Origin of the sequence: Winogradskyella haliclonae (genome assembly GCF_014635865.1) — a bacterium.
Classification (GTDB): domain Bacteria; phylum Bacteroidota; class Bacteroidia; order Flavobacteriales; family Flavobacteriaceae; genus Winogradskyella; species Winogradskyella haliclonae.
The window spans coordinates 57,672-115,342 of sequence record NZ_BMDQ01000003.1; the positions used below are offsets into that span (position 1 = coordinate 57,672).

A 57,671-nucleotide genomic window follows, 5' to 3' on the forward strand; every position below is an offset into this window, starting at 1 on the left:
AATTTTTAAATATCAATTATGGATTTTAACAATAAGGTTGTATGGGTTACTGGTGCATCTAGTGGTATTGGTAAAGCTACAGCATTACACCTTTCTCAGCTTAATTGTAGACTCATACTCTCTTCTAGACGTGAAGCAGAACTCAATACTGTAAAATCTCTATGCAAAACTCAAGAGAATGTTGCTGTTCTTCCTTTTGACTTGGCAAATTATGATATGATGAAACCCATAGCAGAAAAGGCTATTTCTATTTATGGGACCATCGATGTCCTTATTAATAATGGTGGTATCAGTCAACGCTCATTGATAATAGATACGGATATCTCTGTAGATAAAAAATTGATGGAAGTCGATTATTTGGGTACAATAGCTTTATCAAAAGCTTTGTTGCCTTACTTTATGTCTCAACAATCTGGTCATTTTGTAACTGTAACTAGTTTAATGGGAAAATTTGGCTCACCCTATCGCTCTGGATATTGTGGAGCCAAACATGCGCTTCATGGTTTTTTTGATGTCTTAAGAATGGAGCATGAAAAAGATAATATTAATGTAACTCTAATTTGCCCTGGTTTTGTTAACACAGATGTGTCTCGCAATGCATTAACTGGTGATGGCACAAAATTAGAAACATTAGACAAGGCTACTGAAAATGGATTATCTGTTGACGAGTTTGCAAAACGCATGATAAAAGCCATTTCTAAGCAAAAATTTGAAGCTTATATTGGTAAGAAGGAAACTCTAGGTGTGTTTTTAAAACGGTTTTTTCCAAAACTGCTTCATAAAACAGTATTAAAAAGTAGTGTTAGATAACTACCAATTATGATGCATGCTTAACTGAAGCTGGCCTTTTCCCCAAGTATTGGTTTTTTGATTCATCCAACCAAGTTGAAAACGAATCTTCTCATTTAAAACATAACCTAAGCCAAGATAAGTTCTATTTCTATCAAATAACTCTACCGTTTGATTGTTCCCAATATCTTGTTGACCATTGATAAACAATTCGTTATACAATGCAGCATATATCGCTTTAGGCGATAATTCTTTCTTATTAATCGGAACATTTAAAAATAAGTTGTAACGATAACGTGTTCTAAAATCTTGATTTTCGACAAAACGTTGCTCATATCTAAAACGATGTGTCAAATAAAAACGACCTAGTTTCTGTGATAATAAAGCCTCCTGATAGATACGACTTTCAGTAGACGTATCATCACTAGAACCTGGGACACCAGAAGTTACATTACCATATCCTAGAGTGAATTTTACATTTGCATTTTTAGGCGTGTATGTAAATCCAGAACGCAATAAAAGCTGCTCCATATCACCCAAACCTTGCCAATCACGATATTGAAAATCGCCTTGAATGCCAAACTGACTATTCTTAAACTGATGACTATAAAAGTACATGTACCATGCACCGGTTTGAGATTGGTCGACTTGAGCAGTAGAAACACAAAAACTTAAACAAAAAACGAATAGATAGATATATCTCATTGGTTATTATTTTAATACAATAAATAGCCTACGCCTAATAAAATTGAGAACATAAAAGTTGTCAATGCTAATACTTTAAGCTGACTGTCGAAATCATTAGGAGCTTTAGCTTTTTTAATTTTATCTAAATGTATAATTAAAGGAATAAAGCTTAAAAGGAAAATAAAGTTGTATGGCTCTACATAATACAAAATGCTAAATAAAGTAGCCGTAAACATGGCGCCAAGTATTAAAAAATAATGATAGTTCTTCGCTCTTTGTTTTCCAAATTTTACGGCCAAAGTAATTTTACCAACTTTCTCATCAGCTTCCAGATCCCTCATGTTATTAAGATTTAGAACTGCTACACTTAATAAACCTAAAGTCGTTGCTGGTAAAAACACGATGTGGTCAATGGTTTTTACATTTAATAAATAAGTTCCTAAAACACTTATAAATCCGAAAAATATAAATACAAAGACATCACCTAGAGCTCTGTAACCATAGGGAGAATCACCCATTGTATAATTAATCGCTGCATATACAGAAAGACCTCCAAGGAATATAATAAGCAATGCATAAAGAAAATACGTATGTCCAAATGCCACATAAACTAACGAAATTGTTAGTGCAATCACTATAAGAATATTCTTTTTTATGGCTTCTAACATTTGCTCTTGAGTAATCGCTCCACTTTGTATGGCACGTGGAGGACCTACTCTATCTTCATTATCTGTACCTTTAACCCCATCGCCATAGTCATTTGCAAGATTAGATAGGATTTGCAAACTTACAGTTGTTAAAAGTGCGAGTATAAATACAAAAATATCAAACTTACCATTGTAAGCTGAAAGACATGTGCCTATGATAATTCCGGAAACTGATAGCGGCAATGTACGCAAACGCATTGCCGAAAGCCATGGTTTAATATTATTCATGAACATTGAAACTATTTATGGAATCCATTTCTTATCAAAATTCGGCTTACGTTTCTCTAAAAATGCATCTCTACCCTCTTTAGCTTCATCAGTCATATATGCTAAACGAGTGGCTTCTCCTGCAAATACTTGTTGCCCAACCATACCGTCATCAGTAAGGTTCATTGCAAACTTCAACATCTTTATCGATGTAGGAGATTTAGCCAATATCTCTTGAGCCCATTCATAAGCAGTATCTTCTAAATCTTGATGTGGAATTACAGCATTAACCATCCCCATTTCATAAGCCTCTTGAGCAGAATAGTTACGCCCTAAAAAGAAAATCTCTCTAGCTTTCTTTTGCCCTACCATTTTTGCTAAATATGCTGAGCCATAACCACCATCAAAGCTTGTTACATCTGCATCAGTTTGTTTAAAAATTGCATGTTCTTTACTCGCTAAAGTTAAGTCACATACAACATGCAAACTATGTCCGCCACCAACTGCCCATCCAGGGACAACAGCAATTACTGCTTTTGGCATAAATCTGATAAGACGCTGTACTTCTAAAATATTAAGTCTATGGTAACCATCGTCACCTACATAGCCTTGATGACCTCTTGCCCTTTGGTCACCTCCAGAACAAAAACTCCAAATACCATCTTTAGTCGATGGCCCTTCTGCACTGAGTAAAACTACACCTATGTTAACATCTTCATTTGCATCGTAAAATGCATCATAAAGCTCTGAAGTCGTCTTTGGTCTGAATGCATTTCTAATATTTGGCCTATTAAATGCTATACGAGCTACCCCATTAAATTTTTTATAAGTAATGTCTTCGTATTCTTTAGCAACGACCCATTTTATATCGCTCATTAAATATTCATTCTTTAGCAAACAAAAATACGGATTAATTCTATTTCTAATTCTATGATTAACTTACAAAAAGAGCATCATTTTGTTTAAGATTGAAATCTACTTTATTCAACGAAAACGTTGTAATTAAAACCAACTCAAATTACTATTAATCAAGCATTTAAAATATCCGTAACATTTCATGTATTTTATTATTTAATTCTAACATAAGCTAAACAAATTTTGAAGTTTTAGTACCTGATACGTTAAAGTCAAAAAATGTTATGATAATACTATGCTTGCATAGTACTTTTGCACTCTCTTAAACAAAAAATATGTCGATAACTGAGCACAAGAACACTTCGGAACTTACTGATTATCAAGAAGTAAATATTGGAAAATTATACTTTTTTGATAATTATGTTGTTGGTGAATTTAATGAAGGCGTACATATAGATTTTGAAACATTTGTAGAATCTACTGAAAAAATACTTAGCTATTTTGGTAGTAATGATTTTGGTTTTATTGCAAATAGAACAAATTCTTATTCAATTGATTTAAATGACGCAAATCGTTTTAATAAGAGTTTTCCAAATCTTAAGGCCTATGCTGTAGTATGCGATACTCTATTTGGAAAAGGTGTATTTGAAATTGAAAACCAGTTCTTTAAGTTTAATCGACAAATATTTAAAAACTTAGATGAAGCAATAACTTGGATTGGAGAAACACTATAAAAGCATCTATTTTAAATAGATTCCGTCATCTTTGATTTCAATTTTTCTTGCTTTGTATAATGAGCCAACGGCTTTTTTAAAGTTCTTTTTACTCATTTGAAGCATATCCCTTATATCATCAGGTGCAGATTTATCATTTAGTGGCAGAAAACCCCCATTATCCCCCAATTCTGTCAAGATAAACTGCGCATTGGGCTCTATACTACGATACCCAATTTGGCTTAGAGAAATATCTAACTTATTTCCAGGTCTTATTTTTTTGATAGTGCCCTTTAACCTGTCTCCGACGCTTAGATCTTTAAAGATTTCATCTTTAAAGACTAGGCCAAGGTGACGTTTGTTTACAATCACATTCATACCAATATCCGAAGGGTGCGACACAATTAAATCTACTTCTTCGTAGCGTTCTACAGTCAATTCTTTATTATCAAGAAAACGATTTGTTTTACTAGAAGCTACAAGACGACCTGACTCTTCATCTAAATAGCAGTGTACGAGATACCAACCTCCCGCTTTCATTTTAAAAGCTTGCTCCTTAAATGGGCAGAATAATTCTTTTACTAAACCCCAATCCAAAAAAGCACCAAACTTTGTAACTTGATTGCAACGCAACAAAGCAAAATCACCTTTTTTAATATAGGGTTTGTCTGTAATTGCAACAGGTCTTTCTTCGTTATCTAAATAAGCGAAAACTTCAATCTGGTCTCCTATTTCAAAAGATTCTGGCACATACCTGTTTGGCAATAAAATCTCGTTCTCTTCATTATCTCCTAAGAAGAGTCCTGGTTCTGTATCTCTTAAAATCGTAAGTGTATTGTACTCGCCTATATGTATCATGGAGCAAAGGTATCATTATTAATGTATGTAGCTAAAAAAAGCGTTAGTATTCTTATGCAGAACTCTAACGCTCGTAGTATCTTTTAAAAGATTCTAGTAAACTGATTCTTTATTGAAATGTTTTGTAAGCATATAGTAGATTACTGCTCTATACTTGTTACGATTAGAACGACCATATGTTTCAATAACACTATCGATGGCCTTATCCAAATCAGCACTATCACTTAATCCTAATTTTTTAATCAAGAAGTTGTTTTTCACAGTAGCTAATTCTTTTTCGTCAGATCCAGAAACTGTAGCAGCATCTGCATTATAAATTGATGGTCCTAAACCAACAGTTACTTTAGTCAGTAAATCCATATCAGGATTCATACCACACTTGTCTTTTAAGTCTGCAGCATATTTTTCAATAAGGTCGTCTCTTTTACTCATCTTATAGTTTTTTAGATTAATACATTAGAACATTTTAAAGATAGTGAAATTTACTATTCAAATAAAAAAGACCAACAAATTATTCAGAATTTTACTACTTAATAAATTCAAAATAGCCAAGTAAAATTTCATCATTAATTTGAGAAGGCGTAAAAATTTCTAACAATTTTGGTTGATGAGAAGTCTCATAAAACGTTTTTAAAACCTTTGTCAAAGCTAATTCATCATTTACAGAAGTATATTCAAAATTATACATTTTTGACAAGTCTGAAGCATCAAGGTTATGCTTAGTTTCAAAGAACATATCAAAATTTTCGGTATTCTTATGACCTGGTAAAATCCTAAAAATTCCACCTCCGGAATTATTAATAACTATGATTCTAAAGTTATTAGGAATGTAATTATTCCAAAGCGCATTGCTGTCATAGAAGAAACTTAAGTCGCCGGTAATAAAAGTGACACGTTCTTTAGAAGCCAAAGCTGCGCCAATTGCTGTACTTGTACTACCATCAATACCACTTGTACCTCTATTACAAAATACGGTTATATTATTTTTAAGTTGAAATAACTGCGTATATCGTATTGCGGAGCTGTTACCAACTTGAAGCTGACTATTACTAGGGATACTTCTAAGTATTTTATCAAAAACTATAAAGTCTGAAAACGGAATCGTCTGCAAATAATCATCATGTAACATTCGGCGCTTTTCTCTAATAGACAACCAATGTGTTTTGTATTGACTTTGATTACTAATATTTACTCCCGACAAAAACACATCAAAAAATGTATTTGGCTTTAATCTTATATGCCTGTCCAATACAAAAAAGGTATCATTAGCATTGTATTCATCAACATGCCAATGGTATCGAGGCTTATAATCTCTTAAAAAACGCTTTACTTTTTTTGATACGACTAAACCACCAAAAGTCAGTAATACATCTGGTTGAAGTTTATTAAAATCTTCATCCTCAAGAGGTGCTATAAGTTTATCAATCCCTGGAAATATGTCCTTATGATGAAGGTTAGACGTGGTTTCTGTCATGATAATAACACTATTGTCTTTTGCCAATTGATGCAACCACTTTTCCTCAATTGAATTAGGCTGTAATACACCAACCAAGATTAGTTTTTTGTTAGAATTACTCCAGATTTCAGCACATTCTTCTATCTCATTGGCATCGATGCTTAGTTCAGTATTTGGTAACTTAAAAGGTATTGGGCTAATTGTTAACTCATCAACTCTTTCGTACAAAGGTTCATCAAAAGGCACATTAATATGGGCTGGTCCAGAATTTATAACGGCACTATGCAATGCTTGATGAATCTCTGTTTCGTTTTGAGATTGAATCCCATTTTGAAGTCCAAGCAATTTCTCAAACTTGTTTTCTAAATTTTTAAATAACGGCACTTCCTCTTCTGGAGGTTTCTGGGCATCTTCACGCAAATCTAATTTTAGATTTGCACTATAAAACACATGCTCACCATAAACATTTTTCTGCTTTATAGTTTGTCCATCGCCAACATCAATCAAATGTTTTGGTCTATCTGCAGATATCACCACAAGAGGAATACGGCTATAATAAGCTTCTGAAACCGCTGGATAATAATTAAGTAATGCACTACCAGATGTACAAACAACAGCTGTAGGCTCTTGTGTTTGCTGTGCAATGCCCAATGCAAAAAAAGCAGCACAACGCTCATCTACTATACTATAGCATTTAAAAAAAATATCATGAGTAAAACCAATAGTTAAAGGCGCATTTCTGCTTCCTGGAGATATAATAATATGCTTGATATTATGCGTTTTGCATAATGTTACAACAGTTTGTGCTAAAGGAATTTTAGAGTATTGCATTAATACACAAAGATAAACAATTTATAGGTGGACTTATCTCAAAATACGACCAATAGTTTTTGCTTTATTTTGGGTTTCTTCCCATTCGGTTTCTGCAACAGAGCCTTTTGTAATACCACCACCAATATAGATTTTGGCTAAGTTATCTTTAACCTGCATACAGCGAAGATTTACATAAAAATTCGATTGCTTTTTTACAATACTGTATGCATTATTCTCAACGTTTCTTCTGTTAGGATTTCTAGTCTTAGAAAACTGAAGATTTAATTCACCTAAGAAACCCGTATAAAACTCCCGATTATAATTTTCATGATCAAGAATAAATTGCTTTGAGTCTTCTTTAGGAAAACCACATACGGCTGGTGTAGGATGCAAGGCTTCAATGATAGATTTTAATTCTGTTTTTTTAGAAACTCGACTAATCAATCGTGACTTTAAATGCCAAAGGTTACCTGCTCTAATGGTTTCAACTTCAGAAATATTAGTAGTATCTGTATAATCTGAAATTTGCTGTGCTAAATAATCCGTTACAATCTGCTGCTCTTTTAACTCTTTTTCTGTCCAATTAGGCTGTCCGTTTGGATTATAAGCCTTTGTACCTGCTAGAGAAATGGTCGTGAGCTGCTGGCCTTCAATCTTAAATAATAGTTCTGGTGTTGCACCTAACCATAAACCTGCTTTTGGATGATACCAACAATAAACCATTGCATTTTTGTAGGTATTGAATAAGCGTTTAAAAATAGAAATAGGATTTTCTGTAACTGGTCGCTCTTCAAAACGTGACAAAACTACTTTTTCAAGCTTATTACTTTTTATGGCTTCTATACCTTTTTCTACCAATTTTATATGAGTTTCTTTGCCTTCAGAATTAGCAGGCAACCTCGTTTCCTCATCATCTTCAACTTGAAGAGTTTCAACCTCAAAAATATGATGCTTACATTCGCTTTGCGGTAAAACAATAGCTGGTCTATTTAAGTCAAAAGGTGAAAACACAAAACCACTTTCAGAAAAATTGTTGGTATTGTATAAGGTATCATCAACCTGTAACCAGCATTTTATAACAGAATTTATTGGCCTGCTATAGACCACAAAAGGCAATTTGTTGGTGTATTGCTCCTCTATATTTTGAAAAAAAATGTCTTCGCTCATTTACTTTTTCTTAGGCAAAGTAATTGTTGATAAACGACAAATAGAAACAAGATTGTCATCCTCATCTGTAATTCTAATATCTAACAGTTGTGTCGTACGTCCGCGATGTAAAAACGACGCTTTTGCATAGACATAACCTTCTTTTACACTTTTTAAATGGTTAGCTGTAATCTCTAATCCACGAACAAAAAACGCTTCAGTATCAATAAAAATATGTGATGCAAAACTACCAACACTTTCCGCTAAAGCCGCAGTAGCGCCACCGTGTAACACTCCATCTGGCTGGTGCACTTTTGGTGTTACAGGCATACGCGCTGTCAACGTCTCTTCAGTAAAATCTACAATCTCAATACCTAAGGTTTCCATTAATGTATTTTTACTGGCTGCGTTGGCTTTTTGTAGTAATTGGTCTTTAGATATTTGCATAGTTATGCCTACTTTTAATGTCGGAAAACAAAAATACTGAAAGTCCAAAGAATAATGAATTCAACTGAAAAAGAAATCGTTTACTCAACCACTAACTCTTATTCTACCTTAAATGACTTGACCAAGTCCACCAAGACTATTTGGTTGGTTTGTCATGGCATGGGTTATCTAAGTCGTTATTTTCTAAAATATTTTAAAGCCTTAAACCCAGAGGAGAACTATATTATTGCACCACAAGCACCAAGTAAATATTACATACAACCAAAAATGCATGTGGGTGCTAATTGGTTAACTCGAGATAATACTTATGCTGGGATGCAAAATATACTGAATTATCTCGATGCTGTTATGGACGTTGAACAAATTCCGGAAGATAAGAACCTTATTGTTTTTGGCTACTCTCAAGGCGTAAGTATTGCCACAAGGTTTGCTGTAAAACGAAAATTACAATGCGCACAATTGGTATTACATTCTGGAGGGATTCCTGTAGAATTAATTGCCGAGGATTTTGAGTATTTGTCCAAAGACACAAAAGTGAAATTAATTTACGGTACTCAAGATGAATATTTAGATGCTTCAAGAATTGAGCACGAAAGTAAAAGAGCTACAGAATTATTTGGCAAACGACTAGAAATTTTACCGTTTGATGGCAAACATGTCGTTAATGTAGACTATATAAATACTCTAGTATGACAGCACCAACTTTAGAAAACAATCGCGTAAAACTCAGTTTACTTGACTTAAGTAATTATAATAGTTTGGAAGCAATTGCCCAGGAAAAAGACCTTATCTACTATTCGCCCTCAGACATTTCATCACCAGAAAAGTTACGTGATTATGTGCAATTGGCGGTTGATGGTTATTATCAAAAAACCATTATTCCGTTTATTATCTATGACAAGCAAAAACAAGCCTATGCTGGTTCAACCAGATTTGGATTAATTAACAGGAAAAACAAAGTCTTACATATCGGTTGGACATGGATAGGTCATGATTTTCAAGGCACAGGGTTAAACAACAACATGAAGTTTTTAATGCTACAATACGCTTTTGAAACTTTAGGGTTTGAGAAGGTCGAATTCCGAATCGATGAGCGCAATAAAAAATCACGTCGTGCTGTTGAGAAGCTTGGTGCTTCACTTGAAGGTATTCTAAGAAAAGATACGGTTATGAAGGACGGTTATAGGCGTAGTACCTGTTGCTATGGCATCCTAAAAGAAGAATGGCCGACGATAAAGTCGACCATTTTTAAAACCTTTTAACTTGTTTGCCAAGTTTTATTTTTTTCTTTAAGATGTGCCAATTGCTTTTCTAAAAAGGTAATTGCTTTTTCTGCTTGGACACTTGCTTTTACTTTAAAGTCGTGTGCTTCTTCTTTAAACTTTTCTTTACCAGATTTTGCCACTTTAGAAACATCGTCTTTAACTTCTTTAAAATCTTCGACGATTTGGTCTTTAATATCTTTTCCTTCTTTCTTTAATTTAGCTCTTGTATCGCTCCCTTTTTCTGGGGCAATTAAAATACCTATGCCTGTGCCTATTAATGCACCTAAAACCAGTGCGCCTTTAAATTGAACCATAACTTTTCTTTTTTAATTGTTGTGTAACTATATGACGTCCTTAACTATAATTTGTTACAAGCTAAGATTATGTGCATTTAAATAATTATAATTCATTCTTCATCTCTTGAATTATTTCATACATCTGATTTATAAAATCTTTCTTATCTTTTTTAGCAGCATCTCTATTATACGAATTTCTATCATTGCTTATTATCGAGTTACAATTTTCAATTAATGTACTCAATGCATTTATTCTTGAAGCATTTAAAGTATACTTGGATTGCTTATTTAATGCAATCTGAGATTTCTCTTGAGCTTCAGCACTTCTTGCTAATTCTCTTCTGGTTTCTTTAAGTTCTTCTCTTTGTAAACTAAGTTCCTTTCGTTGTAATAAGATTGTGAAAATTATACCCGCAAATGCTAACCCAGAGAATAAAGTGTTTAATGTTCCAAACATATCACCTAATGTTCCTCTTTCTTCATTAGGCAAATCCTTTAATAATCTATAGGTAATTATCCAAGTAACTATTATGAAAATAACAGTAAAAATAGCAACTATATAAATCCAAATATCTCTCTTATTACTTTTCATTTAAGAACATATAAAAATTATCACTTCTCTTTCTGAAACACAAAACTCTTTCCATTTTGTGTAAAGTCTATGGTATTGTCATCGATATTAAAAACTAGTGATATTCTAGCGGGTTCAAACTTAAAAGTATGATTGGCATAACTGTCTAAAGGAAAAGCTCCTTGGCCATCGCCTTGTCCCATTAACACACCATCTTTAACAAAAAACTCAATTTTTATAGGGAAGTTTTCATTAGAGAAAATACCTGTGTATTTGTCTAATTCTTTAGCCGAAAGCTTTACTGTTTTAGGAATATCAAAACCTTCATCATTTAAGATTTTGCGTACTTTTTTACTAGGTATGGTATTTAATCCTGTAGAATTATTTTGAAGAATGATAACCGTTTTATCATGGTCTAATTGGCGTTCAATGTACGTGAGATTACCTGCCCATGATCCTGAATGACTCACCGTTTTTCCATAAGTTTCAGAATCACTAAGTCCCCAACCAAAACCATAACCTGAGCCTTTTCCATCTTTTGTATCTGCAGCATTAAAGATTAATGCTTTATCATCAGCATCAACAAGCTTGTCTGTATACAAAACCCTATCCCATTTAAGTAAATCATCAAGAGTAGAATTTATCATGCCATCACCCACAATACCATCGAGATAATAAAACGGAATTTCTTTACCAAAATGTTCTGGACGTACCTTATTACCGCTATTGTCTGCAATATAACCCAAAGCCATGTTATCAATCTCTCTTGACTCGTAACAACTTCTATATACAAAGGTGTTATCCATACCAAGTGGCTTAAAAATAGTCTCCTTCAAATGCTCTGTAAACGATTTACCAGATGCTTTTTCTATAATAGATGCGAGTAAAGCATAACCTGTATTACTATACTCAAATTTGTCTCCAGGTTGAAAGTTGGCCTTTGGCTTGTGTTCTGCTAATAATTTTACAATATCTTGGTTAGTGGCAAACTTAGATTTGTCCCATTTTTCCTGAAATAAGCCCATATAATCTGGGAGGCCACCTGTATGATTTAATAAATTTCTAACCGTAACATCACCATAAAAAGCTAACTCTGGGATGTGTTTAGACACTTTGTCAGAGTACTCTAACCTGCCTGATTTTTGGAGAGTTACAATACCCATAGCCGTGAATTGTTTAGAAACTGAAGCCAACTCAAAAATGGTCTCGTTGTTTATTTTACGCTTGGTACTCTCGTCGGCATAGCCATAACTCTTTTTAAAAATGACCTCACCTTTATTAGCAACCAAAACATTACCATTAAACATCTTCTTGGCATATAAGGCCGTAAACAAACTATCTAAGCGTTGTGATTGTGAGCTTTGAGAAAAAGAAGCAACAGAACATGCTATTGCAAAAAGTAGAAAAAGTGATTTTTTCATGTATTAAAATTTTTGAAGATGAATTGATAGCTAAGATAAGAGTTAACTTAAAAAACAAAAAGCTAATTCTTATGATTTAGAAACACTTATCAACAAAATATTCAGTTTAGCAAGATTGGAAAAGTAGTTCTGTACATTTGCTCATAGTTTTGTTTTCAAAGCCATAGAAACTGATGAAAAAAGCATCCAAACACATCTACCAAGAGCAACTAAATACTGTTGTGGATTACATCCATAACCATTTAGATTCTAAAATAGATATTAAACATTTGGCGGAGTTGTCGCATTTTTCGCCATTTCATTTTCATAGAATTACAAGAGCATTACTTGGTGAACCTATTGGCGCCTATATTACCAAGACGCGTTTAGAAACTGCAGCAAAAATGCTGCGCTATTCTACAAGTTCTATTGAAGAGATTGCTTACAATGTGGGTTTTGAAACACCTTCGTCGTTGTCAAAGGCTTTTAAAAATCACTTTGGTATTTCGCCAAGTGAACATCGAACTAAAAAACAATCAGTACTCAAAACTACGAACAGTATGAAAACAAAACTCAACATCAAGAGACCAAAAATCCTAAATCTAGAAGACCAAAAATGTCTGTATTACAGCATGCAAGGTGATTATAAAACGCTAGATTATCCACTAGCTTGGCAAAAGCTTTGGGGAGAAATTAAAGCTCAAAAACTATTTACTAAAGGCATACAAATGCTAGGCTTACCGCATGATGACCCCAATGTTACTGAGCCCAATAAAACAAGATACGACGCCTGTTTAATCATACATAAAGATGCCAAACCAAATGGTGATGTTGGCCTAAAAACACTTAAAGGCGGCAAATTTGCCATGTTCTTATACCAAGGGAGTTACAAGTATTTTGCAGAGGTATACGACTTTATGTTTAACGATTGGTTACTACAAACCGACTATGAACTAAGGGATGCGCCAGTTCGAGAACGCTATATTAGCAACCCAGAACGTGTGGCAGAAGAAAAATTAAAGACAGAATTTTATATTCCGATTAAATAATTAGCTAAACTCAAGAAGCCAAGCCTCTTGTTTTTTTAGGAGGTACTGCTTCTCTAAGTCGTTATTAACACAGTTAATTGCTTCGCTGATATGCTCAAGGGCAGATTTGAAATCTTTTGTGGCTTTATAATAATCTGCTTTTGCTGCGTAGTATAAATACTTTCGTTGTTCTAAAGCGTCTGGATTGAGTTTTTTGAAATACGCGTTGGCACTTTTATAATCTTCATTTTGAAGACATATAACTGCCATAGTCAATACATGCGAAGGCATGGGTTGTAACTCGTAAAGTGATTGGTACCAATGTAAAATCTTATCCCAATTGGTATCTTCAAAAGTTCGAGCTTTTAAATGCTCAGCAGCAATCGCAGCTTCGTAATGGTATGATGAGAATGTTTCGGTTTCCACAGCTTTATTCATCATGGTATTTCCCAATTGTATCAAAGGGAAATGCCATAATGTTCTGTCTTGATGCTTTAAATCTAAAACTTCATTATTAGTATCTGTTTTTGAAGCCAATCGTGCCGAATGAAAACACATCAATGCAAATAAGGCATAGACTTTAGGTTGACGCATCGTCTCATGTTTCAGTAGTAATCGACATAATCGCATGGCTTCGCCACATAAATCTTCTCTAATTAACTGCTCTTTTTTGTTGGAATGAAAGCCTTCATTAAAAATTAAGTACAAGACTTCCATGACGGTTTCTAAGCGCTCATTCAATGCGTTTCCTTGAGGAATAGAAAATTTTAAATCTGCTTTTTGAATTGATTTTCTTGCGCGTACGAGGCGTTTCTTTATGGTTTCATGTTTGGTGAGTAATGCAGAGGCTATTTCTTTTGTACTAAATCCTGAAACTGTTTTAAGTGCAAATGATATTCTATCTCTAGCATCTAGTTTTGGATGACAGGCCGTAAAAATCATCCGTAATTGTGCATCTTCAATTTCTTTATCGAGAAAGAGTTCGTTGATGGCTATGGCATCTGTACCAGTAGATAATTGACCAATATGTTTTTGTTTTGTTTTTAGTGTTCTGAAAATGTCTAGAACTCTATTTTTTGCAGCTTTAGTCAGCCAAGCCTCAGGATAGTCTGGTTGTTGTTTACGCCAACTTATGCTCGCTTTAAGAAAAGTGTCTTGTACAGCATCTTCTATAATATCTAAATGCTGCAACCCAAAAATTCGAGTTAAAACAGAGACCATCTTTCCACTATGATGGCGAAATAGATGGTCTATGACTTTATGTTCCATTAACTATCGAAGACCATAATTTCACGAATCTCAACAGTATTACCTAAATCATAATCCGGAAAATCTTCGGCAATTTTTTGTACAGCATCAAAGTCTCTCGCTTCTATTAAATAAAAGCCTCCTACAATCTCTTTAACTTCAGCAGACGTTAGATCCGTAACAGTTCTGTTTTCTCCAACAATTCTTCTAATCTGTGGCGTTAAAGCTTCTCCGCCTCTAAGAATTCCTGCTTTCTCCATTTTACTTCCCCAAGCAAACCACTTCTCCATTCTTCCTTGCATATCTTCTGGTGATAACCCAAGGTCTGTGTACTCTTTTCCGACAAAAATCATCATAAAATTTTTCATAATTTCTAAAATTTAATTGTTTATACCCTTATGACGTTCAAGAGAAAAGCAAAGGGGACAACTTTATTAATTAATTTAGAACATGAAGATAAAAACTTTGAATTAAGTAGAAAAGAGGATTGTCTCTAAACTAATTTGTAAGCTTAGCAACAATATCTTTAACTGGGAGAATTGCTTTAGTATGTTCAATACTAGGTCCAGCAACCCAAACCGTTTTGTAAGTTGCTTTTTTAGCTGCTTTTTCTGTAGCTTTCATACCAATAGAAAAGCGAATCATCTTGACCCATTTTTTAAGCTTTCGATTTTTGTTTAAGACAGATTCTAACCAAGTTTGCTTGGTTCCTATTTTCTGAACATAAGGCGTATTAATAACAGTGCAAGGCGTACCAGAAATACGCTCAGTCATTACAATATCATTTGCACCATAATCTACACATGCTTGCTTATACTCATCTGTAACACTAGCTTCAACAGAAGCAATAAATGGACTACCAACTGAAACACCTGCTGCGCCATAACTCAGCATTTTATCAATATCTGCTTTACAACCTACACCTCCAGCTGAAATCACCGGAATCAACAATTCTTTACTTAGTAAGCCTGTCAACTCTTGAGGTGTCATGTTTCCGCGGTGACCTCCGGCTTCATTATTAACAGCAATAGCAGCATCAGCACCAAGGCCTTCAACCTTTTTAGCAAATTTTAAGTCTACAACATCACAAAATACTTTAATACCGGCTTTATGCGCTTGTTTAATTGTTTCTTCTGGACTCCCTAAAGATGTAATAATAAAATCGCAACCTTCCTCGCAAATCACTTCTAATTGCCCTTTATACTTTACGTTAGACTTGTTTACAATCAAATTAAAACCAAACGAACCGCCTTCTGGTTTATTAGCCTTCAGTTCTTTAAGAGCAGCACGTAATTCCTCTAAAGTCCTATAATTTAAGGCTGGAATACAACCCGCAATACCAGCGTTCATGGCTTCAGTAACCATTGCTACATTAGATACTAAAAACATTGGTGCCTGAATAATTGGATGTTTTATTTGAAGTAATTGGGTAAGTTTTGTTTGCATCTTCTACTATAGATTTTGTCAAATATACTAAAATATATTATGCATGCATAATAGTTTTAATCTAAGAATCGATAATAGCCACACTTTAAATAAGCACCTTCTGGGAAAGTCACTGGATGATCTATATCATGTTTAGTTTTAAGCATGGTTTCAAACAGGCGAGACTGGGCGTTTAGGACACGCAGATTTAAATCAAAAAAAGATTGTGCTAAAACTCGTGAAGAACATGAGGCAAGAATCAGTAAACCATTTTTTGCTGTTAACTTCTCACCTAATTCGGCCAATTGTGCATATTTCTTTTTGGCCAATTCTATTTCTGATTGTTGCTTTGCAAAGCTTGGTGGATCAATGACTACAATATCATAACGTTTGTCTTTTTTAATTAAAGCCTCCATTTCCTTAAAAGCATCTCCAGAAATGGTTTTATGCTGGCCAACATAATCATTAAGTCTCCCATTATCTCTGGCGACATCCAAAGCTTGTTTACTAATATCTAAACTCGTTACCTCATCTGCGCCATTTGCCAATGCATGAACAGAAAATCCTCCAGCATAAGAAAATACATCAAGCACCTTTTTACCTGTACTTAATTCACCTACTCGCCTTCTATTTTCGCGATGATCCAAAAAATAACCTGTTTTATGACCTTTAATAACATTAGCAGAAAAGTTGATGCCATGCTCAATAAATTGTACTACTTCATCTTCTAAAACACCATAAATTACGTCGCCATCTTTTAGGTTATGATTATTACTATTCTGTAGATTTCTGCTTAAACGCATAACAACAGTCTCTGAATTAGAAACCTGTTGCAAACTATGTACTATCGGTTCTAAATATGGCAACCATATTTCTGAATACAACTTGACGACTAATACTTTAGCATATACATCTGCTATTAAACCTGGAAAGCCGTCATTTTCGCCAAATATTAAACGATAACTATTAGTATTAGTGGTTAAGAGCTCTAGACGTAATGCATAGGCTTTTTCAATTTTAGTATGAAAAAAATCAGCATTGATAACAGCTTTGGTTTGCGCATTATGAATCACTTTTATTCGGATTGGAGACTTTGCGTCATACAGTCCTATACCAACTACTTTGTTTTTATTCTTGCTGAAAATAATAGCCAAATCTCCCGTCTTTGCATCCTCATTGACCTTTACAATACTATTAGAAAACACCCAAGGATGTCCTTTTATAACAGATTGTTCGCCTTTAGAATTAAGCTTTACAGCCAAACGCTTGGGTTGATAAATTGATGTTATAGAGTCTGAAAATGTATTCAAATGACAAATAGTTTTGGAGTTGCAATTTAACTACTTATTTTGGCAGTTATAAACTAATAATTACAATAAAAATGAAAATCAAACAATTATCACTTCTACTTGCGCTTGTTATCGTATCAAGTGTTTCTTTTGCTCAGAAAGTTAAAATCAAAAAAGGAAACGTTACCGTAGATAAAGTGAATACTTGTAAAATTGAAAAAGATGATGTTAGTCGCGGTGCATTTTATATTAACAACCTTCAAGACGAGCAATTACTGTACTTAAAATGGATTGATTGGGGACAATATGGCTATATGGAAATTTATAAAGCAGATAATCTAGATGATATCCTTTTTGAAACGGAAGTTGGAATTGGCTACAAAAAATGGATCGTTAAGAAATTATATAATGCCAAAGTATTATCTAGTGCAGGAATTAATGAAGATAAGCTGAATCAATTTGCAAAAAAGTTCGGTCGAGAATTCACAAGGAAGCGTAATAGATATTAATTAAAAAACTATCAAATATTAAAAAAGCCCAACAGTATTTGTTGGGCTTTTATATTTAATTTTTCAGAATCGAAATTTATTTCACTTCTTCGAAGTCAACGTCTTCTACATTATCACCTTCGGCTTCTGGTTGACCTTGAGCTCCTGCATCAGGACCTGGTGCGCCACCTTGAGCTTCGGCTTGTGCTTTGTACATTTCTTCAGAAGCGACTTTCCAAGCTTCATTAATTTTCTCTAAAGCTGGCTCTATAACTGCTAAGTCTTTTGATTCGTAAGCTGTTTTTAATTCAGCTAGCGCCTCTTCGATTGGCTTTTTCTTATCATTAGATAATTTATCACCAAACTCTGCTAATTGACTTTCTGTTTGGAAAATCATTGCATCTGCTTGATTTAATTTTTCAGCTGTTTCTTTAGCCTTTGCATCCGCATCAGCATTAGCTTCAGCTTCAGCTTTCATCTTTTGGATTTCTTCATCTGTTAATCCAGAAGACGCTTCAATACGAATATCTTGTTTCTTACCTGTAGCTTTATCTTCAGCAGATACTTTAATAATACCATTGGCATCGATATCAAAAGTTACTTCAATCTGGGGTGTTCCTCTTTTTGCTGGTGGAATACCATCTAAGTGGAAACGACCTATTGTTTTATTATCTGCTGCCATTGGACGCTCACCTTGTAATACATGAATCTCTACCGATGGCTGATTATCAGCTGCCGTTGAGAATACTTGAGATTTCTTGGTAGGAATCGTTGTATTGGCATCAATTAATCTTGTCATTACATTACCCATAGTTTCAATACCAAGAGATAATGGCGTTACATCTAATAAAAGAACATCTTTTACATCACCTGTCAATACACCGCCTTGGATACCTGCTCCTAGAGATACAACTTCATCAGGATTAACGCCTTTACTTGGCGCTTTTCCGAAGAAAGATTCTACTGCAGCTTGCACTACTGGAATACGCGTAGAGCCACCTACAAGAATTACCTCGTCAATATCTGACTTAGATAAACCTGCTGCCTTTAATGCTGTTTGGCAAGGTTCAATTGTTCTTTTAATTAAATCGTCGATTAACTGCTCAAATTTTGCACGTGTTAATGTACGTACTAAGTGCTTTGGCCCACTAGCTGTGGCTGTTACGTATGGCAAATTGATTTCTGTTTGAGCAGAAGATGATAATTCAATCTTTGCTTTTTCGGCAGCTTCTTTAAGACGTTGTAAAGCCATTGGGTCTTTACGTAAGTCCATATCTTCGTCTGCAATAAACTCTTCTGCTAACCAATCGATAATTCTTTCGTCTACATCATCACCACCTAAGTGTGTATCACCATCAGTAGATAATACTTCAAATACACCATCACCTAATTCTAGGATAGACACATCATGTGTACCACCACCAAAATCGAATACCACGATTTTTTGGTCTGTACCTTTCTTATCCATTCCATAAGCTAAAGCTGCTGCCGTTGGTTCGTTGATGATTCTACGAACTTTAAGACCTGCAATCTCACCAGCTTCTTTAGTAGCTTGACGTTGCGCATCATTAAAGTATGCTGGTACTGTAATTACAGCTTCTGATACATCTTGACCTAAATAGTCTTCAGCAGTTTTCTTCATTTTCTGAAGAATCATTGCTGATAATTCTTGTGGTGTGTATAAGCGACCATCAATATCGACACGAGGTGTATCGTTGTCACCTTTAACCACTGTATATGGTACACGTTCTGCTTCTTTTTTAGATTCAGAATATTTATTTCCCATAAAACGCTTAATCGAATAAACCGTTTTTGTTGGGTTTGTTACTGCTTGTCTTTTTGCTGGGTCACCAACTTTAATTTCACCACCTTCAACGAAAGCGATAACCGAAGGTGTTGTGCGCTTACCTTCTGCATTAGGTATTACAACTGGTTCATTACCTTCCATTACTGAAACGCAAGAGTTGGTTGTTCCTAAGTCAATTCCAATAATCTTACTCATAATTTGTTTATAGTTTTAAATATTTCTCCTGATAGCCATCGAGGTAGAAATTATAATATGATTCATTAAATAATTACGATTTGTATTAGTCAATGATTATGCCATCAGAAAAAATATGACATGATGTCACATTATAAAATCAAAATTAAAACTGAAGTAAAATCTTTGGTATGACATTTGATAACTTAGAAGAAAAACTTAGATATTATGAAACGTATACTTACATTTATTTTTGCCATTACTTTGTTAAATAGCTGTACAACAGAAGAAATCGTTCAGGTTCAAAACAATGATTTTGTGTCTTCAGCTTTTGAAATAGTTGTCGATTTTAATGCCGCTAACAATTATGAATTTATTGAACCTTATGGTTTTAATGTATTTCCATCGGATGTAACTTTAGTTTACATTTTATGGGATACGATTAATGGTCAAGACGTTTGGAGATTGGTTCCGCAGACCGTGATTTTTGACAATGGTGATGATTTAGTTTACAATTTCGATTTTACTCAAGATGATGTTCGCTTCTTTTTAGAAGGTTCAGATTTAGATAATGTTGATGATATCTGGACGCAAAATCAAGTATTCAGAGTTGTTGTCGTACCCGCTGATAATGTTGGTCGTGTAGACAATTCAGACATTAACGTAGTGATGCAGAGGCACGGAATTACAAGTTTCCCGAGACGATAATTAGTCGTCCTATATATATTGAAAAGCCTGAATTATAGTTCAGGCTTTTTTATTTCCAAAAAAAAGCAAACACCATATAAAAACAACATCTATATTTGCGACGAAACTAAATCGTTTGCGCTAATGGAATCTATTTCTGTTTTTGATATGTTAAGTATCGGTGTTGGGCCATCGAGTTCTCATACGCTTGGGCCATGGCGAGCAGCAAAACAATGGATTAAAGACCTTCAGAATAGAGAACTATTTACTGGAGTTGCCTCAGTACAAGTAGAACTTTTTGGGTCATTGGCATTAACTGGCAAAGGTCATGCTACAGATATTGCTGTACTCATGGGACTTTTAGGAACTGACCCTGTAACTTTTGATATTGCTGATATTCAGAATCAAGTGGATAAAGTGAAAGTCTCAAAAACTCTGATGCTTAATCTTGAAAAAGAGATTCCTTTCTATTTTGAGCAACATATTATTTTTAATCGCGAATTTTTAGATTTTCACCCTAATGGAGTAACTTTTACGGCTAGCTTAAGGAACGGATTAAAGAAATCTTCAACCTACTACTCAATTGGCGGCGGTTTTATTGTGCAAGAAGAACGCAAACGTGCCAAAAGACAAACCGAAAAGTTTGAAGGCTTCCCTTTTCCAATTCAAAAAGCCACAGAGATTTTAGAATATTGCAAAAAAGAAAAATTATCGATTAGTGAGCTCGTATACAAAAACGAATTATCATTACGTGATCCAGATAGAATTGATGCCAAATTAAAAGCCATTTGGGATGTCATGCTTGACAGTATGTATGTGGGTTGCCACACTAAAGGCATATTACCTGGTGGACTTAATGTCATTAGACGTGCTTACGAAACTCATGAAAAACTCAAAGGCAAAACACCTTACAGCAATGCTTACGAATGGATCCATTCCATAAGAGACACAGAGGTAAAATTTAGACAAATACTTAAATGGGTGTCTTGCTTTGCATTAGCAGTAAACGAAGTTAACGCCTCTCTTGGTCGCGTAGTTACAGCACCTACAAATGGAAGTGCCGGTGTTATACCTGCAGTTTTAATGTATTATATGGTAATTGAAAATCATGATGCTGACTTTGAGGATATCAAAAAATTCTTATTAGTAGCTGGAGAAATCGGAAGTCTCTTTAAAAAGAATGCCACAATTTCTGCGGCCATGGGTGGTTGTCAGGCAGAGATTGGTGTATCTTCAGCGATGGCTGCAGGGGCACTTACAGAATTAATGGGTGGTTCTCCTGGTCAAGTACTTGTGGCTGCCGAAATAGCTATGGAACATCATTTAGGACTTACATGTGACCCCATTGGTGGCTTAGTCCAAATACCTTGTATAGAACGGAATGCCATGGGTGCCATAAAAGCCATAAATGCTTCAGAATTGGCACTAGACACTGACCCAGAAAATGTAAAAGTCCCTCTAGATAAAGTAATCCAAACGATGTGGGAAACTGCAAAGGATATGAGTGCCAAATATAAAGAAACCTCAGAAGGAGGTTTAGCCATTGGTGTAAATATGGCAGATTGTTAATTTACCCCTTTGAAAGTGCTTTACACCCTTGTCGACGTCGACTATCAACGAGATAAATGATTTTCCAATTGTCGTCTTCCTTAATAAGTTGAAAAGAATTTACGCCGCAATGGCTAAAATTACCATTAAACCAAAACTCATAAGGCGTCCAAGCGTTAGCCATCTTGCCATCAATTTTGATATTAAAGTCTAGTAATTTTTCTTCAAAAGTCTTGTCTTTAGGAATTCCAGCTATGTTTTTTATAAAGCCATAGTAATCGTTTACATCTAAGCGTGTTTTTCCTTCTTTATTAGAAGAAATAGATTGCATATTTATGTTGCCCTTAGCCATGGACTTTAGCCTCACAGTATCTTGCTTATGGAAAGCATCGAAGAAGTCAATGATGGTTTGTTTAACTTTATCTTCTTCAGACGTTTGTGAAAAAGCCGAAGACATAAAACATAAGGTCAGAATACAAATGGTAATTTTTTTCATGATTGATAATTTTTGTCAAAATACCTTCAAAATAGTATTTCCACTTAAAGTTAAACAAAAGTTTAACAAATCTCATTATTTTTACCATTCACTAAATATAACAGTATGTCTGTAGCTAAAAAAGAATACAAAAGAATTACAGTAAAGACTTTAGTAGATATGAAGTCTAAAGGCGAAAAAATATCTATGCTTACAGCTTATGATTATACGATGGCCAAAATAGTAGATGGTGCAGGTGTAGACGTGATTTTGGTTGGCGATTCTGCAAGTAATGTCATGGCTGGTCATGAAACTACTCTACCAATAACCCTTGATCAAATGATATATCATGCGTCTTCTGTAGTCAGAGCCATAGATCGTGCTTTAGTAGTTGTTGATTTACCTTTTGGAACATACCAAAGTGACCCTAAAGAAGCGCTTCGTTCTGCAATTAGAATCATGAAAGAAAGTGGCGGTCATGCAGTAAAACTAGAAGGCGGCAAAGAAATAAAAGAATCTATAAAACGAATTCTGAATGCCGGTATTCCTGTTATGGGACATTTAGGATTAACACCTCAATCTATATACAAATTTGGAACGTACACTGTGAGAGCCAAAGAAGAGCAAGAAGCTATGCAGCTTAAAGAAGACGCTTTAATGCTAGAAAAAGCAGGATGTTTTGGAATTGTTCTCGAAAAAATTCCTGCAGCTTTAGCTAAAGAAGTTGCAGAGAGTGTATCAATTCCAGTTATTGGTATTGGTGCTGGTGACGGTGTTGATGGTCAAGTCCTTGTATTGCACGATATGATTGGAATGACACATGAATTTAATCCTCGCTTTTTACGTCGTTATATGAATCTCTATGAAGAAATGACTACAGCTATTGGTCAATATGTAACTGATGTAAAATCTGAAGATTTTCCTAATGAGAAGGAGCAATATTAAGTTATGGAGGCTTTAGAAAAAATTATTCAAAAACTTGAGTTACAACCTCATCCTGAAGGTGGTTTTTTTAAAGAAACATATAGAAGTCAAGGCGTTATATCTAAATCCTCTCTTCCCCAAGTTTTTCAAGGTGAAAGAAATCACTCTACCTGCATATATTATCTATTAAAATCTGATGACTTTTCTGCATTTCATAAAATAAATCAAGATGAAATATGGCACTTTTATTTAGGTGATGCTATAGAATTGCACATGATATCTGAAGAAGGAGTATTAAATACTATTAATGTCGGAAGAGATATATTAAATAATGAAGTCTTACAAGTAGTTGTCCCTAAAAACTGTTGGTTTGCCGCAAGAGTTATTAATCCAAATAGTTATGGACTAGTTGGATGTACAGTTTCCCCTGGTTTTGATTTTAAAGATTTTACTTTGGCATCATATAATAGACTCGCTAGTAAATTTCCTCAACATAAAGACATTATAAAAGCATTTACAAGACAATAATGTCTAATCAAAAAAAAACAATATCAGATAAAGACAATTTAAAAGTTATCTATGAGGACAACCACATTATTGTTGTCAATAAACGTGCCGGCGATATTGTGCAAGGTGACAGAACGGGAGACAAACCTTTAAGTAATGTCGTAAAAGAATACATTGCGGAAAAATATAATAAACCTGGAAATGTATATCTCGGTGTTGTACACCGCTTAGATAGACCTACAACTGGCATTGTCTTGTTTGCCAAAACTAGTAAAGCTTTACCTCGTTTAAACAAATTATTTGCTGAAAAGAAAGCCAACAAGACGTATTGGGCTTTAGTAAAAAATCAACCGCCAAAAACTGAAGACACTTTGGTGAATTGGCTTAAAAAAAATCCTAAAAACAACAAATCTACTGCTTATAAAAAGGAAATAGAGAACAGTAAAAAGGCTATACTAAGCTATAAAATAATAAAAGCATTAGATAATTTCTATCTGTTAAGTATTGACTTAGAAACGGGAAGACATCATCAAATAAGAGCACAACTTTCAAATATTGGATGTCCTATAAAAGGAGATTTAAAATATGGTTTTGACCGTAGTAATAAAGACGGAAGCATTAGCCTACATGCGCGAACATTAGAGTTTATACATCCTGTAAAAAAAGAATCCATTTTTATTGAAGCACCACTACCAAAAGACCCACTTTGGGATGCTTGTAGTTAGACCTTAATCAACTAAACTAAATATTACTTTATCTTTTTCTTTTTTTTGACTTAGCAAATTAATTGCTGACTCTGTTAATTGTAGAACTCTTGGATAGCCTCCCGTTGTTTGACAATCGCGCATTAACACAATCAGTCTCCCAGAAGGAGTTAACTGAACCGTTCCAGGTAAAACTGGACCAGTAAGTATCGATTTTAAGTCATTATTAATTTGTGGTAAAAGCTGATAAGCCATACGATTATAGAGCTTTGAAACCATAAACTGTGTAGACTTTAGCTGATCTTTCTGTAGATTAGATAATAATTCAAATTCTGGACCTTTTAACACATCCAATACCTCAGATGAGAAGTCAATAGGCTTAAGCTTAGAAAATAGTTTTGACGGTTTTAATTTGGTTGTAAGCTGGTTAAAAGATAACGCGTCACCTTCGGTAATACTATCATTTATTGTGATTGGCTTGTAATAACTTTGACTTCCTAGCACTTTCTCTGTTTTATATCCACCTTTAACAGCTATATAAGAACGTAAACCTGACTTTAGCTTACCAAATTCAAGAATATCGCCTTTTAGAATACTATACACTTTGTTATTCTGAATTATTTCGCCATTAATAGATGGAGATATATCAGCACCACAGATAACAATATAGCTTTCTGCCTCAAATTTTAGCTTAGGGCCAGTCATTGTGATTTCTAACACAGCGTCAGTTCTTGCATTACCCAACAAAGTATTTGCTAATTCAGCAGAATATAAATCCATTGCTCCGCTTTTTGGAACTCCATATTCACCATAGCCAAAACGACCTTTATCTTGAATGGTAGAAAACATACCTGGTTTTAAAACCTTAATCATTATACTGAAATGCTTTTAGGTTTATAACAATTAGAATTTACTTGTTCCAAAATCGAATGATACTCTTCCATAGAAACAGGCATAAATTTTATTTTATCTCCAGCTTTTGCAAAGCAAGGATTCTCTTTTTTAGGGTTAAAAAAGCTGACAGGAGAATTGCCAATAATATGCCATCCACCTGGACTATTTTGAGGGTAAATTCCTGTCTGATTTCCACCTATACCAACAGCTCCTTTTTTAACATCCAAATTAGGTGTAGATTTTCGGTCAAAACACAACGATTCATCTAAGCCTCCTAAGTATAAAAACCCAGGTAAAAAACCAATAAAAAAAACTGTATATATTTGTTGAGAATGCCGTTGAATAATTTCTGATTTTGCAAGTGATTTAGTCGTCGATAATAGTTCTAAATCTATCCCAAATTCATCATCATAGCAAACAGGAACTTCCCAAAGTTTCAATTTTAAAGCACTTTGCGATTCTATGCTTGAATAAATGGTTTTTAGACGCAATATTTCATCATAGACATCTTCAATAGTATATACATAATTAACTAATATTGAATTATATGTATTGATTATATCAACTTTTAGTTTAACATTTTTTTGAAATAAGATATTTTTAAAGTTTAGCACATCTTGAAGCATGTCCTCATCAATAACTGATGGCCATTCTATTAAAATAGAGCGTTCATTGAATGGTCTATATTTAAGATTATATTTCAAAATCAATTATACAATTCTAATACTATTATGTTCTAGGTTATGGTGCAAATATTCTAAAATATCTTGTGCATTTTTTGTGTCACCATGGACACAAATCGTATCTACAAACAACTCAACTTCTACTCCATTTATAGCTATAACTTTTTGTTCAGAAATCATCTTAAAAACATGTTCAAAAACAGCTTCTTTTTTAGTGATTAAAGCTTCATTTTTTTGACGTGAAACGAGAGACAAATCTTCATTGTAATTTCGGTCTGCAAAACCTTCAAAGACCACTTCAATATTTTCATGTTTTGCAAGTTGAGAAATAACAGATTTATAAGGTGCATATAATTTCACTGACGATGGAAAAGACTTTAAAACTTTCAAAATCACTTTAGCAATTTCAGAATCTTTTGCTGCCAAATTATATAAGGCCCCATGAGGTTTTATATGATGCATCTCTATACTTTCGGATTTTAAAACATTTGCTAAATCTTCTATTTGAGATTTTAAACTATCAAATAACGTCTCTGACGAAAGTTTCATATCTACTCGCCCAAAATTTAATTTATCTGGAAAAGACGGATGTGCTCCAATTTTCACTTGATGTGCTTTGGCTAATTTTACTACAGATTTCATTGTGTCAAAATCACCTGCATGTCCGCCACAAGCGATGTTACATGATGACAAGTAAGGCATCAAACTCGCTTCATTGCCTATACCTTCGCCAACATCGGCATTAATATCTATTTTGAGATTAGATGACATTAAATACACTTAAAATTGTTTTTACTCCTAAAAAAAGGGTAATACCTAATATGAAATATCCTAAAACATTCTGAAGCGTAGAGTTTTTATACTTGCCAAGAATACTAGATTTATTCATAATCCATATCAAAATACCAGCAATTATGGGTAATAATAAACCATTAGCTACTTGAGCAAACTTTATAATCTCAATAGACTTAAATCCAATAGATGAGAATAACACACCCAAGGACAATATAAAAATCCATACCAACCTAAACTGTTTAGATTTTAAATTACTATTCCAACCCAAACAACCTGAAGCAACATAAGCAGCAGCTAAAGGAGCCGTGATTGCACTTGTAATTCCTGCAGAAAACAAGCCAATGGCTAAAAAATACTTTGCAAAATCTCCAAATAATGGCTGTAAGCCTAGTGCTAAATCTGACGCATCATTAATATCTTGAAATGAAACTGCCGATGCTGAAATAATGATACACATAGACACTAAACCGCCTAACACAACAGCTATAACGGTATCTTTTCTTGCATATGATAAATCACTATCAGATTTCCATTTCGTTTTTGCTAATGATGCATGTAAAAATATATTATAAGGCACAACAGTAGTACCAATTAAACCAATAATTGTTAGGATACTCTTTTCTGGGAATTGTGGTACAAACATCCCGTTAAGTACATCAAAAACATTTGGTTTAGTTATGATTGCTGTAACCAAAAAAGCCAGGCTCATAAGTATCACCATAAAAACTAATGCACGCTCAATAACTTTGTAATTACCAATATACAAGACTATAAAGGCTACCAACCCAATTATAATAGGCCATACATCGATATTAAAGTCAAAAGTTTGAAACTCCGGTGTACCAAAAAGTGTTTTTACACCCAATGCTCCACCAGAAATATTTCCAGCTTCATAAGCAGCATTACCAATGACAATAGCAGATAAGATAAGAGCTATTATTAGTATTCTAACCGTAGGGTTTTTAATTTTTGAACGGATAGTCTCTGACAATCCTTTTTGAGTTATTACGCCTAATCTAGCGGACATCTCTTGCAAAATTATGGTTGCCAGGACAGATAAGGTCATTGCCCAAAGCAAAGCATAACCAAAATTAACACCAGCTACAGTACAAAGCGTTACTGTTCCTGGACCAATAAAAGCTGCAGCTACCAAAGGTCCAGGACCTATATTTTTGAAGAAATTCTTCATTATCTTTCTATTGAGTTTAGTGCATAGATAGCGAAACTACCCAACCAATGCCCACCTTCATAACTATCTCCAACAATACTTGGTAAAGAACTATTAATATGTTTATTTGCTAAGTTTTTTAAATGTTTATAGTCTTCCAAATCCTTAGATATATAATTTAAACTCCACGCACGAGAAAAGTTAACACCATCTAAATGCACTAACTTTCCATCAGTTCTATCAGAAACACGGCCGACTTCAAGATTAAAGTCTTTTTCTTTTAATTGTGGTAAAAATTCCTCAAACCATTTTTTAAATTCTTCTATAGACAAAACGCGTTTCATTAAAGCAGCCTCTTCCAAACATGGTGACAAAAAATCAAAACCACTTGGCTCCCATCCCAATGGACAACCTGCATCAGCAAAATAAAAATCACGAGCACGCTTTTCTATTAATGTTTTTAATTCTGTTTTATTCAATGTCATAGCATAATCATAGGCAAAACTTAACCCAAATGCTGTATTAGGGTGCTCTCCTACTCGGATTGGATAATTCAGTTTTGGCAGAAATTCTAAATATTTATCAACTATTAAATCAGTTAAGGGCTGCATGTTTTCTTCAACTTGTCTTGCGACATCGCTATCCCATTGGTTTAATTCCTCAGCAAGCTTTAAAACCCATGCCCAACCATAAGTACGCTCAAAAGACGCATTGTTTTTATCATCAAAATAGGCCACTTCTATTTCTATATTTTTTTTTGAGACACTATTAAGCAACCAAGCTTCTATTTCATTAGCTTTTTCTAAGTCTGGAAATTGGCGCAACAAACTTACCAAGCTCCAGTGCCCATGTACTGCAGAATGCCAATCAAAGCAACCATAAAATGCAGGATGCAATTCTTGTGGCGACTTTAAATCTTTATCACCTCCTAAGGTTTGCCCTAAGCGATTAGGATATTCTGTACCAACACAAGCTAAGGGTAATTCAGCCAGCCGATTGGCTTCTTCACGATTTAAATCTGGGATTTTTTCTAATTTAATTTCTAGAGTTTCAGAAACTTTAACTTGAGTGTTTTCTTTTGTATTGCAACTCATCGCTAAGAGAAACAAAAAAACGATATAGATAGTTTTCATTAGTGATATTATTTTTATGGGACTTATCAAAAATACAATTTACAAGGTATTGGTTTTCATATATATTATTTATCTTTCAATTTAAATTGAGTATTTACAATAAATGGGAGAAGAAAAACGTAAAAAAAAGTGGATTAAAACACTTCAGTTTTTAGCCGCTTACCTAGTTGCTGCATGGACATTTTTACAATTTATTGATTGGATATTAAATCGCTACGATATATCTCCAAATTGGGTCGACCTTCTATTATGGATCTTTGTAGGTGTTATCCCTTCAGTTCTTATATATTTTTATAATCAGGACAGAATTAATAGTGGAATTTTAAAGCTTAGAGAAAAAATTATTTTTCCACTTAACTTTATTTTACTTGGTATAATAACCTATTTTGGATTTGGCAGTAGTGATCTTGGTGCCACCACCAAAGAAATCAGTTATACTAATGACGAAGGAAATTTAGCCACTCAGCTTATCACTAAAGAAGAATTTAGAATAGGACTACCCATATATGAGTTTGAGCCAAAAGTCAAGGACACTGCAAATATTTGGTTAAAAGAAGGAATACAAGAATTACTTTATCAAGACTTATTACAAGATAAAACGCTTTCGGTGTTTACTTCAGACTCCGAAGGAACCGTAAACAAAGTTACTGAATCAAGAATCTTTAATGATTACTATGTAGACGGCACCTATGAAATCGTCGGAGATACATACAAAGTAACCCCTAAAGTAAGAAATGCAAAAAGTGGCAAAGTACTCTCAGAAAAAACTTTTGAAGGTGATAATTTATTGAATCTTTTAGATGATGCTAGTGTTTTTATCAAAAGTAACCTGGGTATTACGGAAGTAAAGAGAGATTCTTATATTGACTTAAACCTCAGTGAGTTTTATAGTAATTCTCTAGATGCAATAAAAGAGCATATTAATAGAAATTATCATAAAGCCCAAGAACTTGATCCTAAATTTGCCATATCATATTTTGAAAATGCCCAACGAAGTATACGTTATAGTTTTGGTGAAGAAGGCGAAAAAAAATTGATTAATCAAGCCTACAAATACAGTGGAAAACTCCCTTTGCAGCGTCAGCTACAAATAAGAATTTTAAGACATATTGCTTACGAAGAATGGGAGATGGCTGAGAAATTATTGAAGCTTCAATTAGAAATAGACCCTAGTGACGAAATATACAATAGACTATTATATGCGGTTTATGGTGAAACAAAACAGATTGAAGCCTATGCAAAATACTCTGAAGAGCGTTTTAATAAAAACAGAAGCATTGATAATGGTTCAAATTTACTAAACGCTAGCTTAGTGGCAGGAAACTATGATGAAGTTATTAAAGCTATTAAAAACCTAGAAGTAGTTCAGCCAAATAACCAAGGCTTGTCTTCTTTTAAAATTAGACCTTATCTGCTTAAGGGTGATATAGAAGCTGCTAAAAAAACCCAAGAACGCACTAAACTTCTCAATCCAGATTGGAAAAATTTCACAACACCGGTAGATTCTGTTATAAGTTATTTAGATAATAACCAAGTCACCAATAAACGTTTAGAACAATTTGTTGGTAAATATCGTTCCCAAATCACTGAACAAGAATATGAGTATTGGATTGATAATAACAAAATATTGTCTTATGTCTCTAATCAAGAACTAGGTGCGCCAATTCTAGCTTCAGATAATAAATTAATGTTAGGAAGTTACATTTACCGTACCATTGTAATTAATGAATTTTTGACTAGCGAAACAGGAGGTTTTTATGCTACTGTAAATACCGAATACAACTATAACACTACAAATGTTTACTATTATTGGAAATATGATGATACAATTAAAAGTGCTGAAGACGCATTAAATACAGGGGACTATGAAAACGCCGAAAAATTATATAAAACAGCTATAGAAAAATATCCTGAACACTATTTTTTAAAGTTAGCATTACAACATATAGAATACGTAAAACAAAAGCCTGAGGAAGAAATTTTAGTCCAATATTCAAATATTATAGGTAGTTATGGCAATGCAAGGCAATTTTGGATAGAAGATAATAAACTGTATTATGAACGTCCAGGTAATACAAAATTACACTTATACCCAATCTCAGAGGATAAGTACATTTCTTTATCTAGATACGGTAACCAATATGCCTTTGAAACTACTCAAGAAGGCAAAGAAGCTTCAGCAGTCTACAGCTATGAAAATAAAACTAAGACTTGGGAAAAATTAATGCAAAACAATAACTACTTATTAAAAGACAAATATTAACTACCCCAACCAACCGTCTCTATCCAAACTCCTGTATTGTATAGCTTCGCTAATATGAGTTCCATTTACATCTTTAGAACCCTCTAAATCGGCAATAGTGCGTGATACTTTTAAGATTCTATCGTAAGCTCTTGCAGACAAATTTAAACGCTCCATAGCAGATTTTAAAAGTTCTAGTGAAGTTTCATCCAGCTTACAATACTCTCGAATTTGTTTGGTATTCATCTGAGCATTATAATGCACATTTTCTAAATCTTTGAAGCGTTTTGTCTGAATTTCGCGAGCAACAGTAACGCGTTTCCGTATATCAACTGAAGATTCTCCTTTTCGTTCATCGGATAGCTTCTCAAAAGGGACAGGCGTTACTTCGATATGAATATCTATACGATCTAATAATGGTCCTGAGATTTTACCCATATAACGTTGCATTTCAGCTGGAGATGATGTTACAGGTGCATCTGGGTCGTTAAAATAACCACTAGGGCTTGGATTCATGCTAGCTACCAGCATAAATGAACTTGGATAGGTCACCGTAAACTTAGCTCTAGAAATAGTTACTTCTCTATCTTCCAAAGGTTGACGCATCACCTCTAAAACCTCACGTTTAAACTCTGGTAATTCGTCTAAAAACAATACACCATTATGAGATAATGATATTTCACCTGGTTGTGGATAACTTCCACCTCCAACAAGCGCAACATTTGATATCGTATGGTGTGGTGAACGAAACGGTCTTTGTGCCATTAATCCAGCATGTGCTTTTACACGCCCAACAACGGAATGTATTTTAGTAGTTTCAAGTGCTTCATGTAAAGTCATTGGTGGCAAAATACTTGGCAGTCGTTTTGCTAACATGGTTTTCCCTGAACCTGGTGGACCAATTAAAATAATGTTATGACCACCAGCCGCGGCAATTTCCATACAACGTTTAATACTTTCTTGACCTTTGACATCCGCAAAATCAAATTCTGGAAAGTTAAGACTTTTATAAAATTCTTCACGAGTATCAATTATGGTTTGCGGAAGTTGCTCGTCTTTATCAAAATAATTTATGACTTGGGTAATGTTATCAACCCCAAAGACTTTTAAATCATTAACAATAGCAGCTTCTTTTGCATTCTGATTGGGCAAAATAAAACCTTTAAAACCTTCTTCTCTTGCTTTTACAGCAATTGGCAAAGCACCTTTTATAGGTTGTAGAGAGCCATCTAGAGACAATTCGCCCATAATAAGGTAATCTTCTAAATCATCTACCTTAATTTGTCCTGAAGCAGATAGAATACCAATGGCTAAAGTGAGGTCGTAAGCCGAGCCTTCTTTACGCAAATCGGCCGGTGCCATGTTTATGGTAATCTTTTTACCTGGAATTCGAAAACCATTATTTTGTAATGCCGCCGCAATACGATAATTACTTTCTTTTATGGCATTATCTGGTAAGCCTACTAAGTGATACCCAACACCTTTATCTACATTTACCTCAACAGTAATGGTTGAAGCTTCAACACCAAAAACGGCAGAGGCGAAAACTTTTTTAAGCATAGAATTAATTTGTATTAAAACTATGAAAGAATTTTCACTAAAACAAAGCCCTTAAATATGATGAGATCCTGAAACAACACTTCGACAAGCTATGTGCAGCGGTTTAGAATGACAAAATCAGATACTATTCACAAACTCTAAAGCTTTTTTTTCGTTGTAGTAAAATTCCCCTTTTTGTATGAACCCTACATGTCCTCCGTATTTGGGCATTTCTAAATACAAATTAGGATTTGCTTTAGCTTCTTTTACGGGAAAACAACCTGAGGACAAAAACGAATCATTCAGCGCATTAATTAACAAGGAAGGCACTTTAATATTAGGCAAAAACTGTAAACTACTCGCCTTTTCATAATAATCATAAGCGTCTTTGTAACCATGTGCTTTTGAGGTATACACATGGTCAAAATCGATTAGGGTTTTAATAGACTTATAATCATCTATAGAGATCTTATTAGGAAACTGCTCTAACTTAGGCTTCAGCTTTTGCTTTAAATGGTCTAAAAATCGGATGGCATATGCTCTGTTTTTTAAGCTTAATAATTCGTCACAAGACCCTTTTAAATCGCAAGGCGAAGACACTGCTATTACCGCTTTTATTTGCTTGGGCACTTCACGTTCTTCTCCGATATATTTTAAAGCCATATTAGCGCCAAGACTTATACCTTTTATATAAATCTCGTCGTACTTCCCTGTAGAAATAATATGGTTTATTACAGCCTCTAAATCTTCTGTAGCACCAGAATGATAACTACGATACAACAAATTAGGTTCACCACTGCAACCTCTAAAATTCACTGCACAAGCATCAATCCCATTTTGGTTAAATAGTTTAGCAGCTCCAGTTAAGTATGGGCGTTGCGCATGACCTTCAAGTCCGTGAAGTAAAATGATGACTTTATTAGATTCTTTCTCAGTATAACTCCAATCCAAATCCAAAAAATCAGTATCTGGTAGTGCAATCCGTTCACGAGTTTGATGAACGCCTTTTACTTTTCTAGCTAAACCAGAAAAAACTGTAGATACAAAACCACTCTTCGCCCAAAAGAGTGGTTTATAGCTTGATTCTATAATTGGCATTTAAGCTTGTACTATTTCAAGATTGTAAATTCTATTGAAGAGTCATTATACACTTTATGTGTTTGTGCTTTAAAGTCTTCATCTTTAGCCTTAAAGATATTATCTACATAGGTTTGTGGATTAGCATCTATATATGGAAAAAATGTGCTCTGCACTTGTACTTGAATCTTATGACCTTTTTTAAATGTATGAAACACATCTTGCAGCTTTAAATTAACAGCAGTCTTTTGGTTAGGCACAAAAGGTTCTGGGTTTGTCATACTATTTCTAAAGCGCCCTCTTATAACTTCACTACGCACTAGCATGTGGTAGTTACTTAATTTTAAATGGTCTTGCACATCTTCTGTATTCTCAGTATCTGCTGGGAAAACATCAATAATTTTTACAATCCAATCGGCTGCTGTTCCTGTTGTAGACACATTGAGTTTAGATAAAATATCGCCTGCAAGCGTGATATCATTTTCTAAAACTTCAGTTTCAAAAGTCAATACATCTGGACGTCGCGATGCAAAACGCTGGTCATCAGTCATAAATTTACGTGGTGTAAATACCACTTTAATATCTTCAGAATAAGGTACCGGTTTTTTTGGGTCACTCACAAAATCTGATGTTGCAATATTTCGTGTTGCTTGCTTAGTTAAACGCTCGTTCGGTTGTAACCAATAGCTCTCCTTAGTCGCATTCTCTGGTGGCCATTTTACGAATGATTGCCATTCTTTCTTTCCGGTATCAAACATTTGTGCTTCTGGCAAACCTGTTTCGCCATTAGCTTCACCCTTTAGAAAATGGTTAAAGAATTTTGTTTCAATCTCTTTCTGAAAATAATCTGAAAGATTATCTCCAAAATGTACATTGCCAATCACTTGTCTTTCACTCGTTCTTGCCCAATCGCCATGACTCCATGGCCCAAAGACAACCGTATTATAGTTATCACTATTAGCTTCAATACTCTTATATGTATTATATGGCCCATATAAATCTTCTGCATCAAATTGTCCACCTACAATCATTGTTGCTGGCTTGATATCTTTTAAATGCTGAATAATTCCTCGGCTCTGCCAAAACTCATCATAAGTAACATGCTCTTCTAATTGCGTCATAAACACATTGTCCTCACCGTAATAATCATCTAACTTACTTAACGGCATATGATCTAAAAAGAACTGGTACTGATCCTCTGTTTCTATATCAGGGAAACTATACCAAGCTTCTTTCGTTGGTGTGTCTTTCATATACCCAAACACCGACGTTGCTCTCCAATAACTCAACAAATAGGCGCCATTATGAATAAAATCATCAAAGAAAAAGTCTCCAATACAAGCTTGTGGGGACACTGCTTTTAACGCTGGATGCGAATCTAAAAGAGAGTATGTGGCGTAAAAACCTGGATAAGATATACCATAAGTCCCAACATTTCCATTGTTATTTTCCACATTATTAACTAACCATTCAATAGTATCATAGGTATCACTAGCTTCGTCAAATTGTGTCCCAGTTTTATTAGGTATATATGCACGCATATTATCGTAAACACCTTCACTATTCCAACGACCACGTACATCTTGATATACCATAATATTACCTTCTTCCATGAGGTACTTATTTGGTCCCAGCTTTGATTTATACTCGTTTTCACCATAAGGTCTACAACTGTATGGCGTACGCATCATTAAAATCGGATAGGTTTTAGAAGTATCTTTTGGACTATAGATTGTAGTATGTAATTTGATGCCGTCACGCATCTCTATCATTACTTCCTTTTTATTGTAATGGTCTTTGGCATAAGTGTCATCAGAAATACTGACTTTATTTGATGCCGTTTCGGCTTCAGTTAAATTAATGTCTTTTGTGTCTTTACAAGCTATCACAGAGATTGAAAACACAGCTACAAGAAAAATTCTTTTAATCATTGTGGTTGGTGATTTTGAATTAAAGCCTAAAGATAATTTTTTAGAACTATAAAAGTTTGAATGAAATGTTAAGGTCATTGAACTTTTATAGACCTTTAAATCTAAAGCTTATTAGCTTCTAAAGATGTGAACTGAAAGGAATTCCCATCAAACAAGCCTTTGTCTCCCAATTTTAATGACGGAATAACAAGCAATGCCATGAAAGATAAACTCATATAAGGCGCGTGTAGTTTACTTCCTAAATCTTTAGCCATTTTATCCAGTTCAGAGTATTGCTTCCCAATAGTTTTGGCATTTTGGTCACTCATAATTCCCGCTACAGGAAGTGGCACTACGCTTTCAGAATTATCTGAAACAGCGCAAATACCACCTTTATGCTCTATCAATAAATTTACCGCTTTACAGATAGCTTCGTCAGAAACACCAACAGCAATGATGTTATGAGAATCGTGACCTACAGAAGAAGCAATAGCACCTTCTTTTAACCCAAAGTTTTTGATAAATGCTATAGATGGTTTTTCATTTTGATAACGATTAACCACGGTCATCTTTAAAATATCAGTTTCTGTATTAGAGACAAGATTTCCATTTTCTATTTTAGTTTCACTGATAACTTCATTAGTAACTAACTCTCCATCTAAACATTCAATAACTCTAATTTTCGCTGCATTAGATTGAAATTCGAAATCTGAAATAGTTTTCTTATTTGTATTAAAGTTATTTAGAATTTCGAAATCTACATGCTTTACTTTTGACTGTCCGTTATCAAATACCAACTTACCATTGATATAAGTTTGAAGCGTTTTAAAAGCCTTTAAATCCTCAATAACAATGCAATCTGCTGCATCACCAACTTGAAGCAGGCCGACATCTAAATTATAGTGTTCGACTGGATTTATACAAGTTGCTTGCAATACCTTAAATACATCTATACCTTTTGCAACAGCTCGCTCAGCGAGTTGATTGATATGACCAAGTAATAAGTCGTCAGGATGTTTATCATCACTACAGAACATCATAGTCTTGAAATATTCAGGTAATAAATCAATCAAAGCATCAAAATTCTTCGCTGCGCTTCCTTCACGAATAATCACTTTCATACCTTTTTGAAGCTTTTCTAAAGCTTCATCATAAGAAAAACATTCGTGATCTGTGGAGATTCCAGCCAAAATGTATTTGTCTAAGTCCTCACAACGCAAACCAGGCGCATGACCATCAACCGGCTTATTAAAATATTTTGCCCATTCTATTTTTTTATGAACTTCTGCATCATCATAAATAACGCCAGGATAATTCATCATCTCCGCCAAATATTTAATATCTGGATGAGACAGTAACGTTTTTATGTCTTCAGAATCTATAACTGCTCCTGCTGATTCAAAAGGTGTTGCTGGCACACAACTTGGTGCGCCAAAATTGAACTTAAAAGGTGTTTTCTTGCCATTCTCTATCATGAACTCCACACCTTTAACACCAAGCACATTGGCTATTTCATGAGGATCAGATACTGTTGCAACTGTACCATGTTTTACTGCTATTTTTGCAAACTCAGATGGCACCAACATAGAACTCTCTATATGTATATGTGCATCTACAAAACCTGGAAGAATATAATGGTCCTCTTTACAGTCCTTTTCTATTATAGAACTAATCTTACCATTTTTAATAACGATTTCTCCTTTAAAGATTCTACGTTTAGGTATATCTACAATCTGTCCTCTTAATGTCAATTGAGTTCTATTTTTAAAATTTGTACTGTGCCTTCATCTACTTTAAATCGCTCATCTGTACGTTTACCAACGACCCAAACAATTTTATGATTAGAAGTTAAAACCCATGTGCCTTGTTTTTGAGAAGGTGTTAATTTTTCGTCCTTGAGGTACTTACTGACTTTTTTACTGCCACTCATACCGCTTGGACAAAACACATCACCTGTTTTCCATAGCCTTAATTCTAAAGAAAACTCTAGTTTATCCTTATCGATATAAATACTATTCTCCGAATTGTTTGAAGCTTCAGAAACGACTTCAAAAGTTAATATCCCTAATGAAGTATCTATCGGTTTAAAATCGTTAATCAGAAGAGATTCTGAAACAAGTTCAGAATCGCAAGTATTGGTCAAAATGAGTAAATCTCGGTGCTTAGTGAGTTTATGCGTATTAGATTGCACATACTTACCTGATTCAGCATCTAATAAGTTAACCACATCATTCCATCCTGTGAAGCCATAGTCTTTAAATATTTCAAAGAGATAGGCTTTGGAATTATTTACCTTTTTAAATTCTGAAATCTTATAACTCACGCCACTTTCATCAATCTCTACAATGGCACGTTTTGCAACTGCATTAAGACTTTCTTCAATAATATCTGCTGTATCGTTTAGATTTTCTAAGGTATTCTGAAAACTATCTAACAACTGTGGATTAACTTCCTTAAGAATAGGCACTACTTCGTGACGCAATTTATTTCTTAAATATTTCCGAGAGGTATTGCTACTATCTTGGCGCCATTCAATATCATGCTCTCTTGCATAAGCTTCGATGGTTTCACGAGAAAATGGTAATAATGGACGTACTATATTATCGTTAATCATTGGGATTCCTGTCAAGCCATTAAGGCCAGTTCCACGAGTAAAATTGATAAGGAATGTTTCTAGGTTATCATCGGCATGATGTGCAGTTAAAACATAATCAAAGTCTAATTGCGCTCTTAAATCCTTAAACCAACCGTAACGCAACTCTCGAGCTGCCATTTGGATGGAACGCTTGTTGCTTTTTGCATACGCTTCGGTATCAAATCGCTGTACAAATGCTTCAACCTCTAATTTTTCTGCTAATTGTAATACAAAATCTTCATCAGCATAACTTTCCTTTCCACGGAGTGAAAAATTACAATGCGCCATAGCAAAACCCAAGCCTAAATTCTTACATAAATATGCCAATACCACACTATCAATTCCACCAGAAATTGCTATGATTAGCTTGCTTTCTTTTAAGAATGAAAGCTCATGATTAATATGTTGCTCAAAAGATTTTAACACCTGCCAAAGTTATCGATTAATTCTCTAATACCTCACGCATGGCTTTTGCCTTAATAAGACATTCTTCGTACTCTTTTAATGGGTTACTCTTTGCAGTAATGGCACTACCCACAGAATACGATACATATTTTTGAGTTTGATTGTAGAGAATACTTCTGATGATAACATTAAAATCAAAATCTCCATCAGGTGTAAAATGACCAACTGACCCAGAATACAAACCGCGTTTCGTTTCTTCTAAATCCTCTATAATTTGCATAGCGGAAATTTTTGGAGCACCTGTCATGCTTCCCATTGGAAAAGTGGTTCTCAACAATTCGGCTGGTGTAACATTTTCTTTAACTTCTGAGACAACAGTAGAAATCATTTGATGTACTTGTAAAAATGAATATACTTTACACAACTCATCTACTTTGACACTTCCCTTTTTTGCGGTATAGGACAAATCGTTACGCACTAAATCAACAATCATAATATTTTCGCTACGCTCCTTATCATCTTTTGCTAAACCTTCTGCCAATTGCTTATCCTCTTTTTTGTTTTCTGAGCGTTTGGCTGTGCCTTTTATAGGTTGCGAAATTACTGTTGAACCTTGCTTCTTTAAATAACGTTCTGGTGACGCTGAGAGTAAATATTTATCATCCATTTTTAAGAATGTTGCAAAAGGCGGCTTAGAGATTTCATTAAGTTTATTAAAAGTTTCTATGGGTTGAATCTGCGTGTCTTCAGCATAAAACTCCTGACAAAAATTAGCTTCGTAAATGTCGCCGCGATGAATATGAGCCAGCATACGCTCTACTTTACTAAAGTATTCGTCTTTATGTATTCTAAGCTTTATTTTAATTTGACTTTCATTATTAGAGTTCTCATCTGAGTTTGAACAAATAAAAGCTTTGATGTCTTGTAAATCCGCTTCTATCTCATCATCAACCATTCGCAGATATTGTACTTCAACTTTATCACCCTTAATTAAAAAGAGCTTCTTAGGCTGAAAGAAATACAAATCTGGGAATTGTAATCCATCAAAATTATTAGACGTTAATGCTTCAATATCATTCTTTAAATCATAAGTTAAATACCCAAACAACCAATCTTTTGTCATAGACTGATAGTCATTTAGTTTCTTAAAAGCATTAGTATAATCAGTCTTTATTGAGGTAAAGGCATCTACAGCCAAAACTGCATCGTAAGTACTGTATTTTTCGTTATGATTATTAGAGTTCAACCAAACCACATCATCAAACTGTTGCGTCCAAAACAACAACTGCTGCTTAAAGTTTTCAATAGATTCTGGTTGGTGGGTTTTGCGTGTTCTCAATAGAAAAATAATTACCGCAAAATACCAAAATTTAAGCACCAAATGAAACCTTAACTATCCTTAGTCTACTAATTTTGAAACCCTATCTTTGTGCCATAAATTAAGATTGTGACTTTTAAAGATTTAAATTTAAATACACCGCTATATAATGCCTTAGACGATTTGGGTTTTGAAACACCAACACCTATTCAGGCAGAGTCGTTTAATGTTGTGGCTTCTGGAAAAGATGTTGTAGGTATTGCGCAAACAGGTACTGGTAAGACATATGCTTACATGCTACCTATTCTTAAGAACTTGAAATATTCGCGTCAAGAAAATCCAAGAGTTTTAGTTTTAGTACCTACTCGTGAGCTCGTTGTACAAGTCGTAAATGAGATTGAAAAACTTTCAAAGTACATTAACAATCGCGTGCTAGGCGTTTATGGAGGCACCAATATCAACACCCAAAAACAAGCCGTTGCTCAAGGTCTAGATATTTTGGTAGCTACTCCAGGGCGTTTATACGATTTGGCTGTTAGCCGGGTTTTGCAATTAAAATCGATACAGAAATTAGTTATAGATGAAGTTGATGTAATGCTAGATTTAGGTTTTAGACATCAACTGATGAATATTTTTGATATTCTACCTGAGCGCAGACAAAATATTATGTTCTCTGCTACTATGACAACTGATGTAGATGAATTAATTACAGATTTCTTTATCAACCCAACTAAGATATCAATTGCTGTTTCTGGTACACCTTTAGAGAATATTACACAATTGCGATACAATGTTCCAAATTTTTACACCAAAGTAAATTTATTGGAAGATTTACTCGCTGATAAGGACACCTACTCTCGAGTATTAATTTTTGTGGCTTACAAACGTATGGCTGACCGCTTGTTTGATAAGTTAGAAGAATTATTTCCTAGTCAAACTTGTGTCATTCACTCTAATAAAACGCAGAATTATAGACTACGTAGTATAGAGCAATTTCGTGAAGGCGAACATCGTCTTTTGGTAACTACAGATGTTATGGCTCGTGGTTTGGATATTGATGATGTTTCTCATGTGATAAATTTTGACACGCCTGATTACCCTGAAAATTACATGCACCGCATTGGTAGAACTGGACGTGCAGAACGTAAAGGGCAATCCATTTTACTATCTACAGAAAAAGAACAAGACTCTCGAGAACGAATTGAAAAACTGATGCAAATGCAGATAGGCGTTCTTGAAATTCCAGAATATGTCGAAATTTCGAAAGAGTTAATTGAAGAAGAACGTGATGTTATAAAAGAGCGTTACAACCCTACAAAACGCTCAGGAGATAATATTCCTGGCCCTGCATTTCATGAAAAGAAAGAAAAAAATCAAAAAGTGAATCTTGGCGGTTCTTACCGACGCGAAATGGCCAAAAAATATAAAAAGCCTAAAACACGTGGTGATAAAAATGCTAATCGAAGAAAGAAAAAACGGAGATAATATTAATTTAACGTTGTTTTAAATCGTCTTCAATATCACTAAGGTGATGTTTAAGTGCCTTGGATGAAATTTGAATTTCCCATATTAAAAAAGCCAAAGACATTATAAGTAATAGTAAAGCCAACCCAAATACCCAAACAGCTATTACATGATAATCTATATAAATTAAAAACATTGTTAATACGCAAAACAATAAGCTAGTAATGCCAAAAATTTGCATTTGACGTGTTAAATTTAACCTCAATTTTAAATTATTAATTTGTCGTATCAAAGAAGCTTCTTTGCGTTGCAAATATTTATCTCGTAGGTTTCTAATAACAGCGGCATATGCCAAAAACCGATTGGTATAGGCTAACATGATTAAAGAAATTGCAGAAAATAAAAGTGCAGGTGTGGTTAATGTTAATTCTTCCAAAAGCTATTTTTTAATTACCTCTAAAGATAAAAAAAGCGAACTGAAAAGTTCGCTTTACAAAACAAAATAACCATCTATGTACACTACAACCTTTTAAACATCAAAGGCTTTTCATCTCCTTTTGTAAATTTCACAGCATTAATTCCAGGATAAAAATCTAGTACAATTCCTAAAGGACCAAATGTAAATTGGTCTTTCTTAGTTGGTGTCAATTCTTTTAATTCGCTCTGTTCTGGAGCACCCATTAGAATAGTTCCATTTGCTTTGAATATTAATTTATAAGGTACTTCTTCACATGCATATTCACCTTCGTACTGTTTTATTTCCTCTTCCGACAGTTGAACCTCTGTAAAAACTGGTATGGTAATTGGTTGGCCTCCAAGAATTGAAAATGCAGACATCATAATTTGAATTTTTTTATAATCTAATCCATTGGCCACCAAAGCAATTGTCGTTTGCATTGTAGGAATATGTACTAAAACTGACTGAAAACCGTCAATTCCTCCCTCACTTGCATATACATCTAACCCATTAACATTAGCATAAAATAAACCATGACAAGTATCATTATTATTTGTCTTTTTCATGTTTTGTAAGCTTGAGTCTGATATTAATTGCCCAGAAAATAAAGCATTCATAAATTTCGTTAAATCAGCAGAAGTTGATACAATTGCGCCTGCACCACCTGGATTAGACATATCAGTTTCTAATTGTTTTGCCCAATATTTATAAGCTATAGAATACGAATAGCTTTCATTGCCTTTAGCACTAATTTTTCCTCCGTAATAAGTATCACTTAATCCAATCTTACCTGTAATTCTTTTTTTTAAAATTTGTGGATATAAATCCATGTCTAAAGCTTCTATAATGTATCCCAACAATAAATAATTAGTGTTACTGTAAGCTGTTTGCTCACCTGGATTAAAATCTACCTTATGTGCTTTTATGCGTTTCAACATTTGATTTTTCGTAGATGGCTTTAGCATCCATTCACCAAACTTTGGATCATTTGTAATATTAAATAGCCCTGAGCTATGATTTAAAAGATTAGTAATTGTAATACTTGAAGCGTTAGGAATATTTTTAAAAAAGTCTGATAATGGTGTTTCCAAACTAATTTTGCCTTCATCAATTAATTGGAAAATCATTACCGCCGTAAAAGCTTTTGTAATAGAACCAATTCTAAATTTTGTGCTCGCTGTGTTTTTAATTTTCTTTTCAAGATTCGCATAACCAATAGCTTTACTATAAACTTCATTACCGTTTTTAGTAATAGTCATTGTTCCCATGAGTTTGTTGTTGGTCTCAAGAACAGTCAAAAATTCGTCAAGTTGGTTTAAGTTTTGGGCATTTAGATTTAGAATGTTAACGAGTAATACGATAACAATGAGTAATCGTTTCATAAGTATATATTTTAAAGTGAATATGAGTTTAAGAATCTTGTATGATAGGTACATAAACAATGCTGTCTATGCCACTAAAAATTCAACAAGAATTTCTAAAGTTGCAAAGCTAATAGTAGCTTTTAGTTAATATTAGTATTTGATTTTTTGAAGGTTTATGTAATTGAAAATTTATTTTTAAGTATCCGGTATCTCAGGGATGTAAATAACATCAACATCAATTTCATTTCCATATTTAACTATAATTGAACATAAAACCGAAACGTTTTGCCCATTATGTATAGCAGGTTTCATAACTGGTATTTTTCTGAGTACTCTCAAAATTTCTGCTTGAACGTTCACTTCAGAATCTCTAACTTTCATACCTGTTCTATTCCCAGTTTGGTCAATTATAAAAAACGCATCGACCTGCTTTGGCTCTGAAAGGTCTAAATCTTCTAATATACTTAAGTTAAATTCTCGCTTTATAAATGTTGATACTTTATTATTAAAACATTCCTTCGTTTCTTCTACAGAAAGTCCCTCACAACCTTCATAGACGGGTGCTTTTTCTACATCTTTTAGTACCATTCTATTATCAGGACTATAATTTTCTAAACCGTCATTTTTTGATAAAATACTGCATAAACTCAATATTGCCTGTTCTTCTTCTTTAGTAATATTTCCTTGTACCATAACCTGTTCTTGCACAGCGTTGACTCTATTTATTAATTCGCTTTCTGATGAGTTTGATGATGACTTTTCTCCACATGATGAAAAAACGAGAAGTATCACAAGTATTGAAGTTAGTTTTGTTGTTTTAGTTTTCATCTTAATGCATCTATTATTTATTATCTATTGAACTTGAGCTCCACTTATAAGCTAAAATTCCAATACGTGCAATAGTAAAAGAAAACAAACCAAAAGTGATAGTTAGAAGCGATACTTTAAGTCCTCCCGAAAATAATTCTGGACTGACGTTACCCACAGCTTCTACCATATCGAACAATTGAATAATACCCATTACAGAAGCTAAGCAACCTATAACAAGCGCCACTATACTAGATTCCGCGGCTAGGTCAATCATTTTTTTTGCAGTTTCTTGTTGTTTACTTCGTTTTACAAAAGCCATAATCACAAATGCCAATGATAATAAAAATGCAATAAGAATAATGTACATACCTGGTCCACCTTCTTGTAAACGACCGACTAATAAGAATTTTGAAAGCATAATTTGTGTGTTTTAGTTTAATTTGAAACAAACATAGCGTATTGAATCATGGAAAAAAGTTTAATGCGACAGAAAACGAATTTAATTAGGGATTTAACATGAATGTCAAAACCAGTGCAAAACCTGTCATTCGTCTACAAAATATCAACAGCATTTAAAAATGCTCTATTATTGCAGAATATAATTAAGCATCTTGCATTTTAAATATACAGCATATCTAGTTCGGGTTGTACTTCACCTTATCTTTTGGTGTGGCATAGCTCTTTTTTTAACCTATATCATTGGGGTAGACAACACAATTAATAGCAATGTGTTTTATTTTTCATTGTTTCTTATGCCTGTAACTATTGGCTTAACGTATGTTTCGATATACAAACTTATTCCAGATTATCTCATTACAAAACGCTATTTCAGATTTGCATTATATACGTTGTATACATTAATTATTTCGGTTTTTGCCATTGCGCTTTCTATATTTTTCGGGATAGCTTATCTATCAGATTTTGAGTTTGGTGAAATGAATACCATCAACAGAAGCAGTGTTTTTATTATAATATGCATCTATTTAATAGTAATTGTTGTTAGTGCTTTTAAACTCTTGAAACTGAACTTAAAACAATCTAAAGCCAATGCTACACTCGAAGCTAAAATCCTTGAAGCACAGCTAAAATTAAAAGAGCAAGAGTTGAGCTATCTCAAAATGCAGATTCATCCACATTTTTTATTTAATACGTTGAATACATTGTATGGTTTTGCACTGAAGAAGTCCCAAACCACACCTGAGATGATTCTGAAACTGAGTAATCTACTAGATTATTTGCTTTACCAAGTTGATAAGCCATCAGTGCAACTATCTGAAGAAATCAATCATATTAAAGATTACATTAGTTTAGAGCAAATGCGTTTTAATGATACACTTAACGTTGTTTTTAATGCTGAAAGCTGTACCAAAAACATAAGCATTGCTCCAATGTTATTTTTACCATTTGTAGAAAACAGCTTTAAACACGGGAAGATTATTGATGGTGTTTTAGACATTGCTATTAATTTTGAATGCTCAGAAAATACTATCGATTTCAGAATATCTAATAGTCATGAAGAAGGAAACTCTAAACAGAAAGGTATTGGTTTGGTGAACATAAAGAAACGCTTAGAATTACTTTATAAAGGAAAATACGATTTGGTAATTTCTGAAACCAAAACGCGATATAATGTGCAACTAAAACTACAATTACCTCATGGCTAAACCAATTAATTGTATCATAGTAGATGATGAAGCAGTGGCAAGAGATATCATTGCTTTACACCTGTCAAAAATAGAACGAGTTTCTATAATTGCGCAATGTAGTAATGCGGTTGAAGCCTTTAATGCTATTAGCCAAAACAATATAGATTTAGTATTTCTGGACATAAATATGCCTGAGATTTCTGGGATTGCTTTTGCAAAATCAATAAACAAAAACGTTAAAGTGATTTTCACAACAGCTTATCGTGATTATGCCGTTGAAGGTTTTGATTTACAAGCTGTAGATTATGTCATGAAACCTATTTCATTTGAGCGCTTACTAAAAGCTGTTAACCGTTATTTTGAAATCTCAGACCTAAGGATCCATGAAAAATCAGTTACTCTAGAAACCCAAGATTTTATTTTTGTCCGTTCGGATAGACAAATGCAGAAAATAGATTTTGAGCGTATCATCTATGTAGAAAGTTATAGTGATTATATTAAGATACATTGTAAAGACAAGTCTATTGTTACCCGTGAAACTATTAGCAATATAGAAGCTAAACTCCCCAAATCTCAATTTTTACGGATACATCGTTCTTATATCATTGCTGTAAAAGAAATTAGTGCTTTTACCAATGAATTTGTCTCCATAGCCAACCAATCACTAACCATAAGTCGTAGCTATAAGTCTGAAGTTTTAAAACGATTGGAGAAGTTTTAGAAGAGTTACGCTTATCGGTAGCGCATAAGAGCAGTAGCAGATTTGCTACTACTTTTTGAATTACAATAAAGCCTAATAAAGGAAAAAATGGTACAAGTTTTTACTTGTACCGCTATTGTTTTTATACAAAGTTGTATAGCGTACTTTTTACATTTTCTCTCTAATTCGGTTACCATCCAATGCAATGTAAGTTTTTAAAGATTAAACATCAATAATTAAAACAATTGACTTATAAACAGTTATGAACAAATAAGCGATTCAAGTAAAAGTGAGTTTGGAAGCTTTTAATATTAGATAATACTGAGTATTATTTCAAAGGTTTTTCTTTAAAAGCTTCTCGATTTCTTCTTTAGGATACTCATATTTTGGATTCATTCTAAGTGCTTTTTTGTGCCACTGAATAGCTTGGTCTATGCTATCTAGTTCCTTATATGCATCACCAACGCTAGAAACCCATCCCGCATAGTCTGGATCAACCTCAACCAAAAAAAGAAATACATCTAACGCTGCTTTTGGTTGATTTCTATCAATTAACCAATAGCCTAAATCATCTAAATAACTGTCATTAAAATCATAGTCTTTAACTGCCTTTCTTTTTTCAGTAAAATAAACCTCTTTTACTTTTTCAATATCTTCTGCAATTATGTAGTTTTTGAGTTTATAATGTATCGGCGCACTAACCGTAATTGAATCATTAAAAACACTATTTCTTATGATTGTAGCAATACTTTTTGATGTTTGAAAGTTGTTCGTATTTACCATCAATGTAATAGCAACTTTACTATCAGGCATAAAGCCAAAAAACGTATGGTAACCTGTATCATTTCCTGAATGATACACAAAAGAATTATCATTTATGGTTCCTAAAAACCAACTTAAACCTACTTTACGCTGACCCTCTGGGGTTTGTATTGTCGTTAATAATTTATAAGAATCTTCAGAATAAATACGTTTACCATTAATGATGCCTTTGTTAAGGTTAACTCTTGCCCAAAGCAGCATATCATCAACATTGCTATGTAATGTAGAGCTTCCTGCATGTCTTCTATTATAAGGATAAATTTTACTTACCTCAATTTGTAAACTATCATCCAAAACATGAGGGCTAGTAGCTAATTCTTTTGATACTTCTGGTTTAAAAAATGTACTATTAACCATTCCTATAGGCTCAAAAATATTCTGCTTCATATAGGCTTCAAATGTCATTCCCGAAACTTTAGAAATCACATCACAAAGAATATCAAATGCTGGATTGCTATAACTATATTCTGTACCAGGTATAAAATCGAGTTCAAATCCATTTTGGCTTCTGGCATAGCGCTCTGCAGCACCATCATCGTATTGTGGTTTATCCCATTCATAATCGTTTATATTTGGAATTCCAGATGTATGACTTAACATATGCCGAATCGTAATGTCTTTATAACGCTCATCTGCCATTGTATAATAGGGCAAATAATGTGTCAATTTTTCATCCAAATCTATCTTTCCTTCTTCTACAAGCTGAACCACGGCAGTCGCTACAAAAGGCTTTGAGACAGATGCCATATGAAATATAGATTTTGTAGTGAGTGCTTCTTTGGTATTAATGCTTTGTACACCATGAGCATTCGCATAAACAATAGTATCATTTTTAATCATCCCAACCGCAATACCTGGCACTTCAAAAAGCTCTTTTTGTTTGAGCACTAGTTCTTGTATTGCAAATACTTCTGGCGAAAGTGTTTGTTTTTCTTCTTGTTTACAGCTAACCAATAAAAATAAGAGCGTGGAGAAATAGAATAATTTTTTCATTTTTTTGAGCTTAATAGTTATTACAAATAGACTGGTTGGTAAAAGTATGAGAATAGTTATTTTAATTGATTTTTTTCAAGATTATTAATAATATACTGAACACCTTGTACCCAATTGGCTTCAACAAGAGTTACTGCAGATTTAATGTCATTAGAAACCAAAAGGCTAATAATCTTTTCATGCATCGCTATAGATATCATTTTTTGATCTTCATTCCAAAAGGTATAATCATACATACTAATTCTTACTCTTAAGTTTTCAATTATTTTAATAGCCGATTCATTCGTATAAGTTTCAATAAGCTTTTGATGAAATTGCCTATCATAATCCAACATTTCTATGGCACTTTCAGCCTTTACAAAGGCTGAATTGATGTTTCTCAGTTCATTTATTTGTTGGTTATTGTAAAGTGATTTTTTTACAGCATTGCCCTCTAGAATAGCCATCAAGTCATAAATCTCTTTTGCTTCTTTTATAGACAGTTCCATAACAAAAAAACCTCTGTTAGCGATGTAAGTAATAATTCCCGTTTCAGATAGCTGAGTTAAGGCTTCACGAATTGGTGTCACACTTAATTCTAATTCTCTAGCTATTGTAGGAAGTGAAATGCGTTCACCTGGTTTTATACTACCAATCAGGATATACTCTAAAAGGATTTTTTTGACCTCATCTTTTAAAATTATTTTCTTTAGCATAATTACAAATATAATATATCGTATATGATTTTGTTATATTTTAATTAAAAATATTATAACTGAACAAAGTTTTGATTTATTTATGACAAGTAGAAATATTAATATTCTTAAAAAAGCTTTACAACATTAAGGTTAGAATCAATCACAATTGTGTTTATCGTTTGACAAAAAAACAAGTTTAGATTAAATAAATAAAGTTAGGCTTAAGAAAACTAAATCGAGTGATTTATAATCAGTACCAAAAACTAAGATTTATAGGCATCATATTTAGCCAACTCTATTTCAACAATCGCTTCCCACTTTTCTTGAGTATCCTTCTTTTCGCCTTTTTGAGTATCTGCATCATAACGTTCTTGGAATAGTTGGTACTCCAAAAAAGTAGCATCAAAAAGTGCTCTTGCTCTATCAATATCTTTACTGGTAATACTATTATCTGCTAGAGTTTTCCGTAATTTTCTAGTAAAGATTTCTGTGATATCGAAATGAATTTGCTCATGACGCAACACATAATCATTCCTATGTTTTGGCAATCCCCAACTTTTAAAAGTATTAAATGTGTTATGTACAATAATTTCTGACGCCTTAAAAGGATTAAAGCTAGACTCAATACCAAAACCTGAGTTTGTAATGGCTAATGTATTTGGAAAAGCTTCAGTATCTGGCTCGCCTTTAAAATCATCCCAGGTGAGTCTTCTACTCTCACTCCATTCTATTTTTGTTTCGTATTGTTTTAGGTTGTCTACCTTGTAAATTTTTCCCCATAACCTAAAACAACTACTCCATTTACTAGGTTCTTTTAGCTGCGTTATCTTCACCAGATTAGCTCCCGATGCGCGTGCGATATTTTTTAAATTTTCAACATTTTGGTAATAGCCACAATTTACCGAAAAGCCATTATCCTTAGCGCTAACTTCTCCTATAAGTTGTCCATCAATATCTTGGTTATCGGCGAGCTCTAAAACAACAATTAATGCAGTCTTTGCTAATGGTTCTAGCTTGGTAACAACGTTACTTTTTAGTTTGGGTGAACACGTCACAAAAACTAAAGACAAACATACTATCAGTATATATGACTTATTGGTACAAAACATATCGTGGTGGGGTTATTGCGTTTAATTTTAATGTCACTAGCATTTGACCTCTATGATGCGTGATATGATCGGCTAGCAACATCAATATTTGTCGTTTTGTTCTATTTAGTCCAAAATAATCTAATCGTTCAGATAACTGCCTTGTATCTAAATTGGTAATTAGCTTTATGGTCTCATCAAAGGTTTCATCGATAAGTTTTATCATATCTTCTTTGGACTTATTTTTTGTTTTAAAAACTTTGTCTGTTTGCCAAACTCTAGCTTCTCTTCCTCCCAATAAGGATTGACTATGCCAGTCCATCGCATATCCTATATGCAGCAAATTTTCTGCAAAACTCATTGACTCTTGTGTTACTTTAGAATTATACTTTTCTTCAGGAAGTAATTCTGCTACTTTAAGCACATACTTTCTTGAGTTTTCTAGTCGCTCCAAATATTCTTTGATGTAAATAGCGTCTTGGGCTTCTATTGGAAGGCTAAAAAGGCCAGTGAAAGCAATGGTAATTATTATCAATGTCTTTTTCATTCTATAAAAATAAAAAAAGCGAATCTTTCGACCCGCTTTTTCTAGTATTAAGATTCTGAAACAACACTTTAACAAGCCCAGTGCTGCGGTTCAGAATGGAAAATCAATTTTAAACATGTAAAGCTCTATTATCAGTAGCGGCTAAAGCGGCTTCTTTTACAGCTTCTGCGAATGTAGGATGTGCATGTGAATATCTTGAAATATCTTCGGCAGATGCTCTAAACTCCATTGCAGTTACGGCTTCAGCAATTAAATCTGCACAACGTGCACCAATCATATGCACGCCCAAAACCTCATCAGTAGTTTTATCTGCTAAGATTTTTACAAACCCATCAATATCACCACTTGCTCTAGCTCGACCTAAAGCTCTAAAAGGAAATTGACCTACTTTATACGCTGTACCAGCTTCCTTTAATTCTTCTTCTGTTTTACCAACCGCCGCGACTTCTGGCCATGTGTAAACAACACCTGGTATTAAATTATAATCGATATGTGGTTTTTGTCTTGCTAAAGTTTCAGCAACAAAAACACCTTCTTCTTCAGCTTTGTGAGCTAGCATTGCGCCTCTTATGACGTCTCCAATAGCATAAATATTAGAGACTGATGTTTGTAAATGTTCGTTAACTTCTACTTGCCCTCTATCGTTAATCTTAACACCTGCAGCTTCAGCATTTAAGCCATCTGTATATGGACGACGACCAACTGAAACTAAACAGTAATCGCCTTTAAATTCTACAACTTCGCCTTTTTTATTTTCAGCTTTTACAATAACCTCATCACCTTTGCGCTCAACAGATTGCACTTTGTGAGACATCATCATCTTACACTTAGCTTTCTTAAAAACTTTATTTAGCTCTTTAGATAAACCTGCATCCATCGTTGGTAAAATACGATCCATATATTCTACAACCGTTACTTGCGCACCTAATCTGTAATATACCTGTCCTAGCTCAAGACCAATAACACCACCTCCAATAACAATCATATGTTTTGGTACTTCTTTTAGTTTCAAAGCTTCAGTAGATGTAATGATACGCTCTTTATCAAGCTCTATAAATGGCAAGTTACTTGGTTTACTACCTGTTGCAATAATCGTATTTTTGGCTTCAATAGTTTCAGTAGAACCGTCCGCCTTAGCAATGTTTACGTGAGTTGCATCTTTAAAAGACCCTAAACCTTCGTACACATCGATATTGTTTTTCTTCATCAAGAAATCGATACCTCCAGTGGTTTGGTCGACAACGGCTTGCTTGCGTGCAATCATCTTTTCTAAATTCACCTTGATGTCTCCAGGAATTTCAATGCCGTGGTCAGCAAAATGCTTAGTTGCTTCCTCATAATGATGAGAAGAACTTAAAAGTGCTTTACTAGGAATACATCCTACGTTAAGACATGTACCACCAAGTGTTGAGTATTTTTCGATTATTGCGGTTTTCATTCCTAGTTGAGCACAACGAATTGCTGCAACATATCCACCAGGACCAGAACCTATAACTACGACATCGTATGAATTCATAAGAAGTTTTTTATCTGATTAAAAACGGATACAAAAATACAACTTAGAATAAAGATTTACGAATTTTTAAAAGGCATTATTTTGATAGAAATCGAATTACTTTTTCTTCTCAATGTCATTTAAAACCCATTCTAATTCTGGGTCGATATTATTGAGCCTATCTTGATACGTTGGAATAATCTCAACATCTGGTTTTATACCATAACCATCTGGCGATGTTTTAAATTTTGAATCGATATGCATTAAACCAATTCTTGCACTTATCTTAGTATTAGGCAATTCATAAACTTTATAATATCCCGCTACTGTTCCATTATACGCACCACCAGTTTCTTCTCCTACAAATGTCGCTCGATTACTACCTTGAAGTTGCGTTGACAAAATTGAAGATGCCGAAAAAGAATTACCATTAATTAATACATAGATATTTCCCTTAAAATTAAGAGGATTAGCTTCTCTTTCTTTAGCTGCTTTAAATTTAAAATACAATTGACCGTCTTTTTTACTGGATCTTAGCAAATTGTTAGGAATAAGGTATGGAGATGCCAAACCAGCAAAAAACTTAGTAACTACTGAAGTAGAATTGCTCATTAATGCTTTTAATATTGGAATACGGCTATTGGCTTCGCTTTTATTTATTAACGTAAAGTTTTTATCCGTTAAATAGGAATAGAACCATCGGATTTCATTTAATCGGCCTCCAAAATTATTTCTAAGGTCAATAACTAAATTTTTTGTTCCAAGAGAATCTAGTGTTGCAAAGGTTTCTTCGTAAAAATCTTTGTATTTACCACGTCCAAAACCTCTAATTTTTATAAGTGCTGTGGTACTATCCTTACCAACAAAAGAAAGATTTCTATTATAAAGCTTAGTCGTGTAATTATAACCGTATTTTTTATAATCTTTTCGTTTCTGCTTCCATTCTAGCTTTTTTGCTTTCTTTTTTGCCTTTCTTTCTGCTTTAGTAAGTTTAGGTTTAATTTGTTTTAAAGAATCTGTTTTCGCAGAGTCTACAACACTCTTTTTTTCTGCTTTAGCAATACGCTTATACTTTTTTATAAATGTAGAATCGGTATTACGCAACTTAAACGTAATACTATCAAAACGTCCATTGTCTTGTATATAATACCCTAAAAATCTATAGCCAGCTACTCTATCATGAAAGGTTGTATTGTATCCGTCTGAAGCGATGGTTTTCTTATATTTCTTCATTAAATCTAGAGGATTCTGTCCATTAACTTCTAAGACTTCTGCATTGATTAAAACGGAGTCTTTTCCCCTAGCATTTCTTATAATTAATTTTTTATCTAAATATTCGAAATCTAAATTAGAAACTTCAAACTTTGTTTTACGGCGTGCTTTACGCTGTTTCCTATTGAATTTTGTTGATGGCGGTGATAAAGACATATGTCCCTGACCAACAAACTTAGTCACTTTTGCTAATTCTTTATGAAATGTGCGGCTTGTCATTGGTGACGTAATTGCCGTTTTTAAACTATCAAATTTAAAATCTAACGTCTCCTTTGGTGTAAATTGATATAGTCTAGGATGTAGACGTTGTAGTTGTTTGTATACTTTATCTACATCTTCTCGTAAATCTTCAACAGGGTGCATTTTGGTAACAGCTTCATTATAACTTTCAATACTTCCGCAAGATGATACTATAATTGATATGCTTAATAAGAATAAAAATTTCTTCATTTTTATGACTTTAAATTGATGAATTAAAAATAGTGCCTTTCCCATAAAGACGTCAACTATTAAACAAAGGTTGCCTGAGGTATAAATTTATGATGGAAAACCTAACATATTACCCATACCAACCGTAAACAGCCAACAGCCATATATGGCATGCTCTATTGAAACCAATACTGTTGATTTAGTTTTCATATACGTTAAAGCAAATAATATACCTCCAATAAACGTTAAGAACATTACCAAAGTGTTTTTGAAAAAGATATGAGCTAGAGAAAATAATGCAGCATTAATTATTATAAAAAGTGTCCTACTTTGAAAAAGAGATTGATAGCGTTCAAAGAAGAAGGTGCGATAAATTAATTCTTGTGGATATACTGAAAATAATGAATATACGAACAGTATAAACCCCCATAACATGGGCTTAGTTCTTATGACAACATAAAGGTTTGAAGCATCTACTAACCACATGTATAGCGTTGTAATAATAGCTATTGCAATTAACTTTATGAATGTTACTTTCCAAAAGCGTGTCCAATTAAGTCCTTTTGTGACTTCAAATTTTATTTGTTCAACACGCAATAACACATACAAAATATATACAAAGCCTAATACGCCAATAATTAGCTTTATAATTGGAGAATAATCAATAGCAAAGCTCGTTGGTACTAAGACAAAAATGATAAAAAGTTCTATAAGTCTATACTTTACTGTTTGCATTATCTAAATGGTAATTGTTGTAGTGTGTTTTACTTCATTAATCACAAACATACTATGTGTGCTTCCAATATGATCTATGGTTGTTAATTTTTTAACCATAAATTCTCGAAACTCTTGCATATCCTTTACCAAAACCTTTAGAATATAATCGTAATCACCACTTATATGATAACATTCTAAAACTTCTTGCAGTTTTGCAACTTCTCGTTCAAACTTAACCACATAATCTTGAGAATGCTGCACTAACTTGATGTGACAAAATGCAATAAAGCTTTTATCTACACTTTCTTTATCTATTAAAGCCACATAACTACTTATTATACCTTGATTTTCTAGTTTTTTAATACGTTCGTACACTGCTGTGACCGAAAGATCCAAAACATTAGACAGTGCTTTCGTAGTTTGTTTACAATCTTTTTGTAATAACCTTATTAATGTTTTATCTGTTTGATCTAAAACCATAACTGTAAATTTTTCGCTTTCAATGTAATATTCTATTATAAATTTAGAAAAATAATCATATTTATTGATAATTAATTGTTTTATTTTCTATTATAATTAAAAATCATTGACTTTAATTCTAAATAGTGTCATTTTTGAAAATAATTTACAACTCAGTTTTATGGCATTCAAACCAGCAAATAACATTCAAGACTTACAATATTTCGGAGAATTTGGAGGTGTTAATCCTTCAATTTCAGACTCATCTACCTATACGTTTTTATCCGCAAAAACAATGTTTGATACTTTTGAGGGTAATGCCGATGGCTGTTATTTATATTCTCGTCATTCTTCACCTTCTAATCTATATCTTGGTGAAGCTTTGGCTGCAATGGAAGGCACAGAGACAGCAACTGTAACTGCCTCGGGAATGGGTGCTATTACACCTGTTCTTCTACAGCTTTGTGGTGCAGGAGAGCATGTCGTTAGTAGTCGAACTATCTACGGAGGCACTTATGCCTTTTTAAAGAATTTTGCACCTCGTCTGGGTGTTGATACCTCTTTTGTAGATATCACCAAGTTAGATATTGTAGAAGCAGCTATCACACTAAAGACGAAAGTTTTGTATTGCGAATCTGTAAGTAATCCGCTATTAGAAATTGCAGATATTAAAGGTTTGGCACAATTGGCCAAAAAGTATAATTTAAAACTTGTGGTTGACAATACGTTTTCGCCATTATCAATATCTCCAAAAAAATTAGGAGCTGATATCGTTATTCATAGTTTAACAAAGTTCATTAATGGTTCAAGTGATACGGTTGGCGGTGTTGTTTGCAGTACTCAAGAGTTTATAGACCAACTACGTAATGTTAATGATGGTGCAGCTATGTTATTGGGTTCTACTATGGATAGTTTAAGATCCGCTTCTGTCTTAAAGAACTTAAGAACCTTACATATAAGAATGCAACAGCATAGTAAAAATGCTTATTATCTCGCTAAAAATTTTGAAAAACTAGGTATAAAAACTGTTTATCCAGGGTTAGAGTCTCACCCTTCTCATCACCTTTTTAAGTCAATGATGAATCAAGAATATGGTTTTGGAGGCATGCTAACTATAGATGTTGGTTCTCTAGATAAGGCCAATGCATTTATGGAGTTAATGCAAAAGCGAAATTTAGGTTACTTGGCCGTAAGTTTAGGTTTCTACAAAACATTATTTTCTGCACCTGGAAGCTCTACATCTTCAGAAATTCCTGAAAAGGAACAAGAAGAAATGGGGCTAAGTGATGGGCTGATTCGTTTTTCTATTGGGCTAGATGCAGACATAGAACGTACCTTTGGAATCATGCACGAATGTATGACAGAATTAGAAATTTTAGAAGTAGAAATGGTTTAAGCCTATTTACCTTTTAATCGTTCTATCATAGGTCCAAATACAGAGTCGACGGTGGCATCATCATCAACTTCTGGTCTGCTATTTTTCATATCCCAACGCTTATCATTTTTATGGATTTTAAAAGAAAATAAGGATGAATTCACATCATCTGGATTTAATAATGAGTATCTTAAATCTTTATATACATACTCGCCTTCTACATCTGCTTTTATGACCCTATAATATTGATCACTAAACCAAGATAGTGTAGACAAGTCCTTATCATCCATTGGTATTGGTGGCTTTTCTTTTTGAATAACTTTCCATTCTTTTACTTTACTTTTTTTATCAAAAAGTGAATAGAATCCTAGGTAAAATGCAGTATCAGTTTCAGCAACGCCATACCAAAGTATATTATTAAATATGGTAGGTTGTGTTCTATATCGATTGAATTCAATATTGCTAACAGCTAGTGAGTTTTTAAAAATTGAATTCACATAGAACTTATTCCCAATAGTAAATAACATATAAGCCGAGCTTATGCCAATACCTAGTTTTAACCATAATCGCCGCTGAGGTTTTTTTCTATTAAAAAACATTAAAATAATTAAGCACAGTAAAAATGGTGTAGTGTATAATGGATCGGCTACCGCAATGTTATTAAAAGCTACTCTATAATCAGAAAACGGATAAAATAGTTGTGTGCCATATGGCGTAAAACAATCTAATATTGGATGCGTCAATAAAGACCAAAAAAATAATTGTTGCCAGTCTTTTAGAGTTGTAGATTCTTTTCTTTTTCCTTTATCATAAAGTTTGTAAACTAGCCAGCCAAAAACAAAAGTGCCAATAATCGCAAATAAAATAGAATGCATAAACCCACGATGAAACGCCATGGCTTGTATTTCGTTACTATACAACCAAGGTCCTATAAAAACATCTAAATCTGGTATTGTACCACCAATAGCGCCAAATAACAATGCTTTGTTACCTATTTTTTTTCCTAATACTGCTTCTCCACAAGCAGCTCCTAATACAATCTG

General features: G+C 33.8%; 57 protein-coding genes (1 of these 57 only partly in view). 16 read left to right on the forward strand and 41 right to left on the reverse strand.

What is annotated here, in order from left to right:
• The first annotated feature begins 18 nt into the window (after positions 1 to 18).
• On the forward strand, positions 19 to 810 hold the full coding sequence (locus tag IEV10_RS10705) for an SDR family oxidoreductase (protein WP_188374729.1): 792 nt from the start codon (positions 19 to 21) through the stop codon (positions 808 to 810).
• On the opposite strand, the gene IEV10_RS10710 is transcribed toward IEV10_RS10705, so the two are convergent.
• From IEV10_RS10710 to IEV10_RS10720, 3 genes are read right to left on the reverse strand one after another with little or no spacing between them, the layout of a single operon-like run.
• Positions 811 to 1,494, reverse strand: coding sequence for a DUF2490 domain-containing protein (locus tag IEV10_RS10710; protein WP_188374730.1), 684 nt, complete (start codon positions 1,492 to 1,494; stop codon positions 811 to 813).
• A gap of 11 nt (positions 1,495 to 1,505) precedes the next feature.
• Positions 1,506 to 2,411 (reverse strand): 1,4-dihydroxy-2-naphthoate octaprenyltransferase, encoded by a 906-nt coding sequence (gene menA / locus IEV10_RS10715; protein ID WP_188374731.1) that lies wholly within the window; start codon positions 2,409 to 2,411, stop codon positions 1,506 to 1,508.
• Positions 2,412 to 2,426: 15 nt separating this feature from the next.
• Complete coding sequence (locus tag IEV10_RS10720; RefSeq protein WP_188374732.1) at positions 2,427 to 3,266, reverse strand: 1,4-dihydroxy-2-naphthoyl-CoA synthase; 840 nt, start codon at positions 3,264 to 3,266, stop codon at positions 2,427 to 2,429.
• 314 nt (positions 3,267 to 3,580) lie between these two features.
• Between IEV10_RS10720 and IEV10_RS10725 the strand changes: the two genes are divergently transcribed.
• Complete coding sequence (locus IEV10_RS10725) at positions 3,581 to 3,979, forward strand: hypothetical protein (RefSeq protein WP_188374733.1); 399 nt, start codon at positions 3,581 to 3,583, stop codon at positions 3,977 to 3,979.
• 6 nt (positions 3,980 to 3,985) lie between these two features.
• Here IEV10_RS10725 and IEV10_RS10730 read toward each other — a convergent pair whose 3' ends face one another.
• The 5 genes from IEV10_RS10730 to IEV10_RS10750 all read right to left on the reverse strand — a co-directional run bounded on the left by IEV10_RS10730 (position 3,986) and on the right by IEV10_RS10750 (position 8,678).
• Complete coding sequence (locus IEV10_RS10730) at positions 3,986 to 4,816, reverse strand: CvfB family protein (protein ID WP_188374734.1); 831 nt, start codon at positions 4,814 to 4,816, stop codon at positions 3,986 to 3,988.
• Between the two features lie 93 nt (positions 4,817 to 4,909).
• Positions 4,910 to 5,248, reverse strand: coding sequence for a DUF2853 family protein (locus IEV10_RS10735; protein WP_188374735.1), 339 nt, complete (start codon positions 5,246 to 5,248; stop codon positions 4,910 to 4,912).
• A gap of 94 nt (positions 5,249 to 5,342) precedes the next feature.
• Positions 5,343 to 7,103, reverse strand: coding sequence for a 2-succinyl-5-enolpyruvyl-6-hydroxy-3-cyclohexene-1-carboxylic-acid synthase (gene menD / locus IEV10_RS10740; RefSeq protein WP_188374736.1), 1,761 nt, complete (start codon positions 7,101 to 7,103; stop codon positions 5,343 to 5,345).
• A 33-nt stretch (positions 7,104 to 7,136) separates the two neighbouring features.
• Positions 7,137 to 8,252: a chorismate-binding protein gene (locus tag IEV10_RS10745; RefSeq protein WP_188374737.1), complete on the reverse strand. Its 1,116-nt coding sequence runs from the start codon at positions 8,250 to 8,252 to the stop codon at positions 7,137 to 7,139.
• A complete protein-coding gene (locus tag IEV10_RS10750) occupies positions 8,253 to 8,678 on the reverse strand; it encodes a PaaI family thioesterase (RefSeq protein ID WP_188374738.1) in 426 nt (141 codons plus the stop codon).
• Between the two features lie 54 nt (positions 8,679 to 8,732).
• Here IEV10_RS10750 and IEV10_RS10755 point away from each other — a divergent pair, with 54 nt between their 5' ends.
• Both IEV10_RS10755 and IEV10_RS10760 read left to right on the forward strand, forming a co-directional pair.
• A complete protein-coding gene (locus IEV10_RS10755) occupies positions 8,733 to 9,371 on the forward strand; it encodes an alpha/beta hydrolase (protein ID WP_188374739.1) in 639 nt (212 codons plus the stop codon).
• The gene (locus IEV10_RS10760; protein ID WP_188374740.1) at positions 9,368 to 9,940 is read left to right on the forward strand and encodes a GNAT family N-acetyltransferase; all 573 of its coding nucleotides are present in this window, start codon (positions 9,368 to 9,370) and stop codon (positions 9,938 to 9,940) included. Before IEV10_RS10755 ends, IEV10_RS10760 begins: the two co-directional genes overlap by 4 nt.
• Here IEV10_RS10760 and IEV10_RS10765 read toward each other — a convergent pair.
• The 3 genes from IEV10_RS10765 to IEV10_RS10775 form a co-directional block, all read right to left on the reverse strand.
• Positions 9,937 to 10,257 carry a YtxH domain-containing protein gene (locus tag IEV10_RS10765; RefSeq protein ID WP_188374741.1) on the reverse strand — a complete coding sequence of 107 codons (321 nt, stop codon included), beginning with the start codon at positions 10,255 to 10,257 and terminating at the stop codon, positions 9,937 to 9,939. The two genes, IEV10_RS10760 and IEV10_RS10765, sit on opposite strands and share 4 nt — an antisense overlap.
• 85 nt (positions 10,258 to 10,342) lie before the next feature.
• Positions 10,343 to 10,831: a hypothetical protein gene (locus tag IEV10_RS10770; RefSeq protein WP_188374742.1), complete on the reverse strand. Its 489-nt coding sequence runs from the start codon at positions 10,829 to 10,831 to the stop codon at positions 10,343 to 10,345.
• Positions 10,832 to 10,851: 20 nt separating this feature from the next.
• A complete protein-coding gene (locus tag IEV10_RS10775; RefSeq protein WP_188374743.1) occupies positions 10,852 to 12,231 on the reverse strand; it encodes a serine hydrolase domain-containing protein in 1,380 nt (459 codons plus the stop codon).
• Positions 12,232 to 12,404: 173 nt separating this feature from the next.
• On the opposite strand from IEV10_RS10775, the gene IEV10_RS10780 reads away from it, so the two are divergent.
• The gene (locus IEV10_RS10780; RefSeq protein WP_188374744.1) at positions 12,405 to 13,259 is read left to right on the forward strand and encodes an AraC family transcriptional regulator; all 855 of its coding nucleotides are present in this window, start codon (positions 12,405 to 12,407) and stop codon (positions 13,257 to 13,259) included.
• On the opposite strand, the gene IEV10_RS10785 is transcribed toward IEV10_RS10780, so the two are convergent.
• From IEV10_RS10785 to IEV10_RS10800, 4 genes are all read right to left on the reverse strand, one after another.
• A complete protein-coding gene (locus tag IEV10_RS10785) occupies positions 13,260 to 14,507 on the reverse strand; it encodes an RNA polymerase sigma factor (RefSeq protein WP_188374745.1) in 1,248 nt (415 codons plus the stop codon).
• The gene (locus IEV10_RS10790) at positions 14,507 to 14,854 is read right to left on the reverse strand and encodes a YciI family protein (RefSeq protein WP_188374746.1); all 348 of its coding nucleotides are present in this window, start codon (positions 14,852 to 14,854) and stop codon (positions 14,507 to 14,509) included. The genes IEV10_RS10785 and IEV10_RS10790 overlap by 1 nt, the downstream gene beginning before the upstream one ends.
• A gap of 130 nt (positions 14,855 to 14,984) precedes the next feature.
• Complete coding sequence (locus IEV10_RS10795) at positions 14,985 to 15,932, reverse strand: NAD(P)H-dependent flavin oxidoreductase (protein WP_188374747.1); 948 nt, start codon at positions 15,930 to 15,932, stop codon at positions 14,985 to 14,987.
• A 56-nt stretch (positions 15,933 to 15,988) separates the two neighbouring features.
• On the reverse strand, positions 15,989 to 17,221 hold the full coding sequence (locus IEV10_RS10800; protein WP_188374748.1) for a class I SAM-dependent rRNA methyltransferase: 1,233 nt from the start codon (positions 17,219 to 17,221) through the stop codon (positions 15,989 to 15,991).
• 71 nt (positions 17,222 to 17,292) lie between these two features.
• On the opposite strand from IEV10_RS10800, the gene IEV10_RS10805 reads away from it, so the two are divergent.
• Entirely contained in the window at positions 17,293 to 17,709 is a 417-nt protein-coding gene (locus tag IEV10_RS10805; RefSeq protein ID WP_188374749.1) for a hypothetical protein, read from the forward strand.
• A 76-nt stretch (positions 17,710 to 17,785) separates the two neighbouring features.
• Here IEV10_RS10805 and dnaK read toward each other — a convergent pair whose 3' ends face one another.
• Positions 17,786 to 19,690 (reverse strand): molecular chaperone DnaK, encoded by a 1,905-nt coding sequence (gene dnaK, locus IEV10_RS10810; RefSeq protein WP_188374750.1) that lies wholly within the window; start codon positions 19,688 to 19,690, stop codon positions 17,786 to 17,788.
• 207 nt (positions 19,691 to 19,897) lie between these two features.
• Here dnaK and IEV10_RS10815 point away from each other — a divergent pair, with 207 nt between their 5' ends.
• A complete protein-coding gene (locus tag IEV10_RS10815) occupies positions 19,898 to 20,377 on the forward strand; it encodes a hypothetical protein (protein WP_188374751.1) in 480 nt (159 codons plus the stop codon).
• A 123-nt stretch (positions 20,378 to 20,500) separates the two neighbouring features.
• Entirely contained in the window at positions 20,501 to 21,925 is a 1,425-nt protein-coding gene (locus tag IEV10_RS10820; protein ID WP_188374752.1) for an L-serine ammonia-lyase, read from the forward strand.
• Between the two features lies 1 nt (position 21,926).
• Here the strand turns inward: IEV10_RS10820 and IEV10_RS10825 are convergent, their stop codons facing one another.
• Complete coding sequence (locus IEV10_RS10825) at positions 21,927 to 22,400, reverse strand: nuclear transport factor 2 family protein (RefSeq protein WP_188374753.1); 474 nt, start codon at positions 22,398 to 22,400, stop codon at positions 21,927 to 21,929.
• A gap of 105 nt (positions 22,401 to 22,505) precedes the next feature.
• Here IEV10_RS10825 and panB point away from each other — a divergent pair, with 105 nt between their 5' ends.
• From panB to IEV10_RS10840, 3 genes are read left to right on the forward strand one after another with little or no spacing between them, the layout of a single operon-like run.
• Entirely contained in the window at positions 22,506 to 23,324 is an 819-nt protein-coding gene (gene panB / locus IEV10_RS10830) for a 3-methyl-2-oxobutanoate hydroxymethyltransferase (protein WP_188374754.1), read from the forward strand.
• Between the two features lie 3 nt (positions 23,325 to 23,327).
• Complete coding sequence (locus IEV10_RS10835; protein ID WP_188374755.1) at positions 23,328 to 23,831, forward strand: cupin domain-containing protein; 504 nt, start codon at positions 23,328 to 23,330, stop codon at positions 23,829 to 23,831.
• Entirely contained in the window at positions 23,831 to 24,535 is a 705-nt protein-coding gene (locus tag IEV10_RS10840; RefSeq protein ID WP_188374756.1) for an RluA family pseudouridine synthase, read from the forward strand. The genes IEV10_RS10835 and IEV10_RS10840 overlap by 1 nt, the downstream gene beginning before the upstream one ends.
• Before the next feature lie 3 nt (positions 24,536 to 24,538).
• On the opposite strand, the gene IEV10_RS10845 is transcribed toward IEV10_RS10840, so the two are convergent.
• From IEV10_RS10845 to IEV10_RS10865, 5 genes are read right to left on the reverse strand one after another with little or no spacing between them, the layout of a single operon-like run.
• On the reverse strand, positions 24,539 to 25,387 hold the full coding sequence (locus IEV10_RS10845) for a 5-oxoprolinase subunit C family protein (protein WP_188374757.1): 849 nt from the start codon (positions 25,385 to 25,387) through the stop codon (positions 24,539 to 24,541).
• Positions 25,387 to 26,112: a 5-oxoprolinase subunit PxpB gene (pxpB, locus tag IEV10_RS10850; RefSeq protein WP_188374758.1), complete on the reverse strand. Its 726-nt coding sequence runs from the start codon at positions 26,110 to 26,112 to the stop codon at positions 25,387 to 25,389. Before pxpB ends, IEV10_RS10845 begins: the two co-directional genes overlap by 1 nt.
• Before the next feature lie 6 nt (positions 26,113 to 26,118).
• Positions 26,119 to 26,862 carry a 5-oxoprolinase subunit PxpA gene (gene pxpA / locus IEV10_RS10855; RefSeq protein ID WP_188374759.1) on the reverse strand — a complete coding sequence of 248 codons (744 nt, stop codon included), beginning with the start codon at positions 26,860 to 26,862 and terminating at the stop codon, positions 26,119 to 26,121.
• Complete coding sequence (locus IEV10_RS10860; RefSeq protein WP_229719714.1) at positions 26,852 to 28,078, reverse strand: Nramp family divalent metal transporter; 1,227 nt, start codon at positions 28,076 to 28,078, stop codon at positions 26,852 to 26,854. Before IEV10_RS10860 ends, pxpA begins: the two co-directional genes overlap by 11 nt.
• Positions 28,075 to 29,187, reverse strand: coding sequence for a DUF2891 domain-containing protein (locus IEV10_RS10865; RefSeq protein WP_188374761.1), 1,113 nt, complete (start codon positions 29,185 to 29,187; stop codon positions 28,075 to 28,077). Before IEV10_RS10865 ends, IEV10_RS10860 begins: the two co-directional genes overlap by 4 nt.
• A 103-nt stretch (positions 29,188 to 29,290) precedes the next feature.
• Here IEV10_RS10865 and IEV10_RS10870 point away from each other — a divergent pair, with 103 nt between their 5' ends.
• The gene (locus tag IEV10_RS10870; protein WP_188374762.1) at positions 29,291 to 31,450 is read left to right on the forward strand and encodes a hypothetical protein; all 2,160 of its coding nucleotides are present in this window, start codon (positions 29,291 to 29,293) and stop codon (positions 31,448 to 31,450) included.
• Here the strand turns inward: IEV10_RS10870 and IEV10_RS10875 are convergent, their stop codons facing one another.
• The 6 genes from IEV10_RS10875 to IEV10_RS10900 all read right to left on the reverse strand — a co-directional run bounded on the left by IEV10_RS10875 (position 31,451) and on the right by IEV10_RS10900 (position 40,334).
• Positions 31,451 to 32,989 carry a YifB family Mg chelatase-like AAA ATPase gene (locus IEV10_RS10875; RefSeq protein WP_188374763.1) on the reverse strand — a complete coding sequence of 513 codons (1,539 nt, stop codon included), beginning with the start codon at positions 32,987 to 32,989 and terminating at the stop codon, positions 31,451 to 31,453. It lies immediately after the preceding gene.
• A gap of 117 nt (positions 32,990 to 33,106) precedes the next feature.
• Positions 33,107 to 34,066 carry a YheT family hydrolase gene (locus IEV10_RS10880; RefSeq protein ID WP_188374764.1) on the reverse strand — a complete coding sequence of 320 codons (960 nt, stop codon included), beginning with the start codon at positions 34,064 to 34,066 and terminating at the stop codon, positions 33,107 to 33,109.
• Positions 34,067 to 34,077: 11 nt separating this feature from the next.
• Positions 34,078 to 35,976 carry a CocE/NonD family hydrolase gene (locus IEV10_RS10885; RefSeq protein ID WP_188374765.1) on the reverse strand — a complete coding sequence of 633 codons (1,899 nt, stop codon included), beginning with the start codon at positions 35,974 to 35,976 and terminating at the stop codon, positions 34,078 to 34,080.
• A gap of 101 nt (positions 35,977 to 36,077) precedes the next feature.
• Positions 36,078 to 37,706 (reverse strand): adenine deaminase, encoded by a 1,629-nt coding sequence (ade, locus tag IEV10_RS10890; protein ID WP_188374766.1) that lies wholly within the window; start codon positions 37,704 to 37,706, stop codon positions 36,078 to 36,080.
• Positions 37,703 to 39,016, reverse strand: a complete 1,314-nt coding sequence (gene tilS, locus IEV10_RS10895; protein WP_188374767.1) for a tRNA lysidine(34) synthetase TilS — start codon at positions 39,014 to 39,016, stop codon at positions 37,703 to 37,705. The genes ade and tilS overlap by 4 nt, the downstream gene beginning before the upstream one ends.
• Before the next feature lie 16 nt (positions 39,017 to 39,032).
• A complete protein-coding gene (locus IEV10_RS10900; RefSeq protein ID WP_188374768.1) occupies positions 39,033 to 40,334 on the reverse strand; it encodes an anthranilate synthase component I family protein in 1,302 nt (433 codons plus the stop codon).
• A gap of 108 nt (positions 40,335 to 40,442) precedes the next feature.
• Here IEV10_RS10900 and IEV10_RS10905 point away from each other — a divergent pair, with 108 nt between their 5' ends.
• Positions 40,443 to 41,798, forward strand: coding sequence for a DEAD/DEAH box helicase (locus IEV10_RS10905; RefSeq protein WP_188374769.1), 1,356 nt, complete (start codon positions 40,443 to 40,445; stop codon positions 41,796 to 41,798).
• A gap of 7 nt (positions 41,799 to 41,805) precedes the next feature.
• Here the strand turns inward: IEV10_RS10905 and IEV10_RS10910 are convergent, their stop codons facing one another.
• The 4 genes from IEV10_RS10910 to IEV10_RS10925 all read right to left on the reverse strand — a co-directional run bounded on the left by IEV10_RS10910 (position 41,806) and on the right by IEV10_RS10925 (position 44,826).
• Positions 41,806 to 42,213, reverse strand: a complete 408-nt coding sequence (locus IEV10_RS10910; RefSeq protein WP_188374770.1) for a DUF2721 domain-containing protein — start codon at positions 42,211 to 42,213, stop codon at positions 41,806 to 41,808.
• A gap of 83 nt (positions 42,214 to 42,296) precedes the next feature.
• Complete coding sequence (locus tag IEV10_RS10915) at positions 42,297 to 43,616, reverse strand: serine hydrolase domain-containing protein (RefSeq protein ID WP_188374771.1); 1,320 nt, start codon at positions 43,614 to 43,616, stop codon at positions 42,297 to 42,299.
• A gap of 177 nt (positions 43,617 to 43,793) precedes the next feature.
• A complete protein-coding gene (locus IEV10_RS10920; RefSeq protein WP_188374772.1) occupies positions 43,794 to 44,426 on the reverse strand; it encodes a hypothetical protein in 633 nt (210 codons plus the stop codon).
• A 13-nt stretch (positions 44,427 to 44,439) separates the two neighbouring features.
• Positions 44,440 to 44,826, reverse strand: coding sequence for a MotA/TolQ/ExbB proton channel family protein (locus IEV10_RS10925; RefSeq protein WP_188374773.1), 387 nt, complete (start codon positions 44,824 to 44,826; stop codon positions 44,440 to 44,442).
• Between the two features lie 334 nt (positions 44,827 to 45,160).
• Between IEV10_RS10925 and IEV10_RS10930 the strand changes: the two genes are divergently transcribed.
• Positions 45,161 to 46,072: a sensor histidine kinase gene (locus IEV10_RS10930; protein WP_229719690.1), complete on the forward strand. Its 912-nt coding sequence runs from the start codon at positions 45,161 to 45,163 to the stop codon at positions 46,070 to 46,072.
• The gene (locus IEV10_RS10935; RefSeq protein ID WP_188374774.1) at positions 46,065 to 46,775 is read left to right on the forward strand and encodes a LytR/AlgR family response regulator transcription factor; all 711 of its coding nucleotides are present in this window, start codon (positions 46,065 to 46,067) and stop codon (positions 46,773 to 46,775) included. The genes IEV10_RS10930 and IEV10_RS10935 overlap by 8 nt, the downstream gene beginning before the upstream one ends.
• A gap of 312 nt (positions 46,776 to 47,087) precedes the next feature.
• Here IEV10_RS10935 and IEV10_RS10940 read toward each other — a convergent pair whose 3' ends face one another.
• The 8 genes from IEV10_RS10940 to IEV10_RS10975 form a co-directional block, all read right to left on the reverse strand.
• Complete coding sequence (locus IEV10_RS10940; RefSeq protein WP_188374775.1) at positions 47,088 to 48,569, reverse strand: serine hydrolase; 1,482 nt, start codon at positions 48,567 to 48,569, stop codon at positions 47,088 to 47,090.
• Between the two features lie 56 nt (positions 48,570 to 48,625).
• A complete protein-coding gene (locus IEV10_RS10945) occupies positions 48,626 to 49,264 on the reverse strand; it encodes a GntR family transcriptional regulator (RefSeq protein ID WP_188374776.1) in 639 nt (212 codons plus the stop codon).
• Positions 49,265 to 49,509: 245 nt separating this feature from the next.
• On the reverse strand, positions 49,510 to 50,316 hold the full coding sequence (locus IEV10_RS10950; protein ID WP_188374777.1) for a hypothetical protein: 807 nt from the start codon (positions 50,314 to 50,316) through the stop codon (positions 49,510 to 49,512).
• A 22-nt stretch (positions 50,317 to 50,338) separates the two neighbouring features.
• Positions 50,339 to 50,881 (reverse strand): DinB family protein, encoded by a 543-nt coding sequence (locus IEV10_RS10955; protein ID WP_188374778.1) that lies wholly within the window; start codon positions 50,879 to 50,881, stop codon positions 50,339 to 50,341.
• 109 nt (positions 50,882 to 50,990) lie between these two features.
• Positions 50,991 to 52,397: a dihydrolipoyl dehydrogenase gene (lpdA, locus tag IEV10_RS10960; RefSeq protein ID WP_188374779.1), complete on the reverse strand. Its 1,407-nt coding sequence runs from the start codon at positions 52,395 to 52,397 to the stop codon at positions 50,991 to 50,993.
• Between the two features lie 96 nt (positions 52,398 to 52,493).
• Positions 52,494 to 54,098, reverse strand: coding sequence for a S41 family peptidase (locus tag IEV10_RS10965; protein WP_229719691.1), 1,605 nt, complete (start codon positions 54,096 to 54,098; stop codon positions 52,494 to 52,496).
• A gap of 87 nt (positions 54,099 to 54,185) precedes the next feature.
• Positions 54,186 to 54,812 (reverse strand): CPBP family intramembrane glutamic endopeptidase, encoded by a 627-nt coding sequence (locus IEV10_RS10970; RefSeq protein WP_188374780.1) that lies wholly within the window; start codon positions 54,810 to 54,812, stop codon positions 54,186 to 54,188.
• A 3-nt stretch (positions 54,813 to 54,815) separates the two neighbouring features.
• Positions 54,816 to 55,274: an Lrp/AsnC family transcriptional regulator gene (locus IEV10_RS10975; RefSeq protein ID WP_188374781.1), complete on the reverse strand. Its 459-nt coding sequence runs from the start codon at positions 55,272 to 55,274 to the stop codon at positions 54,816 to 54,818.
• A 160-nt stretch (positions 55,275 to 55,434) separates the two neighbouring features.
• Here IEV10_RS10975 and IEV10_RS10980 point away from each other — a divergent pair, with 160 nt between their 5' ends.
• A complete protein-coding gene (locus IEV10_RS10980) occupies positions 55,435 to 56,649 on the forward strand; it encodes an aminotransferase class I/II-fold pyridoxal phosphate-dependent enzyme (RefSeq protein WP_188374782.1) in 1,215 nt (404 codons plus the stop codon).
• Between the two features lie 2 nt (positions 56,650 to 56,651).
• Here IEV10_RS10980 and IEV10_RS10985 read toward each other — a convergent pair whose 3' ends face one another.
• On the reverse strand, positions 56,652 to 57,671 hold the 3' portion of the coding sequence (locus IEV10_RS10985; protein WP_188374783.1) for a metal-dependent hydrolase. The gene runs 15 nt beyond the window's last position; only the last 1,020 of its 1,035 coding nucleotides appear in the window; its start codon lies off the right edge, out of view — the gene reads right to left on this strand; the stop codon is at positions 56,652 to 56,654.

Bases quoted from the DNA above. Each gene is read 5' to 3' on its own strand.
- IEV10_RS10930 (WP_229719690.1), top strand. From the start codon at position 45,161: ATGCCTGTAACTATTGGCTTAACGTATGTTTCGATATACAAACTTATT.
- menA (WP_188374731.1), bottom strand. From the start codon at position 2,411: ATGAATAATATTAAACCATGGCTTTCGGCAATGCGTTTGCGTACATTG.
- IEV10_RS10795 (WP_188374747.1), bottom strand. From the start codon at position 15,932: ATGCAAACAAAACTTACCCAATTACTTCAAATAAAACATCCAATTATT.
- IEV10_RS10720 (WP_188374732.1), bottom strand. From the start codon at position 3,266: ATGAGCGATATAAAATGGGTCGTTGCTAAAGAATACGAAGACATTACT.
- IEV10_RS10865 (WP_188374761.1), bottom strand. From the start codon at position 29,187: ATGAAAACTATCTATATCGTTTTTTTGTTTCTCTTAGCGATGAGTTGC.
- IEV10_RS10790 (WP_188374746.1), bottom strand. From the start codon at position 14,854: ATGAAAAATTTTATGATGATTTTTGTCGGAAAAGAGTACACAGACCTT.
- IEV10_RS10705 (WP_188374729.1), top strand. From the start codon at position 19: ATGGATTTTAACAATAAGGTTGTATGGGTTACTGGTGCATCTAGTGGT.
- IEV10_RS10735 (WP_188374735.1), bottom strand. From the start codon at position 5,248: ATGAGTAAAAGAGACGACCTTATTGAAAAATATGCTGCAGACTTAAAA.
- IEV10_RS10775 (WP_188374743.1), bottom strand. From the start codon at position 12,231: ATGAAAAAATCACTTTTTCTACTTTTTGCAATAGCATGTTCTGTTGCT.
- IEV10_RS10745 (WP_188374737.1), bottom strand. From the start codon at position 8,252: ATGAGCGAAGACATTTTTTTTCAAAATATAGAGGAGCAATACACCAAC.
- IEV10_RS10760 (WP_188374740.1), top strand. From the start codon at position 9,368: ATGACAGCACCAACTTTAGAAAACAATCGCGTAAAACTCAGTTTACTT.
- IEV10_RS10875 (WP_188374763.1), bottom strand. From the start codon at position 32,989: ATGCTTAAAAAAGTTTTCGCCTCTGCCGTTTTTGGTGTTGAAGCTTCA.
- IEV10_RS10840 (WP_188374756.1), top strand. From the start codon at position 23,831: ATGTCTAATCAAAAAAAAACAATATCAGATAAAGACAATTTAAAAGTT.
- IEV10_RS10970 (WP_188374780.1), bottom strand. From the start codon at position 54,812: ATGCAAACAGTAAAGTATAGACTTATAGAACTTTTTATCATTTTTGTC.
- IEV10_RS10805 (WP_188374749.1), top strand. From the start codon at position 17,293: ATGAAAATCAAACAATTATCACTTCTACTTGCGCTTGTTATCGTATCA.
- IEV10_RS10835 (WP_188374755.1), top strand. From the start codon at position 23,328: ATGGAGGCTTTAGAAAAAATTATTCAAAAACTTGAGTTACAACCTCAT.
- IEV10_RS10845 (WP_188374757.1), bottom strand. From the start codon at position 25,387: ATGATTAAGGTTTTAAAACCAGGTATGTTTTCTACCATTCAAGATAAA.
- IEV10_RS10820 (WP_188374752.1), top strand. From the start codon at position 20,501: ATGGAATCTATTTCTGTTTTTGATATGTTAAGTATCGGTGTTGGGCCA.
- IEV10_RS10915 (WP_188374771.1), bottom strand. From the start codon at position 43,616: ATGAAACGATTACTCATTGTTATCGTATTACTCGTTAACATTCTAAAT.
- IEV10_RS10955 (WP_188374778.1), bottom strand. From the start codon at position 50,881: ATGAAAAAGACATTGATAATAATTACCATTGCTTTCACTGGCCTTTTT.
- IEV10_RS10710 (WP_188374730.1), bottom strand. From the start codon at position 1,494: ATGAGATATATCTATCTATTCGTTTTTTGTTTAAGTTTTTGTGTTTCT.
- IEV10_RS10825 (WP_188374753.1), bottom strand. From the start codon at position 22,400: ATGAAAAAAATTACCATTTGTATTCTGACCTTATGTTTTATGTCTTCG.
- IEV10_RS10815 (WP_188374751.1), top strand. From the start codon at position 19,898: ATGAAACGTATACTTACATTTATTTTTGCCATTACTTTGTTAAATAGC.
- IEV10_RS10975 (WP_188374781.1), bottom strand. From the start codon at position 55,274: ATGGTTTTAGATCAAACAGATAAAACATTAATAAGGTTATTACAAAAA.
- IEV10_RS10980 (WP_188374782.1), top strand. From the start codon at position 55,435: ATGGCATTCAAACCAGCAAATAACATTCAAGACTTACAATATTTCGGA.
- lpdA (WP_188374779.1), bottom strand. From the start codon at position 52,397: ATGAATTCATACGATGTCGTAGTTATAGGTTCTGGTCCTGGTGGATAT.
- pxpA (WP_188374759.1), bottom strand. From the start codon at position 26,862: ATGTCATCTAATCTCAAAATAGATATTAATGCCGATGTTGGCGAAGGT.
- menD (WP_188374736.1), bottom strand. From the start codon at position 7,103: ATGCAATACTCTAAAATTCCTTTAGCACAAACTGTTGTAACATTATGC.
- IEV10_RS10770 (WP_188374742.1), bottom strand. From the start codon at position 10,831: ATGAAAAGTAATAAGAGAGATATTTGGATTTATATAGTTGCTATTTTT.
- IEV10_RS10750 (WP_188374738.1), bottom strand. From the start codon at position 8,678: ATGCAAATATCTAAAGACCAATTACTACAAAAAGCCAACGCAGCCAGT.
- dnaK (WP_188374750.1), bottom strand. From the start codon at position 19,690: ATGAGTAAGATTATTGGAATTGACTTAGGAACAACCAACTCTTGCGTT.
- IEV10_RS10935 (WP_188374774.1), top strand. From the start codon at position 46,065: ATGGCTAAACCAATTAATTGTATCATAGTAGATGATGAAGCAGTGGCA.
- IEV10_RS10755 (WP_188374739.1), top strand. From the start codon at position 8,733: ATGAATTCAACTGAAAAAGAAATCGTTTACTCAACCACTAACTCTTAT.
- IEV10_RS10785 (WP_188374745.1), bottom strand. From the start codon at position 14,507: ATGGAACATAAAGTCATAGACCATCTATTTCGCCATCATAGTGGAAAG.
- IEV10_RS10765 (WP_188374741.1), bottom strand. From the start codon at position 10,257: ATGGTTCAATTTAAAGGCGCACTGGTTTTAGGTGCATTAATAGGCACA.
- IEV10_RS10780 (WP_188374744.1), top strand. From the start codon at position 12,405: ATGAAAAAAGCATCCAAACACATCTACCAAGAGCAACTAAATACTGTT.
- IEV10_RS10945 (WP_188374776.1), bottom strand. From the start codon at position 49,264: ATGCTAAAGAAAATAATTTTAAAAGATGAGGTCAAAAAAATCCTTTTA.
- panB (WP_188374754.1), top strand. From the start codon at position 22,506: ATGTCTGTAGCTAAAAAAGAATACAAAAGAATTACAGTAAAGACTTTA.
- IEV10_RS10885 (WP_188374765.1), bottom strand. From the start codon at position 35,976: ATGATTAAAAGAATTTTTCTTGTAGCTGTGTTTTCAATCTCTGTGATA.
- IEV10_RS10880 (WP_188374764.1), bottom strand. From the start codon at position 34,066: ATGCCAATTATAGAATCAAGCTATAAACCACTCTTTTGGGCGAAGAGT.
- IEV10_RS10870 (WP_188374762.1), top strand. From the start codon at position 29,291: ATGGGAGAAGAAAAACGTAAAAAAAAGTGGATTAAAACACTTCAGTTT.
- IEV10_RS10730 (WP_188374734.1), bottom strand. From the start codon at position 4,816: ATGATACATATAGGCGAGTACAATACACTTACGATTTTAAGAGATACA.
- IEV10_RS10925 (WP_188374773.1), bottom strand. From the start codon at position 44,826: ATGCTTTCAAAATTCTTATTAGTCGGTCGTTTACAAGAAGGTGGACCA.
- IEV10_RS10940 (WP_188374775.1), bottom strand. From the start codon at position 48,569: ATGAAAAAATTATTCTATTTCTCCACGCTCTTATTTTTATTGGTTAGC.
- IEV10_RS10725 (WP_188374733.1), top strand. From the start codon at position 3,581: ATGTCGATAACTGAGCACAAGAACACTTCGGAACTTACTGATTATCAA.
- IEV10_RS10920 (WP_188374772.1), bottom strand. From the start codon at position 44,426: ATGAAAACTAAAACAACAAAACTAACTTCAATACTTGTGATACTTCTC.
- IEV10_RS10965 (WP_229719691.1), bottom strand. From the start codon at position 54,098: ATGAAGAAATTTTTATTCTTATTAAGCATATCAATTATAGTATCATCT.